Annotated in this window: 44 protein-coding genes (1 of these 44 running past the window's edge); 16 read left to right on the top strand and 28 right to left on the bottom strand. The window is 52.6% G+C overall.

Translation table 11 applies throughout. The features are described 5' to 3' along the window. Positions 1–203: AAA family ATPase (locus CEE36_03480; protein TKJ43761.1), on the top strand; the 203-nt coding region annotated here is incomplete at its 5' end. Between the two features lie 89 nt (positions 204–292). Here CEE36_03480 and CEE36_03475 read toward each other — a convergent pair. The 6 genes from CEE36_03475 to CEE36_03450 form a co-directional block, all read right to left on the bottom strand. Then, the gene (locus tag CEE36_03475; protein TKJ43760.1) at positions 293–754 is read right to left on the bottom strand and encodes a hypothetical protein; all 462 of its coding nucleotides are present in this window, start codon (positions 752–754) and stop codon (positions 293–295) included. Between the two features lies 1 nt (position 755). Continuing rightward, positions 756–1958, bottom strand: a complete 1203-nt coding sequence (locus tag CEE36_03470; GenBank protein TKJ43759.1) for a hypothetical protein — start codon at positions 1956–1958, stop codon at positions 756–758. Beyond that, on the bottom strand, positions 1955–2806 hold the full coding sequence (locus CEE36_03465) for a hypothetical protein (protein TKJ43758.1): 852 nt from the start codon (positions 2804–2806) through the stop codon (positions 1955–1957). Before CEE36_03465 ends, CEE36_03470 begins: the two co-directional genes overlap by 4 nt. 516 nt (positions 2807–3322) lie before the next feature. Then, positions 3323–3967, bottom strand: a complete 645-nt coding sequence (locus CEE36_03460; protein TKJ43757.1) for a hypothetical protein — start codon at positions 3965–3967, stop codon at positions 3323–3325. 374 nt (positions 3968–4341) lie between these two features. Continuing rightward, a complete protein-coding gene (locus CEE36_03455) occupies positions 4342–5289 on the bottom strand; it encodes an S-CspCI protein (GenBank protein ID TKJ43756.1) in 948 nt (315 codons plus the stop codon). Continuing rightward, a complete protein-coding gene (locus CEE36_03450) occupies positions 5286–7097 on the bottom strand; it encodes a methyltransferase (GenBank protein ID TKJ43755.1) in 1812 nt (603 codons plus the stop codon). Before CEE36_03450 ends, CEE36_03455 begins: the two co-directional genes overlap by 4 nt. Positions 7098–7376: 279 nt before the next feature. Here CEE36_03450 and CEE36_03445 point away from each other — a divergent pair, with 279 nt between their 5' ends. Continuing rightward, the gene (locus tag CEE36_03445) at positions 7377–10229 is read left to right on the top strand and encodes a hypothetical protein (protein TKJ43754.1); all 2853 of its coding nucleotides are present in this window, start codon (positions 7377–7379) and stop codon (positions 10227–10229) included. 470 nt (positions 10230–10699) lie between these two features. Here the strand turns inward: CEE36_03445 and CEE36_03440 are convergent, their stop codons facing one another. Continuing rightward, the gene (locus CEE36_03440; protein TKJ43753.1) at positions 10700–12232 is read right to left on the bottom strand and encodes a hypothetical protein; all 1533 of its coding nucleotides are present in this window, start codon (positions 12230–12232) and stop codon (positions 10700–10702) included. Then, complete coding sequence (locus CEE36_03435; GenBank protein TKJ43752.1) at positions 12219–13706, bottom strand: hypothetical protein; 1488 nt, start codon at positions 13704–13706, stop codon at positions 12219–12221. Before CEE36_03435 ends, CEE36_03440 begins: the two co-directional genes overlap by 14 nt. A 265-nt stretch (positions 13707–13971) precedes the next feature. On the opposite strand from CEE36_03435, the gene CEE36_03430 reads away from it, so the two are divergent. Next, the gene (locus CEE36_03430) at positions 13972–14451 is read left to right on the top strand and encodes a hypothetical protein (protein ID TKJ43751.1); all 480 of its coding nucleotides are present in this window, start codon (positions 13972–13974) and stop codon (positions 14449–14451) included. 144 nt (positions 14452–14595) lie between these two features. On the opposite strand, the gene CEE36_03425 is transcribed toward CEE36_03430, so the two are convergent. The 4 genes from CEE36_03425 to CEE36_03410 form a co-directional block, all read right to left on the bottom strand. Then, on the bottom strand, positions 14596–15303 hold the full coding sequence (locus CEE36_03425; protein ID TKJ43750.1) for a hypothetical protein: 708 nt from the start codon (positions 15301–15303) through the stop codon (positions 14596–14598). A gap of 387 nt (positions 15304–15690) precedes the next feature. Beyond that, positions 15691–16455, bottom strand: coding sequence for a hypothetical protein (locus CEE36_03420; GenBank protein ID TKJ43749.1), 765 nt, complete (start codon positions 16453–16455; stop codon positions 15691–15693). Between the two features lie 213 nt (positions 16456–16668). Next, complete coding sequence (locus tag CEE36_03415; protein TKJ43748.1) at positions 16669–17709, bottom strand: short-chain dehydrogenase; 1041 nt, start codon at positions 17707–17709, stop codon at positions 16669–16671. A 443-nt stretch (positions 17710–18152) separates the two neighbouring features. Further along, a complete protein-coding gene (locus CEE36_03410; GenBank protein TKJ43747.1) occupies positions 18153–19307 on the bottom strand; it encodes a hypothetical protein in 1155 nt (384 codons plus the stop codon). A 572-nt stretch (positions 19308–19879) separates the two neighbouring features. On the opposite strand from CEE36_03410, the gene CEE36_03405 reads away from it, so the two are divergent. From CEE36_03405 to CEE36_03395, 3 genes are all read left to right on the top strand, one after another. Next, a complete protein-coding gene (locus tag CEE36_03405; GenBank protein TKJ43746.1) occupies positions 19880–20347 on the top strand; it encodes a hypothetical protein in 468 nt (155 codons plus the stop codon). 164 nt (positions 20348–20511) lie between these two features. Continuing rightward, positions 20512–20724 carry a hypothetical protein gene (locus tag CEE36_03400; protein TKJ43745.1) on the top strand — a complete coding sequence of 71 codons (213 nt, stop codon included), beginning with the start codon at positions 20512–20514 and terminating at the stop codon, positions 20722–20724. Continuing rightward, positions 20721–21251 carry a hypothetical protein gene (locus CEE36_03395; protein TKJ43744.1) on the top strand — a complete coding sequence of 177 codons (531 nt, stop codon included), beginning with the start codon at positions 20721–20723 and terminating at the stop codon, positions 21249–21251. Before CEE36_03400 ends, CEE36_03395 begins: the two co-directional genes overlap by 4 nt. A 64-nt stretch (positions 21252–21315) precedes the next feature. On the opposite strand, the gene CEE36_03390 is transcribed toward CEE36_03395, so the two are convergent. From CEE36_03390 to CEE36_03350, 9 genes are all read right to left on the bottom strand, one after another. Continuing rightward, positions 21316–22146 carry an ABC transporter gene (locus tag CEE36_03390; protein ID TKJ43762.1) on the bottom strand — a complete coding sequence of 277 codons (831 nt, stop codon included), beginning with the start codon at positions 22144–22146 and terminating at the stop codon, positions 21316–21318. A 17-nt stretch (positions 22147–22163) separates the two neighbouring features. Then, the gene (locus CEE36_03385) at positions 22164–23063 is read right to left on the bottom strand and encodes an ABC transporter (GenBank protein ID TKJ43743.1); all 900 of its coding nucleotides are present in this window, start codon (positions 23061–23063) and stop codon (positions 22164–22166) included. Then, positions 23000–23890 (bottom strand): hypothetical protein, encoded by an 891-nt coding sequence (locus CEE36_03380; protein TKJ43742.1) that lies wholly within the window; start codon positions 23888–23890, stop codon positions 23000–23002. Before CEE36_03380 ends, CEE36_03385 begins: the two co-directional genes overlap by 64 nt. Positions 23891–24171: 281 nt before the next feature. Further along, positions 24172–26298, bottom strand: a complete 2127-nt coding sequence (locus CEE36_03375; GenBank protein TKJ43741.1) for an elongation factor G — start codon at positions 26296–26298, stop codon at positions 24172–24174. After that, entirely contained in the window at positions 26243–27286 is a 1044-nt protein-coding gene (locus CEE36_03370) for a peptidase M28 (GenBank protein TKJ43740.1), read from the bottom strand. Before CEE36_03370 ends, CEE36_03375 begins: the two co-directional genes overlap by 56 nt. A 23-nt stretch (positions 27287–27309) precedes the next feature. Further along, on the bottom strand, positions 27310–29205 hold the full coding sequence (gene gyrB, locus CEE36_03365; protein TKJ43739.1) for a DNA topoisomerase (ATP-hydrolyzing) subunit B: 1896 nt from the start codon (positions 29203–29205) through the stop codon (positions 27310–27312). After that, complete coding sequence (locus CEE36_03360; GenBank protein ID TKJ43738.1) at positions 29202–29642, bottom strand: hypothetical protein; 441 nt, start codon at positions 29640–29642, stop codon at positions 29202–29204. The genes gyrB and CEE36_03360 overlap by 4 nt, the downstream gene beginning before the upstream one ends. Continuing rightward, positions 29494–30564 carry a hypothetical protein gene (locus tag CEE36_03355; protein TKJ43737.1) on the bottom strand — a complete coding sequence of 357 codons (1071 nt, stop codon included), beginning with the start codon at positions 30562–30564 and terminating at the stop codon, positions 29494–29496. Before CEE36_03355 ends, CEE36_03360 begins: the two co-directional genes overlap by 149 nt. A 43-nt stretch (positions 30565–30607) precedes the next feature. After that, positions 30608–31567, bottom strand: a complete 960-nt coding sequence (locus tag CEE36_03350; GenBank protein TKJ43736.1) for a hypothetical protein — start codon at positions 31565–31567, stop codon at positions 30608–30610. Positions 31568–31742: 175 nt separating this feature from the next. On the opposite strand from CEE36_03350, the gene CEE36_03345 reads away from it, so the two are divergent. From CEE36_03345 to CEE36_03300, 10 genes are all read left to right on the top strand, one after another. Then, positions 31743–32207 (top strand): hypothetical protein, encoded by a 465-nt coding sequence (locus CEE36_03345; GenBank protein ID TKJ43735.1) that lies wholly within the window; start codon positions 31743–31745, stop codon positions 32205–32207. Between the two features lie 35 nt (positions 32208–32242). Continuing rightward, positions 32243–33625 carry a hypothetical protein gene (locus CEE36_03340; GenBank protein ID TKJ43734.1) on the top strand — a complete coding sequence of 461 codons (1383 nt, stop codon included), beginning with the start codon at positions 32243–32245 and terminating at the stop codon, positions 33623–33625. Beyond that, a complete protein-coding gene (gene glmS, locus CEE36_03335) occupies positions 33613–35445 on the top strand; it encodes a glutamine--fructose-6-phosphate transaminase (isomerizing) (protein TKJ43733.1) in 1833 nt (610 codons plus the stop codon). The genes CEE36_03340 and glmS overlap by 13 nt, the downstream gene beginning before the upstream one ends. A 146-nt stretch (positions 35446–35591) precedes the next feature. Next, positions 35592–36662, top strand: coding sequence for a recombinase RecA (recA, locus tag CEE36_03330; GenBank protein ID TKJ43732.1), 1071 nt, complete (start codon positions 35592–35594; stop codon positions 36660–36662). Between the two features lie 9 nt (positions 36663–36671). Beyond that, positions 36672–37133, top strand: a complete 462-nt coding sequence (locus tag CEE36_03325) for a hypothetical protein (protein TKJ43731.1) — start codon at positions 36672–36674, stop codon at positions 37131–37133. Continuing rightward, positions 37130–39736 (top strand): alanine--tRNA ligase, encoded by a 2607-nt coding sequence (locus CEE36_03320; GenBank protein ID TKJ43730.1) that lies wholly within the window; start codon positions 37130–37132, stop codon positions 39734–39736. The genes CEE36_03325 and CEE36_03320 overlap by 4 nt, the downstream gene beginning before the upstream one ends. After that, the gene (locus tag CEE36_03315; GenBank protein ID TKJ43729.1) at positions 39733–40419 is read left to right on the top strand and encodes a hypothetical protein; all 687 of its coding nucleotides are present in this window, start codon (positions 39733–39735) and stop codon (positions 40417–40419) included. Before CEE36_03320 ends, CEE36_03315 begins: the two co-directional genes overlap by 4 nt. Then, a complete protein-coding gene (scpB, locus tag CEE36_03310) occupies positions 40416–41117 on the top strand; it encodes an SMC-Scp complex subunit ScpB (protein TKJ43728.1) in 702 nt (233 codons plus the stop codon). The genes CEE36_03315 and scpB overlap by 4 nt, the downstream gene beginning before the upstream one ends. Next, complete coding sequence (locus tag CEE36_03305; protein ID TKJ43727.1) at positions 41104–41634, top strand: hypothetical protein; 531 nt, start codon at positions 41104–41106, stop codon at positions 41632–41634. The genes scpB and CEE36_03305 overlap by 14 nt, the downstream gene beginning before the upstream one ends. Next, positions 41627–41992, top strand: a complete 366-nt coding sequence (locus CEE36_03300; protein ID TKJ43726.1) for a hypothetical protein — start codon at positions 41627–41629, stop codon at positions 41990–41992. The genes CEE36_03305 and CEE36_03300 overlap by 8 nt, the downstream gene beginning before the upstream one ends. Before the next feature lie 144 nt (positions 41993–42136). Here CEE36_03300 and CEE36_03295 read toward each other — a convergent pair whose 3' ends face one another. From CEE36_03295 to CEE36_03265, 7 genes are all read right to left on the bottom strand, one after another. Further along, positions 42137–43633, bottom strand: a complete 1497-nt coding sequence (locus CEE36_03295; GenBank protein ID TKJ43725.1) for a hypothetical protein — start codon at positions 43631–43633, stop codon at positions 42137–42139. Further along, positions 43630–44250: a hypothetical protein gene (locus CEE36_03290; GenBank protein TKJ43724.1), complete on the bottom strand. Its 621-nt coding sequence runs from the start codon at positions 44248–44250 to the stop codon at positions 43630–43632. The genes CEE36_03295 and CEE36_03290 overlap by 4 nt, the downstream gene beginning before the upstream one ends. After that, the gene (locus CEE36_03285) at positions 44244–45266 is read right to left on the bottom strand and encodes a hypothetical protein (protein TKJ43723.1); all 1023 of its coding nucleotides are present in this window, start codon (positions 45264–45266) and stop codon (positions 44244–44246) included. The genes CEE36_03290 and CEE36_03285 overlap by 7 nt, the downstream gene beginning before the upstream one ends. Continuing rightward, the gene (locus CEE36_03280) at positions 45253–46161 is read right to left on the bottom strand and encodes a hypothetical protein (GenBank protein TKJ43722.1); all 909 of its coding nucleotides are present in this window, start codon (positions 46159–46161) and stop codon (positions 45253–45255) included. The genes CEE36_03285 and CEE36_03280 overlap by 14 nt, the downstream gene beginning before the upstream one ends. Beyond that, a complete protein-coding gene (locus CEE36_03275) occupies positions 46158–50735 on the bottom strand; it encodes a hypothetical protein (GenBank protein TKJ43721.1) in 4578 nt (1525 codons plus the stop codon). Before CEE36_03275 ends, CEE36_03280 begins: the two co-directional genes overlap by 4 nt. Before the next feature lie 123 nt (positions 50736–50858). Continuing rightward, a complete protein-coding gene (locus CEE36_03270; protein ID TKJ43720.1) occupies positions 50859–51575 on the bottom strand; it encodes a hypothetical protein in 717 nt (238 codons plus the stop codon). Between the two features lie 280 nt (positions 51576–51855). Beyond that, positions 51856–52938, bottom strand: the 3' portion of a protein-coding gene (locus CEE36_03265) for a hypothetical protein (GenBank protein ID TKJ43719.1). It continues 195 nt past the right edge of the window; the window shows 1083 of its 1278 coding nt (coding positions 196–1278); its start codon lies off the right edge, out of view; the stop codon is at positions 51856–51858.

Below are 52938 nucleotides of genomic sequence, written 5' to 3'. Positions count from 1 at the left end.
GGGCGTCGCAGTATCTGATATTGGGGTCAAAGGCGCGGGCGATACTTCGGGGTGAGCTGACACCGGGTGAGGAGGATTTGAAGGCCATGGCGCATCCGGTATTAAGGCACAGGTTGGTGACCTCGTTTGCTGCCGAGGCTGAGGGTGTTACTACCGACGATCTCGTGGACAGGCTGCTTGCGGAGGCTGGCGCTTTCACTTAAAGTTCGTGTGGCGCTTGGCAGGGGTGTCAAATGGGAGATTAGAAAAGACCTATTTCGTATAGAAGGCCATCTTTCTAATAAAGAGGTTGTTAAATATGCCCTCCATTGGTGACTTTCAATCTGAGAGCAGATTCCAGATCTTGAGAATATGGTTTTCTATAACGTGGCTTGCAATGGATTTTGATTTCACCGTTCGTATCTATGCTAAGTAAACCTACATTTGACTTCTGGAACATCTCGATTTGTTTCCGAGCGGGATCGACGTGGGCACGATCAAGCAAGACGTATGATTTGTGAGCGAAACATCTGTAGCGGAATGCTTGAACTAAGGCGCGTTTCCAATTTCTGAGTTTCATTTCAAAAGCCAGAAACATTAAACTATCGGTGGATTTGCGAAATGGATTACGTATCGCGACTATCAGATCGGGGATTCCGAAAAGACCACTTAACTCTGAGAAATTGGCCAACCAATTGCTCCGATTGAATAGAGTTTCCATGTGAGAACTCGCTAAGGCTTTATTGAAAAGGGATTTCTCGGTTTTGAAGGGCACTTTACTTAACCCAATTTTTGTCTTTAGCGAATAGATTTGCAGCTGTAAGCCAAGCAGCAATATGGGAACCGTCACTTTCTGAGTCAAAGATTATCCCACTGTCTCTTAACTCTGAATACAAGCCTATGGCAGAGCGCATCATAGAGGAAACCAATTCATACCTCTTTCTTTCTCTAACGGAACGAATTGTACGCAGTTGTCTCGAAAATTCAAGGAAGTAGTGTTTATAAGGCTCTGGTTTTGTAAACCACCACCTATAATCTGGGTCAAACATAATGGCTTGGTATCGGTTTTCATCGAAAATATCACTAGAATCTCCTAGGACTCTTCGAATAGCACCAATATAATTATAATCTATCAATTGAAGGAGTTTTGTGACATACAAACGTGGTGTTGGACCTCTGGGGCGTGGCTCTGGCAAGCTGAAATTGGCGATATTAAACATCCTCGTATTTTCATATGAACCAATAGTGATTATACTTGGTGAGGCCAGAGATAAGACCAATGACTCAGTATTCAAATACCCAAGTATAACCTCAAGTTTATTTGGATGCTGACTTAGTTTGTCAACGAATTTTAATAAAGAGTAGAGGAAATCGATATCTTTTATCTGTTTGGATCTGGGGATACATTCCACAATAAGATAAACACCTTTGATTCTCGGAATCCCCGTTACCCAATTTAAAATATCAGCGGAATACTGCTCGTCCTTGACCATGTCGCTATTTAAAACTAATTGGAGTAGTATTTCCTTTTCTTCAGAAACCCCATGTCCTTCAACAGCATCTAAAAAGGGTCCTACAAAAAGGGCAGTTTGTTGTTCTTGAAAATCTGTTGGCATACCTGACATATAACGAGTAGGAATTACAATATAACGAAAATTATTCATACGCTGAAAATCTACACAACTATCTGCACTCCTTTCAGCTGGCTCGCCTTCATAATCGCTTGTGTCAAAAACAGATTCGACAACTTGGTGGGGGAAGAAATCGTAAGTAGAGAGTTTTCCCAAAGGAACCCGGGGTAGGAAAAACTGAGGATCAAATATTGCTCGCGCTTTCTCATGGTGGTCTAACGACTCTACTTTACTTTGTGGAATGTGCCTAGGAGAAATGATAAATCCCTCACCTGTACCGTCCTCTTCTAGACTCTCGAAGTTCCAAACTGCATTATGACCCAACTGATGGTAAATCTCAAAATTCATTTTAAACTCTCCATGCATTTATTAATTTCTTCTAATAACATATCAGGCGTTCGATATCTCATGTGTGGTTCTTGGCCAAGCAATGTAGTAACCAAGGGAAACATCTGTGAAAACTCAGAACGTTCTATTATCGTTCTGTCCCATCTATCACTTAGGATATTCTCAACAACAATTTCCACGCTTCTAGAGTCATAAGGGTCGAAGGGGTGTTTGCCTTTCATCATCAACTGCAAAATTACTATTCCGAGTGCAAATTGATCTGTTCGATGAGAGATTTTAGTTTTTCGATTACTAAGTTGCTCTGGTGCAGCGTAAGGTGGAGTACATGGTCCCCGAAGAGCAAAAGTGTACGTAAGAGACTCTAAATCTAAAAGGCGTGCTATGCCGAGGTCGATAATTACAGGTGAACCATCTGGTTTAATCAAAATATTGCCTGGTTTTAAATCTCGATGTACCGTCCTTTTCTCCTCCCAAAGGATTCTCAATCCTTGGATTAATTCTTTCAATAGAGACAAAATCTCTGCAGGTTTCTGAAACTTGTCAAAGCAAGTATGAAGCGGCTCGGAATCTATGTATTCTTCGACAACTATAAACTTGCTATCGTTCAGCGTATAAAAATCGTAATTCTTAGGGTAGTACTTTGAGTCAATTCCCCTAAGCAAATTTACTTCCCGCTCAATTCTTTGCAGCTGTCGCTTAACCCTGTAACTCCCTATCTTCACAACGATCTCCTCCGGATAATCAGAATGCTTTGCACGAAATACTCTTCTTTGTCCGCCAGGTTTTAACGGCGTAACATCCTTGAAGCCTCCCTCTCTCAGGATATCTGCGTAATCAATATCTTTCAAAACTAACTCCCAGCTAGTGTAAAATTATATCAAAAACACGGACTTTGTCAACCCCCTTCCCCTTGACATCGCCCTTGGGTCAGGTCAGCGTCGGTTTTTGTCAAAAATACCCCAAAATGACCAACTTTTGTCCAACTTTTGACCACCTTTTGACCAGCTTTTGACCAACTTTTGACCAGCTTAATTGTGACGAGTTCGATGTAAACCTGACCTGGTTTGCCCGGCAAAGGCAGGACTTGACAAAGGAGAAATTCCGATTATTCTTATATAATTAGGCCAGCGCGGCAAGCTTGCGCTTAAGATGCGCCCGATGCCGCATGCTGGCCTCGCCGATAAAGAGAACCGTCACCCTTCTGCTCCTCGCCGATTCTGTCATAACCTGACTATAACGCGGAAGCGACAGCCTGTCAAATCAAGCCGACCGTCACCGAGTTTTACGGCGACTTGTAAAGGGTATCGGCAGCAGGCTGAGGTCCAGGTACACCGCTAGCCCAAAGACCACAATGAAGACAAGACTCATTTCTCCTCCGGCGGGCAGACCGGCTCCTGTGGGCTAAGACCCAGCATGTGCGTGAAAACAAACCGGCAGACCGACGAACCGTCAACCAGGCGGCTGCAGGGGACGCCGTGGGAAAACCGCACCTCCTCGGGCAGATACGAGTTAAAGAAGGCGTCGTCAACCTGACAGACAAGCCTGGTCGCCTCAGGGATCTCAAGCGAACAGCAAAACTCCCAGAACGTGCAGCTTGTCATCTTCATCTCGAAGCGGTCATCGCTCTGCTCAACGATCTTGTAGGAGACGCCCGAAGCGCGGTTGTACTCGATCGCCTTCTGGATAACCTTTTCATAGCTGCGGCCGCCGGCGGTGTCGAACGCAAGGTTCATCCTTATCTCTCCGTCGGTAAGAAAGACGATGCGCATGATCTCGTAGGCCGGTTCCTGCCCGAGCTGTTTTTTCAGCTTGATGTAGCAGTGAAGATACAGGGCGCGGGCGTCCACCATATCCTGGGGGAACCGCGGGTCGAGCCGCTTCTTGAACGTCGGCAGAGTTCTCTTGCAGTGCTCGATGAACCCCAGCGGGTCGGCTACATGGCCCTGAAGCAGATGCCTCAGAAGCGGTATCCCGACCTTTGAAGTCTCAAACTCCCTTGACTTATCCATAGATAACTATACTCCAGATACAGGGCGCTGTCAATTGCATATGCACAAATCAGGACTTAAATTCCGGGGGTCCCCGCGCGGCTGCGTCAGCAGACGTGTGGGGCAGTAAAAGTTAGCGGGCGTCGCAGTATCTGATATTGGGGTCAAAGGCGCGGGCGATACTTCGGGGTGAGCTGACACCGGGTGAGGAGGATTTGAAGGCCATGGCGCATCCGGTATTAAGGCACAGGTTGGTGACCTCGTTCGCTGCCGAGGCTGAGGGGGTTACTACCGACGATCTCGTGGACAGGCTGCTTGCAGAGGCTGGCGCTTTCACTTAAAGTTCGTGTGGCGATTGGCAGGGGTGTCAAATGGGGGAACGATTCAGCGAAGGACTATATCGAACTTGAATACGGCAATGATTTAATATATTTCCCCATGAATTCGTAATCAGGTTCACCATGCGAAGTTACAGGTAGTTTTATCCTTGACTCTTTCATTCTTTCCATGTGCCATTTCCTACCATAATTAAAACGGTACCTTTCAAGCTTGATTAAAGACACAATGAATAACGCAATATACTGGTTCATCTCGAATTTCGGATATAATACATTAACGTCATCTGATGCCCAAAACGGCTGAGGTTGATAAAATGCTTCTGCCACAGAACCATTATAATTGACTGTTATGGTGTTACCTGTATGGATTGGCTTTTGCCCGATATATTCTCTATAGCCGTTATTGGAATCAATAGAACCGATAAAAGGGACATTCCCTTTTTTCATGTTGGCTTTCGTTAGCCTTTTCCCTTTCTTTATCTCAAATAGATCTTGTAGTTTAAACCATTCCCATGTTCCTGTTGCTATTTTAGGCGTTTGTTCTTTAGTAAAGGGCTGGTTTGCCCCGTCAAAGGGTTGAACATTACTTTTATTAACCCAAGTTGGTATTTCCTCTCTGCTGGGTATTAGTAATTCAGCAAGGGTTCGATTTGCTTGACGCCCATAATTATAACGGTATTGATTCGCACGGATACATGCACAATAAAATAGCTTTTCAGCTTCGCTTAATGCTACTTTTGGGGTCAAACAAAAAATGTGATAACCACTATAAAATGGCTCGGGTTGCAGAAATGTCTCTAAAACGGAACCGCCAAGGGCGACTGTAATTGTGTTGGCAGGGGTAGGTTCTATTCCAGGGATCCTTTTTACTTTAGCTGAAACGCCGTTATTCTTAGCGGTTCTCGATACAAAATTTATTCCGCAGTCATCTTTTTCAAGCCTATTAAGCTCCAAACTATCACCATACTTTATATCAAAAAGATCAGAGACCCTTACCAGTTTCATGAAACATCATTTTTGAGTTTAAATAACATGTAGTCCTTAACTGTTTCCTCGAATATACGTTTTGCAATGTTGCTATAATCTGTTTCCATGTAAGCTTCAGCACACCATTCATCTTCGGCAGTAACATGTTTATTAACGCTAAAGCCAGGTTTCGCTTTTCTGTTTACGTACGATGATACCCATTCTTCTTTAATACCTTCCCATTTGGAATAAAAATCTATCCTTCCCTGATTTTTCCTTTTTTCAAAACCATCATCTTTGTAATAGCCAAAGTATGTCTCTTTATTGGGAGGATGTGGTCTATGTGCAGTAAATATCATAACACAGGTAACTACCCCTGTCTTAGAATCATGAAATAATTCATTTGGCATTGACAATACTGCCTCTAATGTACTGCTCTTCAAAAGCCGTTTTTTAAGTTCATACGTTTCCCCTTTTTGCGCCAGTGCACAACGCATAGGCACTATTGCTATACAAGTTCCGCCAGGCTGTAACGTCGCTAGATTACTCAACACGAATTCTAACTCCTCAGTATCTTTCTTTTTGTCAACTTGATATGGCGGGTTTAAAAACCCAGTTGTTGGTTTGTAGTTTTTCGCTTCCTCCATCACTTCCTCATTGAAGCAATCGCCATTGATAATATTGGCTTTGCCATCTTGATGAATATACATGTTAGAACAAGCCAACGCAAATATGTGAGCTTGGTACTCTACCCCTATTACCTGTTTCTCCTTTATTGTTTTTATCTTGTCCAGGTCGTTTCCCGCGTCATTTACCATTTTCTTTAATGAACTAATTAGAAAACCCCCTGTACCCGCACAATTGTCATATACCACGCTATTCTTATTTACACCAGCCAACTCGGCAAACAAAACTGTTATGTGGGGAGGTGTAAGGACAATCCCTAACCCTTTATCACTATTAGCATAACGTAAGAATTCTATATATAACTGCCCTAAAAAATCGTAATATTCGTGTGTTTTTCTGAATTTATTTATGCGTTCATCGATGTCATCTATCAAATTTCGTAATACACCTGGCTTAGTTGATAGCGACGTATCGGTGCGGATGAAGCTAAATTGAATATTCAGATTTTCTAGTTTTTTCCCGTGCAGGTTTGCTTTGCGTAATACATTTGAAACAGTATCAACTAAAAAGTTAGCAAGGTCCTCAGGCTTCTCATATTCCTTGTAAGCTTTGCGAAATGCCCTATCATCTAATGCTATAAGGATACTGCTGATTAATAACGCCCGATCCTTTTCTGGTATTTTTCGGTGATGTAATTCTACATTCAACTCCTTTGAAAAAACAAGTAGTGCATCGTAATCCTGCCTGGATTTCTCATCGCTTCCTAAATAGCCTTTGGTGTAGCTCTCTATACTTAATAACTCGTTACCGCTAAAAGGGGTTGGTTTACTTTCCCCTTTTAAATACAGGTAGTGTGTTACCTTAAGCTCCTTTAAGTTTTGTCCACTTACTCCAATAGCTAAAACGTCATATTCTTTAGAAAGGAAGGATGCATACAGTAAAGCCCCATCTACCGCATATTCACCATACTTGTCTAATGTAGAACTCTGATGCCTTGCGATGTCCCCCTTACACTCAACTACTATGATGAAATCAGGGTTGCCTTTTATCCCAGAAATAATAAATTCAGGATACCCCTTACCGCCCCCTTTCTTGGAGGCATTTTTCAGCAACTTGTCAATTTTGGGGTTCGAGGATTTTTGCTCCTCGATTGTGCATTCACCAGAGTATGAGTTGAAATGTCTTCTTACTATGTTTTCTGTTACCCTTTCGTTTGCCATCCTTCATCCAGGTTTTTCTCAGTATATATGTTTCTGGTAAGGTGTCAACCCCCACCCTTGACATCGGCCTTGGGGCAAGTCAGCGTCGGTTTTTGCCAAAAATACCCCAAAATCGCCCCAAAATGTCCAACTTTTGTCCAGCTTTTGACCAGCTTTTGACCATCTTTTGACCAGCTTAATTGTGACGAGTTCGATGTAAACCTGACGAGTTTGCGCGGCAAAGGCAGGGCTTGACATCGGCCTTGGGGAGGGGTATAGTAGTGGGAACCGGAGTAAATTATGGAGCTAAGTAAGTATGCGCACGTGCTTGTCACCGACGTCGGCAGCACCACGACCAAGGCGCTTTTGATTGCGCGCGAGGGCGATAAGTACCGCTTCGCCGGCGAGTTAGAAGTACCCACCACCGTGGAGAAACCTGCAGAGGACGTCAAGATTGGGGTGCTTGAGTCGGTAAGTAGGCTCGAGCAAAAGACCGGCACCACGCTCCTTGCCGACGGCAAGATTGCTATCCCGTATTTGACCACAAGCTCGGCGGGCGGCGGCCTGCAGATACTCGTGTTCGGGCTATCCGCGCTTGAGACCGGCCGGGCCGCAGAGATGACCGCCTACGGCGCTGGCGGGGTGATTTTGCGAACCTTCACCATAGACGATCAGATCCCGGCGGTGGACAAGATGCGTCTTATCCGCGAGCTTCACCCTGATTTGATTCTCATGGCCGGTGGCGTTGACGGCGGTGCGATCTCGGGCGTGGTTCGTCTGGCCGAGCTTTTGTCCCTGGCCGATCCTGAGCCTAAGTTCAGGCTCTCGGAGCGCATCCCGCTTGTCTTCTGCGGCAACGTGAACGCGCGCGGGTTCGTTAAACGCGTGCTTGAGGGAAACTTCGAGCTCTATATCACCGATAACATCCGACCCAGCATGACCGAGCTTGCGACCGAGCCTGCCAAGCGCAAGGTGCACGAGCTTTTCATGGAGAACGTGATGGAGCGCGCGCCTGGCTACGCCGAGCTGAAGAACTGGGTGGCCGCGGACATCATGCCCACCCCTGCCGGGGTCGAGAATATCTTAAGGCTTTACGGCGAGAAGCTTAGCCAAAACATCCTTATGGTAGACATGGGCGGCGCGACCACCGACATCTTCTCGAATATAGGTGGCTCCTATCATAGAACGGTGGCGGCCAACATCGGGATGAGCTACTCGGTATCGAACGTCCTGGCCGAGGTCGGCATCGAGCGGATAATGCGGCACCTGCCTGAGGGTTTCACAGAAACCGAGGTGCGTGACTACATCTCGGGCAAGATGCTCAACCCGACCTACATGCCCGGGCAGGCATGCGAGCGTGTGCTTGAGCAGGCCGCGGCCATTGAGGGGATCAACATGGCCTGGGAGCAGCACAAGGATATGAACTTCAAGGTCTCGCGGATCGGACGCCTGGACAGGAGACGATTACGCAAGGACGTCAATAAGTTCGAGGAGCTGTTTTATCTGAACGAAGAGCGCTACTTCCAGCTTTCGGATATCGATTTGATCATCGGTGCAGGCGGTGTGCTTTCGCATGCTGAGAGAAAGGAAGAGGTCTTATGGATGCTTGCCGAGGGGTTCAGGCCCTCGGGGATCACGAAGCTCGCGGTTGACCGCCACTTCAAGAGCCCGCACCTTGGGGTGCTGGCAAAGCTGGACGCTGAGGTTGCGCTTGATCTTTTTAAGGGCGAATGTCTGCAGGAGATCGGCTACGTTGTAGCGCCTGTGGGGAAGCTCTCTCCCAAGCGGCTGGCGCTGACCATCAAGGATGCCCGAGGCTCCAAGGCCTATGCCCTTAAAGGCGGGGAGCTGCTGTATCTTCCCCAGGGCGGCGAGTTGGAGATACTGCTGGAGAAGGGGTTGTGTATTCGCAACAACCTTGAGCGCTTTGAGTTAAAAACCTCCCTGCCCGTGCTTTTCGACTGCCGTGGCAGGGGCGAGAAGCTCTTGGGCGTTCCGCTTGCAAAATCGGGAATAGCGGTGTTCACGCCGCCTGAGGGTGTTTTCAAAACCCAGGTCAGGAAGCAGGCGGCTGAGATATCTGCAGGCACCTACAAAATCCAGCGCCGGCTGCCATACGAGGGCGAGATATTCGTGAAACCCGGCCAGGAGGTGAAGCCTGACGATATCATAGGAGAGAACCGGTTCGGCCCGCCCAAGCTTTATATCATCGATATCCACCGGCTTATAGGTTACGACAAGCAGCTGGACGAGAAGGCTTTCCTTGCAGGGGTTCAGGTCAAGGTCGGGGACCACGTCAAGTTGAGGCAGCGAATCTTCAAGGCAAAAGGGGCCGGCCCACTGGGTATCCCCTTCTACTGCCAGTCGCCGGTGCGAGGCGAGGTTACCCAGATAGAAGCAAGCGGCAAGATGATAATAATGAGGGAGATCCAGGACTACGACGGCAAGCCCCACGTTGTAGACGTAGCCACGAAGCTGGACATAAAGCCCGAACACATCAAGGCATACATGAAGTTCCAGGAAGGCGACTTTGTGGAGGCGGACCGCATTCTGGCTCAGAAGGCTACAACTGAGGGGTTTAGGATCGTTAAGCCCACTGCCACAGGAACCTTAAAGAAGATAGATACAAAGAAGGGCACGGTTACGATCCAGTACCACATCACACCGATACCGTTGCGCTCGTTCGTTTCGGGCAAGGTGAGCAGGGTCAAGGAGAACCTCGGCGTCGAGATAACCGGTCAGGGCACAACGCTTTACGGCATCATCGGCTTCGGCGGCGAGGCTTCGGGCAAGATTCTACTGAGCTCTCGCGAGCCGGACAGCTCTGCCAAAGCAAAGATTGTGGTTACCTTTAATCCCGTTGACGAGGGGTTCTTGAGGAAGGCGGCTGAGGCAGGTGTTGCCGGGCTAATCGCGCCCTCGATTCACAACGCCGATTGGGTCCAGTTCTACGGTGAAGAGATCGGGGTGGCGCTGACCGGCGACGAGCAAATCCCGTTCACGTTGATACTTACAGAAGGGTTCGGTCGCTTTGCGATGAACGAGCGCTACCGCAGCTTCTTTGAGAAGGGGAAAGGTAAGCTGGCCAGCCTCTCGGGCCGGACCCAGATTCGTGCCGGCGTCACAAGGCCCACGGTTATCGTAAGCGATTGACTATACACGAGATACAGACCGCTGTCAATTGCATACGGCACAAAAAAGCCGGTCAAAAGGTGGTCAAAAGCTACCCAAAAGGTGGACAAGAACGCGACTGCGTCGCCATTTTAAATATCAAAATGCAAAATGCAAAATGCAACGGCTCACGGCTGACAGCTCACGGCTGACGGCGAACCGTATGGGTCCCGGCGCGGACACGAAGCGAAGCGGACGCGCAAGCGACGTCTGGGGTAGAAAAAGGTGGACAAAAGCGCGACTTCGTCGCAATATCAAAATGCAAATTGCAAAATGCAAAATATTCCGCAAGCGTCGCCCTCCGGTGCAAAAGTCAAAATGCAAAATTAAGGGGGCTGACAGCTCACGGCTGACAGCTGTCGGCTGACGGCGAACCGTATGGGTCCCGGCGCGGCTGAGTCAGCTGACGTGGGGGGCAGTAATTGTTAGGGGGTGTCAAATGGAGGGTTACATCACATATAAAACCGGTATTCGTTCCTTTCCTTCATTCCTGGTGGCAATTCTGCAAGAATATCCCCCACCCTTTGAGCAAAGGCAAGAGTAATTGGTTTACTACACGAGAAATCTGCCGTATTCCAATTTATCTTTGTTAAAGCCAATATCTCTTCAAGGACTGTATTCCATGGACTATCACCATGATGCTCCAATATCTCTAACGGCTGAGGTACTCTTGGACCGGGATAGGTTCGCAAGAATGGAACGTAACCATCAGTGTAAAGTAAGAAGTTCTTGTCGCTAAATTTGACGTAAGTACCTCTAAGTGGAGGGTATATGCCTGGTCGGTAAAACTGTATGCCCCTCTTTCCTATAGTAACAAAATCTTTTTCACTTATATCTTTACACGCTACGTGGAAGCCATTTATTTCATCCTCCCAAAACCTTGAGCTTTTATGAACCACCACTCTTCGAGGAAGACCTTTGTTCTGAGTCTTATACAACTCAATGACTTCGTTCATAAGCTCTTTGGCGGGTTGATATCTTAAATGGGGCGATACATCTTTTGTCCATTCAAAGGATTTCCCACGCAGCACATACCCCTCGCCAGCGAAGCTAAATGTCTGAGCCATACTCGTACACATCCTTGGGTATTCGGCTGCCCTTTCCTTAAAGAAAGAAATCCCTACAAAACATACTCCAGGCTTTATGTTTGCCAATCGCCAAGGTATACCCTTGGCTTTGTGATAAAGTGCTACTACAAAATTCCATGCCCTTGTAGCATCATCTTGCAGTACACGCTCTCTGAATCCTCGTTTCTGGGTTCCACCCAATTTTATGGTTCTGGGCCAAATGAGTTGCGTAGGGATACCGTATTGCATTGCCCTTGCTTTTAGGCCACGACGTAAATTGTGGTGGCCATACTGCTCTCCCTCTATACCTAACCTTGGGTCATCCTCCTTAAAAAAGAATTGTTGACCAAATTCTGCTAATTTTATAGCCATGCGTTCTGTTTTACTTATTCTTCTGCGTTTAAGCTCACCCCATTTTTTTATTTCCACGACAGCATAATCAATAACATTCTGAGGGATGCAACATATTATAACATCAGGTTGAGGCTCTCGTCCAGCTAGTGTTTCCAACTTCTTTTCATATAGTTCAACTATTCGACTGACCTTCTGATTGAAATTGTTTATTCTCAATATTTTTTCTATTTCGGATTCGTTCAAAGATTCGCACCACAGGTCACCGTACTTAAGCTCACAATTAAAAGAAGAATCAGAAGATATACCTGTGAAAGGCGGAAATTCTCGAGGTTTTGCCTTATCATTAGTCACTTCCCTTGTACACCTTTCAAGCCATTGTTCGGTGTCTGCAATCATCGAAGGTATGCCTATAATCCCAACTATTATCGAAGTAGGTGTAGAACTAAAAGGGCCGAAAATAGATAGTCCAAATTTTGGGTCTACATGGTCATTACCGCCACCAAATAAAAGACGAGGTTCGTCAAGCGCTCCACTTTCAAAATCAGGTACTCTATACTTCTTCATATTCTTCCTCTATCGTTTCTTCACTCGATTCACTATCTTCAAAATCCGCCTCTGAACCTACGATTAAATCTTCCATTGTTTTTTCATCTTTTGTTATTATTTCAGCTTCTTCATCTAACGATGCCATAGGTTTTTTTTGATCGTCCGCAATCCCAAATGACAGTCTTACGAAGGCTGGCCTAGTCGAAATCTTCACATTTTGGTCTCCTGTCTTAATAACTATCGTCCCTGATTTACCCCTCATGATCGAAGTCCAAAAACGAATATGGTATAGTATGCCGAGATTGCGTTCAGGCCCTGCCCACCTTATTGCTAATTTACCAGCAAGTGCCCCTGTAATTATTGTTGAGCCATCTTCTGTAAAAACCCACGTAGGCTCAATGTGTAGGTAATACTTCCCTTGAAGGTACATTGCTTTGATATTTGCCGCTGCATGCCTCCAAAACATTACTTCACCATCTTTTTTACATGGTTTGGCCACTTTCCGCGATGCTCGCTTTTGAAATGCTTTCCACCAAATAATATTTACTGTTCCATTTTTGGGCGGAAAATAGAAACGGTGTTTATCAGGTTTAGTCTCATCTTTAATAAGACCTAACCGATAGAGAAACCTGTCAATCTCCATGTTAAGCAAGGAAGTAACTATATTACGGTCACTTACATTCTGCAAGAGTTCCTTAGTAGGCTTTTCTTCGATATAATCGTGATCAACAACTAATCCTAATGGTACATCTGAGGCGTGCAGATTATGAAAGGTAATGATCTTTTTTTTATGAAGTCTAAAGGCAGGTATTCCCTTATGCGCATCACGTATTACATTTTTTATCTCATCCTTCTGATATCTAGCATACTTCTGGAAAACAAAAGCCCGATAAACAACATCCGGAAGTTGTTTAAAAGGAAGCAAGTTGCATTGAAGCAACTCCTCTATCTGGTCTGGTTCAACGTCTGAAATAAACCCTTTGTCCGGTAAAAATCTTCTCTCAACAGGTCCCGGTATGCTAACCAACTTCCTACTTTGTTTAGTTCCTCTCGGAAATGGTTGTTTTTTCAGAATGTAAAGGAGTTTTTGCAAACCATTTTCGTAGTTATTCCGAAAGTCAATGTACGGGTATTGCGAAATCAAAGGAGGAAGAATGCAATTCTTAAAAAGTAAAGGGATGATTCGGCCTTGTCGGTTATTAGGGTCAAGAGAAATTATACTGTCACTTTCGGCATCAGTCCAGCCACTATCGCTACTGAAGTAAGCCGGAGTTAATACGAATCCCCAAAAGCGGCTTTTCGAGATTGCTTTGTTTATCGAACCTGGCAAACTTCCTGTTCGAATATCCCATTTATCTAAAAAAACCTTTAGGGGAGGACCTTGGTAAATTTCGGATTCTATATCTCCAGCTAATCTCTTCGCGAATTCTGTATCCTCATTCGTAGAGCGATGAGATATGAATAGGTCATACTCATATGAATCAGATTTCACTTTTTCCCCATAGTATTAAACTATAGCCTAAACCGAACCCTTGTCAAGCTCCTTTTTACTTCTTTTTAAGCCTTCGTTTGGCGTAGAGGGAGTAGAAGAGTTTGCGGGGCAGGGGTTTGCAGATGAACGCTATCCACCCTACCCCTACCCGACGGGGCACTATCGCCATCAAGGGAGGAGGAATTATTACTCGGGGTCTCCGCGTATGGTGTTCCCTATTGACAAATAAACCAATACGGCTATGCTTATAAAAATAGGAGGCAGAATGAAAAGAATACTTATGATTTCGATGCTGCTTTTAATTGCTCTCGCAGGGGCAGCCCAGGCAGCGCACGCAAGCCATGGGGACGTAGGCATCGGCTTGCAGCTGGGAGAACCAACCGGTATTACCGGGAAGTTCTGGCTGGGGGGCAATAACGCCGTGGACGCGACCATCGGCTGGAACATCATCAGTGATAGGTTTACCCTCCAGGCCGGGTATCTTTACCACTTCCCTCTGGATGTTCCCACAGGAGCCCTTGCCGCTTACGTTGGCGTGGGTGGATTGCTCGGTGGAGGCGGCTACCATCCTGACCATCCTCACTATCCAGAGGCTTATATACTCCTTGCCGGGCGCATCCCACTTGGTCTAGAGTACATCTACAGCCCGGTAAGCTTCTACGCGGAGCTCGATCCTCTTATTGTCCTCTTGCCTGAAGTAAAACTCGGCTTCGGCGGAGGAATCGGCTTCAGGTTCTACTTTTAGTTAACCCCACGGAGTTGCTTCACCCGACGGGGGTGCAGGCGCACCTTCGTACCCAAAGGACGGGCACAAGCACCCAAAGGACGGGCACAAGCGGGGACCACGAAAATAAATACTCCTTTTGCGTAACCCTCTAAAGCATCACCCCTACCGCGTTACCGAATCAGGCGGCGTTATCGGGTGAGGGTCTTTCTGTGCGGAAAGTGACGATATCTCGAACGCCTGTGAAGGGGTGATCTGGGTGCCGCGATGCCTGAGGTATATCCTGGCCCAATCGTAAGGAGCTATCGTAACGTGCCAGGAGAGGCCCATCTCCCAATCTTTGAAGAAGAAGAGGTAATGGGAAACGACCAGGATGTTAGGGCGTCCGGATGTTCCTATCCAGGAGGCCTGTTCGTCTATTCCCAGTTCAGGATGGTTCTCAGCCAGCCACGGGATAAACCTGTCACGAACCTCAATAGCACTCTGTTCGTCTGTAGCGAAACCATCTACAACCGCAATCAACACTTGCACAGTGTCGCGGTAAGAACCTCTTTCACCTTGTATGGTAACAACTACCGTGTCTTTAAGGCTCGAAGAATCAGGGATAACCGTAACCTCTGCAACCTCGCTGCCGCTTATGGACGTATACTCAACTTCGCTTGCTCTGCCTTGGGCCGAGGCAGTTATCTTTACCTCATCTCGGCTATCTTCTTCTCCTTCAATGAGGTGAACAAGGAATACGCAGCGCCGTCCCACAAGGGCTTCCATTGTTCCAGGCACGACCTCAAGAGAGAATGCCTCATCCTTTGAACAGGCACCGAAAGAACCTATCAAAAGGATTACGGTTACCACAAAAAGTTTTTCCCTTAACATACTCTTTCTCTCCTTTCTACAAGAATTGATGCCCGCATTTCCGGCCACAAAAGTCTTTATTCTCGAATTCACTCCTAATCCTGCCTTTAGAGAAGAGAGATTCAACACTCTCTAAAAATCTTCTGCGATTTTTTTGTCGAAGACAAAAAAGAGCATTTTCTTGCCCTTGAGGTTGGCCTCGAACCAGCGCAGGATGTGGTTCAGCCGTGCTATGCGACGGTCGGTGCGACCTGAGCGAGAAGGTTCTGGAATTTCGGCAGGATAACTCACCATCCCGGTGTGAACGCCGAGTTTCTTGCCTGCGACTTGCCTCAGGGCACGTGTGGCCCGTCATATATCGCCAGGAACGAAGCGGAGAGTGATATTGCAATTCATCCATCCTAGCACTCACTTCAAAGGCTTGATGCCTATCAGGATGGGGACTTCCGGATAATTGGGATCGTCTAACTTGAGGTTTGCAAGCGTTACCTCAAAGCCCACCTTCTTTGCAAGATCAATCCAGGTTGCAAGATGGAATATCCCCAGAAGATGGCGGTCTGCTTCGATCGCAAGATCGCCTCCGCGCCGGATCAGGAATATGAAGGTGGCTTCAAAGGTGGTATCTCGCGGATCAGGATCGTACTGATTCTCTATAAGGGTTATCTCTACCCCGCCCTTGGTGTGGGTTGAGACCGTGGTCTTGTTCTGTTTGAAGCGCTCCGGGGTCTCTTCTTCCATGTAGGTGAGGAACACCCCGCCTGGATTCAGATGAACGTAAGCGGTCTGGAACGCGGCGCGGAGTTCTTCAACCGTAAGCATGTAGGAGATTGAATCGAAGATGGTTACCGCGTCAAAGGTCTTACCTAATCTGACCGAACGCATATCGCCGGATAGATATGTGACTTCGGGATTGAGTTTTTTTGCCCCCTCGAGCATCTGTGAGTTTACGTCAACGCCGGTGATTTCAAAGTAGCGCTTCAAGGTAAAGTCGTTGTGCCCGCCGCCGCAGCCCAGATCGAGTAAGGTTTTAACCTCTATCTTTGAGTGTTTGATGATCAGATCTCGGAACTTCTTTGACTCCTCTATATAGTCCTCAGGCGGGCTGATAATTGGCCAGGTCCATGCAAGATCTTTGTACAGACGATTTTCTTTCATAGTGCATATATCCTGCATACCAATGACATACGGGGTCCCCGCGACGGTACGAAGTAGCGTCGTGGGGTGAAACTGATAATTGGCCAGGTCCAGGAAAGGTCACCGTAAAGACGACGCCTGTCCCTGGGTAAGGATTCATCCCGCATTATGGAGTTATAGCGACTTATGGGGACTTGTCAAGGCAACCCTCACCCCAACCGTCTGCTTCGCATCCGGCTGGGGACCCCGGATTTAGCCTCGTTTCTTTTTAAGCCTTCGTTTGGAGTAGAGGGAGTAGAAGAGTTTGCGGGGCATGTGTTTGCAGATGAACGCTATCCACCTGTTGCGCCGGCCAGGGATGCAGATAACCTTGCCGCGCTCAAGGCAGCCGAGCGACGCCTGAACCACCTTATCCGCGGACATGAACCTGCGCCGGCGAAAAATGGGATGCTCAGGGCCGTAGCCCAACTTCATGTGAAAGTCGGTGCGGGTGAACCCCGGACACAGCGCCTGAACCCTTATGCCCGTGCCGCCGAGCTCGATGTGAAGCGAGGAGGAGAAGCTTAAAAGGAACCCCTTGGTTGCGTCGTACATCAGGTTGCGCGCGCCGATCAGGAACGCGGCGATGGATGATACGTTGATTACCGCACCCCAGTTGTGCGTGCGCAGGATCGGGATTGCTGCGTGTGTCAGCCGCACCGCCGCGATGTCGTGCACCTTGATCATATCCACCTGGGCGTCGATGGAGTCCTCGGCAAAGAGTTCGAGCCTGGTGTATCCCGCGTTGTTTATGAGGATGCGAAGGTTGGGCATGCGGCGGATGGTATCTTCGACCTCGCGGAGCTGGCTTTCGTCTGCGAGCTCGGCGATCATGTAACCTGCGAGGATTCCGTACCTTGTGGAAAGCTCCGCGCACAGGTCTTCCAGGAGTTTCTCCCTGCGCCCGGTGAGAAGGAGGTCGTAGCCCATAGAGGCCAGCTTTCGCGCAAACGCCGCGCCTATTCCGCTTGATGCGCCGGTGATGAGCGCTGCGGGTCTTTTTTGCGTCATCAATCTCTCCTTTAGGAAGTGTATGCGAGGAATCAATGAAATGCAAATGCAGAACGGTCTCCTGTGCCCGGTCGGGCGTCCGGTTCGTTCAAAGATTATATCCGGATGCTTGAAGACGTGGCATTCAAGTGAGGTGGTTATATTCACCCTCCCCCTACCCCCTACCCTATGGGGTGCAGTAAAATTGGCACCCCAAGGGGCACGCTGTCCACCAGGGAGGGGGATTATTTCCTCCCCATTCATGTGGGAGGTAGCCGTTTCGCAGAAGCGGACGGTGTGGTGAATAAAAAAAGGGCCGACTTAAAAGTCGGCCCCTACGAGGTTATTATTCAATGCTTTCGGGTTGGAACAGGCTTTTGAACAGACAAGAGTGTCTGTTCTACACAGATACTATGTATTGACCATGGACAGAGATAATCGAATACTACCGCCTCATCCTTAATATACCCCTCCCTTGACGGGAGGGGGTAGGGGGAGGGTGAATTAACAACATGGGCCGACCTAACGCGAAGCGGACGCCATAGGCGTCAACGTCGGCCCCTACATTTTTCACTCACCCCACACAGCTGCTTTTGACCAGCTTTTTTTACCCCACGACGCTACTTCGTATCGTCGCGGGGACCCCGTAAGGGTGTCCAGCTTTTGACCAGTATTTGGGGAGTTTTTGTCACCCTTTTTCTGAGGCTTCAAAACAGCTGCACCCCCACCGAGAATCCGGGCCAGATGCGAATCCAGGTTTTCTCACCCTGATGCTCATAGATGAGCAGGTCAAAGAGGGGTATATCCGAACCGTCCTCCTCGGTGGAGACCCAGACGTTAATGGTCGGGCCTGCGGTTATGGCAAGCTTGGGGCTAATCTGCCAGCCACCGGTAATGCGAAGCTTGTTGAGCATGTTGAGTCCTTCCTGACTCCAGAATCTCAGCCCTTCTGAGACATTGTAACCCACAGCGTCGATATCGAGGAAGAACGGATCGGCCGGTATGTGTCCGCCGATTCCCAGTCCCAGCCTGCTTCTGAGAGATGAACCCACTGGCTGCAGTCCGACGGCATAAACGTTGTAGACGTGCTTGGAGCCGAGCTTTATACCCACGTTGAGAAGTGAGCTTTCATCCGTCCAGGCGTTTATGTGGAACTGCCCGTTTGCAACGATGCTGACGATGCCGATAGGTACGCCGTCGTTATCGGTGGCGACGTTAACCACGCCCAGCTGCAGGCCACGGGCGTGCCCCGCGATGTTAACCACACCCGCCTGCGTGTACGTCTCGCCAAGCGCAATGTTAACCACACCTATCTGGACGGTACTGTTCCTGCCTACCATATTCCCGGCACCGGCAATCTGCGCTCCGGTTACGTCACCCAAGGCGAAGTTCATCACTCCGGCAAGTTGCACCCCCCTGACATGAGTAAGTACAATGTTTGCGACACCGGCGAGTTGCCCGCCCGCGGCTTCGCCTCGAACCACATTAGTTACGCCTGCGATCTGGGCAACACTGAATTCTCCACCGACAACGTCAATTACGCCTGCGATCTGTAAGCCGGCCACGTCGCCGCCTGCGAAGTTGCCCACACCTGCGGCTTGAAAACCTGTGACGTGACCCTTATCTATGTTGAGAACACCGCCTATCTCGCAGCCATCGATGTTACCGATAAGACCTCCGATTATGTTGAGCGAGAAGTTAGAAGTAACGTGAGTGTAGGGTGGACCATTCGAACCAAAGCCGGGAACGAACGAAACGGATACAGGCCTGTGGACAGGCTCGGCTTGGGCTGAGATCACCGACGGCATGAAAAGCGCCATGATAATGACGACTAAGATACGAACACTTTCTGAGTTGCGCATAAAACTCCTCCTTTTGAGAACTAAACTCAAACTCTCTTGAAATGGGCACTCAATCTACGAAAGTAGTGCCCTCCTAACTATAGAATTATAGCTGAGACCGCGGGGGTGTCAAATGCGAGATGGATAAAAGAACGCTGGTCGAGCGGGTGCCTGTGCCCTAGAGGGCGAAGCGCACTGCAGATACGATGCTTTCCACGGACGTCAATCGAGCCGGCAGGCGTCCTTGACAGGGTAAAGCTAACGGCTATACTCTGGTTGTCGTGATGAAAAAGCTAGCACAGACCTCTATAGATGGAGGTGCAAGGTGAGAAGAGTATTGTATCTGGGGGATATTTTGTTGATGGCAACCATTGCCCTCTCAAGTTGTTCGCTGGTAACATCGTCTCGATAATCAAAAAGTTATGATAGATACCTCCCTGACTACCGAACCCATACTAGAAACAAGATAATTCAGGTTTTAGCGTCTGCGACCACCACGGCAACTATCTCTCGACTCAAGAACGACCAAAGTAGTTGACAGCCCTGCTAAGTTCGTGTATAGTTCGTTTTAATGAAGAACTCAAGGAGGCAACATGCCTGGACTTAAGGATGAATTGCAAGAAGTGCTAACCCACCTCAACCGATCGGCGCCTGAGATAAAATCTTCGGCGTTCGTGAGCCTTGACGGACTCATGCTGGCCTCGGCTCTGCCTAGCAGCACCGATGAAGACGCAATCGCCGCTATGAGTGCCACTGTCCTGGGATTGGGTGAGCGTACAACCAAGGAGTTCGCGGTAGGTGAGCTGGAACAGGTCTACTTCAAAGGCGGCGGGGGCTACATAATACTTCAGGCTGCAGGGGATGATGGCGTCCTGGTAGCGGTCACAGACGAATCCGCCAAGCTGGGGATACTGTTTCTTTTGCTTTCCAGAACAGCAGAGGAGATTCGCATCATAGTTAATCGAGCTATAGCCCCGAAGGTCCCTTCCCCCCCGCCACAGCCTGAAGATAGGTCATCCGGGCCTGCTACAGGCCAATCACCATCCCCGTGGAGCCCCTGAGTTTAACGATGCCAGAGGATTTGAACAACAAGAAGAACACAGAACAACCCAAACTTAATATGTGGAGTGGCGTGCTGAGTAACCTCTTGTAGATGGTAGACGAATTGAGGGTTTACACGTGTCTCTTAGTTGAGAACTCCGGGAGGAAGGATTGCTGCATCATGATGCCTCGAGAAGGGGAGTGTGTTCCTACAAGGGGTGGGCTGCCATTCTGGAACCGTTTGCTGGCTCGAGGGCCGGTGGAGCGTGAAGGACTCAAACACTACCTGATATGCCTCATCGGTATTCAACCCCTCACCTCTGTCTGCTGTCCTTCAGGCATCCCTCGCCGCGTAAGTAAAGGGGCGATCAATCTTGTTTCAGGAGAAAGCAAATGAAGCTTGCAAAGGTTGTAATAGTGGGCAAGGACGAAGCAGGGAAATCAACGCTTGTGCAAAACATCGTTCCGGGGGCCATTAACATCGAGCGTCACGGTCGCACCATAGCGTTGGATTACGGCAACAAAGAGCATAAAAACTACAAACTGCATCTTTTTGGAACTCCGGGTCAGGCCCGCTTCCGCATAGTGCGCGACGTAGTAGCAAGGGGGATGGACGTGGCGGTGTGGGTCTTGGATTACTCTCGGCGATTCGACGATCGTGATAAGGAGATCCTTGAGTTCCTCAGCGAGTCAAAGGTTCCTTTCCTGGTATTCGCCAACATAAAGCCGGGGGTACAGAAGGAACGCCGCCGGGTTACCCGGCTTATAGGAGAGCCCGAGGGACTCAAGGGCATAATTATCGGATCGGCCAAGTCCGGCTTCCGTGTGACCGAGCTCCTTGACGAGATCGTCAGCGTTCTTGAGACACTGGACGGCCCTAGAAACCGGGAGCAAGTCCTGAAGAAATCCGCTTCCAACCGATAACTAGAAAGCAAGGGTTATCCGGAAGGAGGCGAGGGGAGATCGTCTGCAAGAATCAGCAATAGGTCTATCCCGTGGTCCCCGATCGAGCACTTCGTGTTCGGTCTGGGTGACTACCCTTGCGGCGCCGTAATGGGGAGATAGCAAGGGAGAGGAGGAAGACGGCCGTTCCCAGAATCACAATCGTTGCACCCGATGGGATATCGATCCAGTAGGAGATTGCGAGCCCGCTCACTGTGTAGGCAAGGCCGAAGAGCGCTGAAAGCGCAAGCACCCACCCGTAGCGCCTGGACCACTGAAGCGCTGTGGCCGCGGGCAGCACAAGTAGTGCCGAGACGAGGATTATCCCCACGAGCTTGATCGCGGAAACGATCCCAAGGGAGACCAATCCAAGGAGAAGATAGAATAAGAACCCCTCGGGTATACCCGACGCGCGAGCAAGCTCGGCATCAAAGCTTGAGGCAATAAGCTCCTTGAAGAAGAGGGCAAGCAGGACGAGAATGAGGAATGCTGCGGCGGCAATAATCCAGAGATCTGTAGGGGTAACCGCCAGGATCGAGCCGAACAGGTAACTTGCAAGGTCAGTGATGTAGCCCGGTTTAAGTGAGAGAAAAAGCACCCCCAGAGCCATGCCTGCGGCAAAAAAAATGCCGATCGCCGTGTCCTCCTTGATCCTTCCACGACGGGTTACCGCACCTATGCCAAGACCGGCGGCCACGGAGAATACCGAGGCGGAAAGAAAGACAGGAATACCTAAAAGATGTCCCAGGGCCACACCACCGAACGCGGCGTGAGCGATACCCACACCGATGAAGCTCATCTTTCTTAAGACCACGAAGAACCCAAGAATGGAGAGCAGTACGGATACCAGCACCCCGGCGATCAGAGCTCGCTGCATAAACGCAGCCTCAAACACTATCTCTTCCCCTTCTCCGATTTTGGTGTGTTACGGGTGTTACGGGTACGGGCGGGGTCCCCACGCGAAGGCTTCGCCTTCGCGTGGGGTGCAACCATTCGGTGGGGGACCTTTCCGTGGAAGATCGCCTCCATCTGGGTCCCGTATAACCGCTGGAAATGTTCCTCATCCCAGATCTCGGAGGGACAAGCGTGCAGATGCACACTCTTCGCCACGCAGGCCACATCGTCAACGAAACTCGGCACCACCACAAGATCGTGGCTTGCCACCAGTATGGTGAGGGAAAGTTCCTTCTTCAACTCGCGGATAAGGGAATAGAAACGGTCCTTTGCCTCAACGTCCGCGCCTGAGGTGGGTTCGTCGAGCAGGATAAGCTTCGGCTCACCAACAAGCGCACGGGCGATGGCCACGCGCTGCTTCTGCCCGCCGGATAGTGCCCCTACCGGACGCTTGGCCACATCCCTAAGCCCCACGCGAGCAAGCATAGTAAGTGCGATCTCGCGGTCGTGCCTGCCCGCTCGTCTTATGAGCCCTAAAGCCGGGTACCGTCCCATGAGCACCACATCCAGGGCACTCACAGGGAAGCGCCAGTCAACCACGCTCTCCTGGGGAACGTAACCTATCCTGGCGCGCTTGAGATCATAGTAACGCACCCTTCCCTGGGTAGGCTTGATAAGGCCTGCTATCACCTTGAGAAGCGTTGTCTTCCCGCCCCCGTTCGGACCTATGAGCGCCGTGGATGAGCCCGCCGTTATCTGGATGTTCACATCATGAAGAGCCGTGAGCTCTTGAAAGCGTACACTGACGTCCTCAAGGCTAACCAGGATTTTGGAACTCACCTGCCCCCCATAGCCTCTGAAAGTACCGCCAGGTTGCGATCCATAAGCTTGATGTAGGATTCATTCTGCTTGCCCAATGGGTCCAAGAAGAGCACCTCAACGCCTGCCTCTTTTGCGATAACCTGGGCCGCCTTGGGCGAGAGCTGGGGCTCGGCAAAAACCGCGCGTGCACCGGTCTTCTTGATAGACTCGATCACCTCCTGTAGGTGTCTCGGAGTAGGTTCCTTGCCTGGCGAGGAGACGATTACGGCAACGCGTTCAAGACTGTAACGTAAGGCGAAGTAGATCCAGGCGGGATGGAAGGAGACGTACTTTTTTGAGCCGAACTCGGCTACCGCGGCCTCGATGCGAATATGAAGCGAGTCAAGCTCCGTGAGGTACCGATCCCTCTCTTTTTCATAGACCGACTGGGCCCGAGGATCGATGCGCCCTAATTCCTCGGCTATGGCGGAGCAGATAATCTTGGCGTAGGCAGGATCAAGCCAGATGTGGGGATTGGCACCGGCATGCAGGTGAGCTTCACCGTGATTCTCGGTGATCAATTCTATGCCTTCAAGTTCGGTGGCCGTAACGATTGGAACGTTTTGGGGCAGAAGCCCCTGGATCCAGCGATCGGCGTCAAGACCGATGCGGACCACAAGATCGGCCTGGGCCGCTGCTCTGGCCTGGGAGGGTGTGGGCTCAAAGGTGTGAGGTGATGCCCCCGGAGAAAGCAGCGTGGTAACCTGGACCCGGTCGCCGCCCACCTGTCTGGCGAAAGCCGCAAGGACGGGTATTGTAACAACCACCTTGACCTTGTCGGTTGAGGGTTCGGGCGGTTTCTTCCTGCAAGTTGTGAGACTAATGGTACTTAAAGTGATTAGCATTATCGCCACGACACGCCGCATCAATCCTCCTTGGTCTCTTGGCTAATAGAATAGGAAGAGAAAGCGAAATGTCAAGCCAGATTTTGCTCCTTTTTGAATGCTCCTTTCGTTGCTACGCAACGAAAGTTCGCAGAAAAGAGAGAAGGCCGACCTTGGGGTCAAAAGATCGCAAGCAAAGAAAAGAGACCGACTTAAAATCGGCCCCTACAGATTCATTCTTGCGATCTTTTCCCCTTCTAGGGGAAAAGGAGCACTAATTGCCGGGGTCCCAGCGCGGACGCGAAGTGGACGTGCGGGGTGTTTTATTCCTCTTTAGCCTTTTTCGCTTCCTCGATGACCTTGGCCGAGAGCTCACGAGGCACCGGCTCGTAGTGATCGAACGTCGCGGTGAAGAACCCGCGTCCCTGGGTTACCGATCTGAGAGTCGTCGCGTACTTATACATCTCCGCCTCGGGCACTAAAGCCTTGATCACCTGGTTGCGACCCACCGAGTCCATGCCCTGTATCTTGCCCCGCCGGGAGTTCAAATCGCCTATCACGTCGCCCATGAACTCCTCGGGAACGGTTACTTCGACGGTCAGGATGGGTTCAAGCAGTATGGGTTTTGCCTTCTCACAAGCAGCGCGGAACGCTATCTGTGCGGCAAGCTTGAAGGCGATATCCGATGAGTCCACCGGGTGAAAGCTTCCGTCGTAGACCGTGGCCTTGAGGTCAACCATCGGGTAGCCGGCCAAAAAGCCCTGTGCAACGGTCTCGCGCACACCCTTCTCCACAGACGGGATGAACTTGGATGGGATGGCGCCGCCGAAGATCTCCGAGGCAAACTCCGCCCCTGACCCCAAGGACAGAGGCTCCAGGCGAAGGAACACGTCGCCGAACTGACCGCGACCGCCGGTCTGCTTCTTGTGACGTCCCCGGGCGGTCGCCTCTAGGGTGACGGTCTCGCGATAGGGGATGCGCGGCTTGCGGGTATCCACCGAAACCCCGAACTTCTTCTTGAGCTTGGACAGGATGACGTCGAGATGCAGCTCGCCCATGCCTGAAATAAGCTGCTGCTTGAGTTCGGGGTCAAACCGGTAGACGAAGGTGGGGTCCTCGTCGTGCAACCTGGCGAGCGCATTGGAGACCTTTTCCTCGTCGCCCTTGGACTGGGGCACGATAGCCACCGAGATGGGCGGGTTGGGAAACTCCATCTTGCCAATGGAGTGAGCCGCCTTGGAGGAGAGGGTGTCTCCAGTGCCGGTGGACTTCAATTTAACCAGCCCGCCTATCATGCCGCAGGAAAGTTTACCGATCTCGGAGCGCTCGCGGCCCTGGATGGAAAGGATCTGTCCGATACGTTCCGAGGAGCCCTGATCGGTGTTCTTAAGGGTGGAGCCGGATGCAATCTCGCCAGAGAAGACACGAACGTAGAGCAGATCACCCAGATGAGGGTCGGAGACGGTCTTGAAAACGTAGGCCAGCGCGTCGCCCGCGGGATGGGGAGCGATTTCCTTCTCTTCACCACCTTCCTGCACCTTTAGTGGAAGTATCTCAAGGGGCGAGGGGAATAAGGAGGCCGCGAACTCGATGAAGGGCTTCACACCGACGAGAGAGAGCGCGTCTCCAGCGAACAGAGGATAGGCTGCCCCCTCGGCGATACCCTTCCTGAGCACCGGGGTAAGCTGCTCCACCGTTGGGATGTTGCCTTCGAGATAGGACTCCAAGAGGTCCTCATCCAGCTCGACAATAGCCTCTATGAGCTTCTCGCGGTAGGTTTCCACGTCGCCTTTGACGTCGGCAGGGATCGGAGCCTCCTCGGTCTTGCCGTCCTTGGTCACATAGGCCTTTTCGTTGAGGAGATCTACCACCCCGGAAAGGCTTGAGCCTGAACCTATGGGTATAGTTATCGGCGCAACCGAGGTCCCGTATGCATCAACCATTTGGCTATAGTCGGAGGCAAAGTCGGTATCCTCCTTGCCCAGCTTGTTTATAAAGAGCGCCCTGCCCTTTTTTTCTTCGGCAAGACGTTTCCAGCTCATCTCGGTGCCCACCCCGATGCCTTCGGCGGCATCTATCACCACTACACCAAGATCAACCGCGCGGGCACCGGAGATCATCTCGCCTATGAAGTCCGCATAGCCAGGGGTGTCGACCATGTTAAAGATGGTGCCTGCATGCTCGCACGAAGCAAGGGCAAGGTTGAGACTGATCTTTCTCTCTATCTCGGCCTCGTCGAAGTCGAAGATCGAGGTGCCTGCGTCCACCTTGCCCTGTCTGGAGTTGGCACTGGTGAGGTAAAGGACAGCGTCGGCCAGACTGGTCTTGCCCGAACCGCCGTGTCCGAAGAATCCAAAGGTCCTTATCTTCTTAGGATCGTTCACCAAACCTCCTTCAGACAAACTTGGTAATCTCAGAAAGCTTTTTGGAGTCCAGGCGTTGGGTAACAGCCTTCATCAAGTTAAGGAGAGCTGAGTAGTCCTCCTCATAGATTGCCGAGACGTGTGAGTGGATGTAGCGCGATGGCAAACCCAGTGCTATGGAGGGGACGCCGATCTTTGAGATGTGTATAGCACCGGTGTCGTAGCCGCCGTGAAGGGATGTCAGGTGATACTTGATGCCCTCGGCCTCTGCAACCTCGCACACGAAATCGCGCAAGGCTACGTTAGGTATCATGGTTGAGTCGTGAACAAGCACTGCGGCTCCTGCCCCGAACTTCTCTACCGCGTCGGAATCGGCACCAGGGGTGTCTGAGGAAAGCGATACGTCTATGGCGAACGCCACATCAGGCTCAACCAGACCGGCGACGGTTCGAGCGCCGCGAAGCCCTACCTCCTCCTGAACCGTCCCGGCCAGATAGAGCCTTGAGGGATGTTTTGGAAGATCGTTGGCTAATTCGGCGAGCACCGCACACCCTACCCGGTCATCCCACGCCTTGGCAGCTAGAACTCCGTTGGCAAGAAACCTGAAGGGTGAGACAGGGATTATAGGGTCGCCGGGGCGCACACCCGCATCGGCTGCCCCCTTCTCTCCGACCACACCAAGGTCTATGAAGAGCTCGTCTATCTCTGGAGGCTTCTTTCGTTCGTCCTCCTTCATGGCGTGCGGTGGTTTGGAGCCTATGATCCCTTCGAAATCACCCTTGCGGGTGCGCACATTAACCCGCTGGCTTAAAAGCACCTGCGGCCACCAGCCGCCTATGGGCAGGAAGCGGATGTAGCCTTCCTTGGTGATGTGCTTGACCATGAACCCGACCTCGTCCATGTGGGCGGCGACTAGGATCTTAGGGCCTTTCGCCTCGCCCTCATGTGAGGCGACTACCGAGCCGAGACGGTCGGTGGATACACTCATAGAGCCTGAAAAGTGCCCCGCCATGATAGCACGAACGTCGCCCTCGTAACCGGAAGGCCCAAAAGCCTCGGTCAACTCTGCAAACATCGCGTGTCTGTCCACAAATCCTCCTAGATGTCCAGATTCTCAACAAACTGTGCGTTTTCTTCTATGAACTCCCGTCGCGGCGCGACCTCCGAGCCCATGAGCACCGAAAAGACCTTGTGAGCCTCGGCCGCATCCGCCACGCTGATCTTCTTTAAGATGCGCTTCTCCGGATTCATGGTAGTCTCCCACAGCTGCTCCGGGTTCATCTCACCCAGTCCCTTAAATCGCTGCACCTCCAGACGCTCCGGATGGGACTCATCCTTACGGAACGCCTCAAGCTCCTCCTCGGAGTAAAGGTAGGCCTCCTTCTTTCCCTTTTTGATTCGGTAAAGCGGTGGCTGCGCGATGTAGATCATTCCCTGTTCTATAAGATCGCGCATGTGCCGGTAGAAAAGGGTTAAAAGCAGTGTTCGGATGTGCGAGCCGTCCACGTCCGCATCGGCCATGATGATGATCTTGGAGTATCGCACCCGTGAATCGTCGAAGCTCTCCTCACCGAAGCCCGTCCCCACCGAGCTGATGATGGCCTTTATCTCCGTATTGGCCAGTATCTTATTAAGTCCGGACTTCTCCACGTTAAGGATCTTTCCGCGCAGGGCAAGCACGGCCTGGAAGCGGCGGTCGCGTCCTTGCTTGGCCGAGCCGCCTGCTGAGTTTCCCTCGACTATGAAGAGCTCGCACTCATCTGGATTGTCGGACGAGCAGTCGGCAAGCTTGCCCGGCAGGGTGTCGGAGGCTAAAAGGCTCTTCTTTCGTTCGAGTTCGCGAGCTTTACGCGCCGCCTCTCGCAAGCGCGCCGCTGAAGTTGTCTTCTGAAGGATGAGATTTAAAACCCGCGGCTGCTCATCGAAGTGACTGGATAGTCCCTCCGAAACTATGGATTCTACTACTCCTCGCACCTCGCTGTTGCCAAGCTTTGTCTTTGTCTGCCCCTCAAACTGGGGGTTGCGCATCCGCACCGAGATTATCGCCGTAAGCCCCTCACGAACGTCCTCACCGGTAAGATCGATGGCCTTGCCCTTGGAGTTGGATTTGCGCGCGGCCTCGTTTAAGGTCTTTGTTAGCGCCGCCTTGAAACCCACAAGATGCGTCCCCCCCTCATGGGTGTTGATGGTGTTGACAAAGGTAACGATGTTCTCGGCGAAGCTGTCTGTGTACTCGATGGCAGTCTCCACCTCTATGCCGTTGCGCGAATCCCTGAAGTATAACGGTTTGTGAAGCCTGATGCGTCCCTGATCAAGGTAGGCCAAAAAGTCCACGATGCCCCGCTTGAAGGCAAAAACCTGCTCTGTTCCCTTGACCTTATCCGCAAGCTTGATAGCGAGATCAGGATTAAGATAGGCGACCTCACGCAGCCGGGTGGCGATGATCTCAGGATTGAAGCTGGTGCGTTTGAAGATGGTAGGATCAGGGATAAAGGTCGTCTTCGTGCCGGTCTTCTTCGTATTGCCCTTGATTTGTATCGGCCCTGTGGTTACCCCCTTCTCGTAGGATTGGACGTAGATCTTGCCGTGCTGATATACCTCTACCTCCATCCACTCTGAAAGCGCGTTTACCACCGAGGCGCCCACCCCGTGCAACCCACCGGAGATGATATAAACCTTACCCGAGAACTTAGCTCCGGCGTGCAGCACGGTCATCGCCACCTCAAGGCCTGGAAGACCAAGTTCAGGATGGACATCCACAGGGATACCGCGCCCGTCGTCCTCAACAGAGACCCTGTTGGGCTCCTCAAGGGTAACGGTTATATGCTTACACACCCCGGCCATAGCCTCGTCTATCGAGTTGTCGACGATCTCTACAACCAGGTGGTGCAGTCCGCGCATCCCGACATCGCCTATATACATAGCCGGTCGCCTGCGTACCCCTTCAAGTCCCTTAAGAACCTGAATCTGCGAAGCATCGTAGTTGTTTGTCATCTCTTCCTCTTAGAAACTCCGATTTGAAATCTGATTCCCTTCACCACCTCCTTCCCCAACTTCTCGTTGATGCTCTGGATCAACTTCTCCTTTAAAGCACTAAGCTCGGTGAGCCAGACATTGGTTGGCACTGCAACATAAAGTATACCCGATTTTATCCCCAATGCAACACATCTTTTAGCGATCTCTGGTCCTGCGGCCTTGGGCCAAACCTTACAAGCATCATAGGAGGCAAGCCGCTTGCCCAGCCGTCCTTTGATGACCCGCTGCAGGGCCTGCCCCAGCGGCTCAAACCGGCCTGATCTTTCCTTGCCTGACATGAAAACGTCTTCCTTCGAGTGCGGGCGGGTGGGCCGAGGCATAGAAAAGCTGACCCTTGGAACGAATAAGATCGAAGAGCAGGTGTGTGTTGTCGTTATCAAGCTCGGCAGCCACATCGTCCATGAGATAGATGGGTCTGCGTCCGGCGGCCAACGCGGTCTGGGCCTCGGCCAAGGCAAGGGCAAGGGCTGCAAGCCGATGCTCGCCGTAGGAACCGAAGATACGCAATGGGCGAGAGTTGAGAAGAATACGAAAGTCGTCGCGGTGCGGACCGCGGCGGGTGTAGCCAACCTGACGCTCCGCCTCCCTGCTTCGAGCCAGAACCTCAAGATAGTTTTCTTTCCCGCCCACGTTTGGAAGATACTCCAACCGAATCTCATCAGCGGGCAGGAAACGCCGGCTCATCTGCTGGAAGTGACCATTGAAGTTTTGCCAGTACTCCAAGCGCCGCTCGCGGATCTCGCCTGCCAGCTCGGCCAGGCGCTTATCCCATACCGAAAGCTCATCGTCGCCTCCAGGCCTGCGCAGCAGCGCGTTGCGGTGGGCAAGCAGTTTGCGGAACTCTGAAAGCATCCATCGGTAAGCGTGAGAAAGCTTGGCTACAGCTTCGTCGATGAACGCCCTGCGGTATGCAGGTGGACCAGCCACAATGCGGCGGTCGTCCAAGAGAAATACGAACACAGGCAGCCAACCGGCATAAAGGGAGCGTTTGGCTATCTCGCGCCGGTCAAAGAAGTAGTGCTTGCGTTCGGCAGGCGAGAAGTAAACCCTCGCAGACCACTCCTTATCCTTGGAACTTCTTGCCTTCCCGGCTATACGGAAATGAGGGGCTTCAAAACCCAGGAGCTGATCGTCCTGGATGGTACGGAAGCTGCGGCCCGAGGCAAGGACGGTGATCGCCTCCAAAAGATTCGTCTTACCCGAGCCGTTAGGCCCGAAGATAATGTTGGACCGCGGATCGAACTCCAGACCCTGCTCGGCAAGGTTGCGAAAACCAGAGACGGAGATTTCAGCAAGCCACACAGTTTCACCCCACAAGAGCGCTAAGCGCTCTTGTGGGGACCCAGGATAAACCTCTCATCTAAGGACCGATAAGCCCTTTGAGATCTATGATGGTGGACTGATCGGAAACGATAACCTTCACGTCGTCGGCGATCTTGTCAACGTAGAGGTACTTGATGTAGTTCGGGTTGGTGCGAAGCTCACGGGAAACGATCTTGATCGCCTTTGCCTTACCCTGTGCTTCTATCTCCTTGCGCTCCGCCTCCTTGCGTTCCTCCTCCAAAACGTACTCCATCTTCTGGGCCTTCTGCTGGGCTATCTGTTTTTCTTCAACCGACTTGGCGAACTCCCCGGTGAACTGCACATTTCGGATCGCCACCCCTTCGATAATTATCCCGTCCGGTCCAAGCTGGCGCTTGATTTTCTTGTATATTTGATCCTGGATCTCCTCGCGTTTGTTGGAGTAGATGTCCATGATACCGTAGCCGGACATGGCCATGCGTACAATGGAGCGTATAGCGGGCCTCACCACCTTATTCTCGAAGTCGGGTCCGATAAGGCGGTGGATATCAAAGACCTTTTCCGGGTTCAACCGGTACCAGACGGTGAGATCAAGTCCCACCTGCAAGCCTTCGTTGGTAGGCGCCCACAACGCGTCATCCGCCCCCTTGCGCCGCCCCTCCTCGGCCTCACTCGACATGGTGTAGTCGATGCGCCTGAGATCGTAAAGCGAGGTCTGAGTGATGACGGGCGGGATGAAGTTGATGCCCTCACGGGCAACGCTGTAGGTCTTTGGGATGATCCAGAAGATAACAAGTGCGTGGCCCACAGGGACAATTCGGATGAAGCTTGCCAGTATGGCCAGAAACAGTACAACCACCGCTCCCAGGATGTAGGCGAGGGGTTTAGGTCGTCTGCGTCCACCCTTGCCCACCTCGCCTGTGGCCCGCTGCTTGACGAGCATCCGCTGAAGCCTGAAGGCGAAGAACAAAAGCACACCCACTCCGATGAGGAGTATGACTATCAGAAATCCGATCATAAAGCCTCCTTAAGCTCTTGGTTCAATCGTTGTAATTTGTGATGATAACGCCCTGGGGGTTAATGTCAACAACTTACCCTACGCGGATACTTCGTCTCCGCACGGGGATGCCGAAAATTAATGCTCCTTTTCGCTGAAGGCGACGTGTGCTCCGGAGTGCTAAAAGCTCGCAGAAATGAATCTGGATGGGCCGATCTTTATGCGGGCAGAACTTAGATACCTTGACAACCCGGTTCCTGATTTTATAATCGCGTTTACTGGTTATCACGGAGGTCTTGCGATGTTCGAGATAGAATGCCCGACTTGCGAGGCAAGGTTTTCTGTTAGAAGAGAACTCAAGGTCGGGGACAAGCTTGAATGTCCCGAGTGCGGCGAGTTGCTGAAGGTTATCTGTGACAATCCACTAGAGATATCCTATTGCGATGACGAGGAAGGCAAGGAACCAGATTCATATGAGGAATCATTGGATGAGGTGCAGGGGTTAGGGAAAAAGTCAGGCCGGCCGGTATTTCCGGAGGACGAGGAGAACGAACCCATCGAGCTCCCGGAAAGAAGCACCCTCTTTGATGACGCAGATAAAGAGGAAGAAAGTGAGGAAGACGAAACCTCAGAGGAGTCATTGGAGGAGAACCAGGGTTGAATCCAGACGTCTAAATCAATACCTTCCAACAGCCAATGTTGCCATGGGTTGCGGGGCGGATTCTGCCCTCCTTGACATCACCCTTCAGAAGGGCTAAAATCATCCAGATGGTGAAGTTTTCCGTAGCAGGTCTCCGAGGAGTCGTCGGGGAAGACCTTAAGATAGGTGATTTCGTAGGCCTCTCCCAGGCGTTCGCCCGGTTCATGGAAGCCAAAGAAGTGCTTTTGGCCAGGGACGCGCGGACATCAGGGGCAAAGATCTATGATGCGGTTAAGCTGGGACTGATACGTTTAGGCGTCAAGGTGCTTGAAGCGAACATGGTCACTACCCCCACAGCGGTCTTTGGCACCAGGGCCTTTGATGCTGATGCAGGTTTAGTTATCACCGCGAGCCACAATCCAGCTGATCAGAACGGTCTTAAGTTCCTCCAGCCGGGTCGCTTCCTTTTACCCGCTAGAAGCGAAGAATTTATCAATTTTGTCAAGGATAAAGGGCCGGTATCTGGCGGTCTAAACGGCGGGTATGAGCGTGTCAACGCCCTTGACAGACACCTCGCCGTACTGCTTGAGCTTTTTGGAAAGGACTCAAAGGAGCCTCGCCTGCGCGTTGGGCTTGATCCGGTGAACGGTGCGGCCGGACCTGAGGCGAGAATGCTGCTTGAGGAACTGGGCTGCGAGGTTCATGCCGTCAACTTCGAGCCGAACGGTCGTTTCGGACGAGGCAGTGAACCTGTGTCCGAAAATCTTCAAGGGTTGAGGTCTCTGGTAAAGGAGAAGGGGCTTGATGTGGGATTCGCCTTCGACCCGGACGGTGACCGGCTTGCTTTTGTGGACGAACGTGGTCGGGCTCCGGGCGAGGAGTACACCGTTCCGCTCTCCGCTCGCTGGGCGCTTGAGAGAAGGAAAGGAGATATTGTCGTCAATCTTTCAACCTCTCGGCTTATCGAACAGGTCGCCGAGGAGGCTGGAGTTGCCGTGCATCGCACACCGGTAGGTGAAGCGCACGTGGTTGATCGCCTTTTAGAGATCGAGGGGTGTTGCGGAGGCGAAGGAAACGGCGGATTTATCCTGCCTTCGTTCAACCGAACCCGTGACGGGCTTCTGGCCATGGCTGTTTTAGTCCAGCTTAAGCGCAAGCACGGTTCTCTCGCCGAGATGGTGGATGCGCTGCCTACCTATCACCGGCACAAGGAGAAGTTCGAGATGGAATGGTCAGAGAGATTAGCGGAGATGGTTTCTTCCTTTTTCCCTTCCGCCAGAAAGGATACGCGAGACGGCCTGTGGCTCTCGGAGGGGGATTTCTGGCTGCACCTGCGGCCCTCGAATACCGAGCCGGTGGTGCGATTGATACTTGAGGCGGATTCGAGGGAGCGGGCGGATAAGATTCTTAAACGAGTGAGAAGAGTATGTGTGGGATAGTTGGGTATCTCGGGAGCCGCGACATAGAGTCGGTTATACTTGTTGGTCTTGAGAGGCTTGAGTACCGGGGCTACGACTCCTGCGGCATCGCCCTCGCAGATGAAGGAAAGATCAAGATCACCAAGGTCACCGGAAGGCTGCAGAATCTCAAGGATGCATTAGAGAAGCATCCCCTTTCGGGAGATGTAGGTATCGGTCACACCCGTTGGGCCACGCACGGACCGCCAACTCAGCGTAACGCCCACCCCTTCACCGATCCCGAAGGGCTTTTTGCGGTCGTCCATAACGGGATCATCGAGAATCACGCCGAACTTCGCCGTGAGCTCGAAGCCAAGGGGCATAAGTTTGTCTCGCAGACAGATTCTGAGATTATACCTCATCTTCTGGCCTCTTACTACAAGGGCAATCTACTGAAGGCTGTCCTTCGGACGCTCAAGCGTCTTAAGGGCAGTTTTGCCCTGGTTGCGGTGATGCGCGATCGTCCGGATTGTCTTTTGGGTGTCCGGATGGGTTCACCCCTGGTGGTCGGTATAGGCAAGGGGGAGTTTGCCCTCGCATCCGACCCGCTGGCTCTTGTGGGTATCACCCAGCGTATGATAGCTCTTGACGACGGGGAGGTGGTTCTAATCCATAGGGGCAATCTACCTGAGGTTTATTCATTCGACGGCAAACGAATCAAGGCGAAGGTTGTTCCTATTGAGTTCCGTCCCAAGGCGGTTTCCAAAGGGCGTTACCGACACTTCATGCGCAAGGAGATATTCGAGCAGCCCAAGGTTATCGCAAATAGCCTCGAGCGCCGGATACGCAACGGGCGCATCGTGCTGGGATCTGCCTATCGCTTTTACCCTGAGGAGCTTGCTGATTTCGAGCACATCCTTATCCAGGCCTGCGGCACAAGCTACCATGCCGGTCTGGTGGCACGCTACTTTATCGAACGCTTCACAGGCGTGCATACCGAGGTCGAGATCGCATCCGAGCTTATAGATCGCACCTCCATCTTCGGCAAGCACGAGCTCATGATCGCCATCAGCCAGTCGGGTGAGACCGCGGATACCCTGGCCGCCCTGCGTGCGGCGCGTCGCAACTCCAATCTTAAGGTACTTTCAATAGTCAACGTGAAACGAACCTCTGTCGATCGTGAGTCCGACTCGTCAATCTACATCCACGCCGGGCCGGAGATAGGCGTGGCTTCAACCAAGGCCTACACTGCAGAGCTATTTGCACTCCTTATCTTCACCCTGGAGCTTGCCCGACGTAAAGCTACGATGAAACCAAGGCAGTTAAGGAAGATCAAGTCAGCCTTTTCGGCCTTGCCCGACCAGATGGCCCAGGTGCTCAAGCAGGACCACCGGATTCGCGAGATCGCCAGGCAATTCCAAAAACGAAAATCCTACCTCTTCCTGGGACGTGGGGTTAACTTTCCCACCGCTTTGGAGGGGGCGCTCAAGCTCAAGGAGATAAGCTACATCCACGCCACCGGCTACCCGGCGGGTGAGATGAAGCACGGGCCGATATCACTTATCGATTCAAAGACGCCTGTTGTGGTCGTAGCACCACGTGATGCGACCTATGAGAAGATGAACGCAAACATCGAAGAGGTGGCCGCGCGCGGAGGACAGGTGATCGCAGTGGGTACGGCAGGCGACCATGAGTTGGCCAAGCGCAGTGCTGCGTTTATCCCCATCCCAGAGGCCCCGGACTACATCCTTCCATTCCTTACGGTTATCCCCTTGCAGCTTCTTGCCTATCACACCGCCTGCTTCCGTGGCTGCGACGTGGACAAGCCGCGCAACCTGGCCAAGACCGTGACCGTGGAGTAAGATGAGAACAGTTAGGGATGTGGACAAAAGGATATTTGAGATGGGAAGGATGGGTATGGCTGGTGTAGGAGGGATTAAGGGAAGGGACGCGAGGCGTAATAATCTTAAGACCTCTTCCTTTATCCGGGGAGAGCTAAGGAGGATGCATGGCTAAGAGTCAAGCAAAGGAGCAGGACGATAGGCGCAAGGCGTTGGATACCGCGATCGGCCAAATCCAGAAGCAATTTGGGGAAGGTGCTATCATGCGGCTTGGGGAACGTCCTGCAAGGATAAATGTTCAGGTCATCCCTACCGGTTCCCTGACCCTTGACGTCGCTCTGGGTATCGGTGGGCTTCCCAGAGGTAGGTTGATCGAGATCTTCGGATCGGAGGCCTCAGGTAAGACCACTATTGGGCTTCAGGTAGTGGCAAGTGCTCAGAGGATGGGTGGGCAGGCGGCGTTCATCGATGCCGAGCACGCCCTTGATCTGTCCTACGCCCAGGCGCTGGGAGTCAACGTAGAAGAGCTCCTTCTCTCCCAGCCGGACACCGGCGAGCAAGCTCTTGAAATCGCAGAGGTGCTCACCCGTTCCGGCGGCATAGATGTTTTCGTTATCGACTCGGTTGCGGCCCTTGTGCCGCGAGCAGAGATCGAAGGGGAGATGGGTGACGCGCACGTGGGACTTCAGGCGCGGCTTATGTCACAGGCACTCAGAAAACTCACTGCGGTTATCTCTCGCTCCAATACCTGCGCTATCTTCATTAACCAGATTCGTATGAAGATTGGTGTGATGTGGGGCAACCCGGAGACCACACCCGGCGGTCTGGCGCTTAAGTTCCACTCAACCATCCGTCTGGACATCCGGCGTATCGCCTCTATCAAAAAGGGCGACGAGGTCATCGGCAACCGCACCAGAATCAAAGTCGCAAAAAATAAACTCGCACCGCCCTTCCGCAAGGCCGAGTTCGACATCCTCTACGGCAAGGGCGTAAACTACCTTGGTGAGCTTGTTGATGTCGGTGTGGACCTTGGGTTCGTTCAGAAGTCCGGCACCTGGTTTTCCTACGGCGATGAGCGGATGGGCCAGGGCCGTGACGCGGCCATCGCTTTCCTCGCCGAGAATCCAGAGGCTAAAGAGAAACTCGAAAAAGAGGCAAGAGAGAAGCTCTTCCCCACCCCTACCGCCCCCAAGGAGGTCGTGGAGCCTGAAGCAGCGGAAGAGGAGAAGAAGGATTAGTGTTCGCCCATGAAGGCCCAAGACGAACGCGAACGGGTTCGGGCAGCGGCTTTGAGACTCCTGCGTTACCGGGAAAGAAGCGTCGCCGAGATGCGAGAGCGGCTGCGTCGCAAGGGATTCGATCACGAGACAATCGATGTGGAGATCGAGAATCTCAAGGAGCAAGGCTTACTTGACGATGAACGCTTCACCGGTATCTGGATCAGGCACAAGCTTACTATCTCCCACAAGGGGAAGCGCTTGATAAGAGCCGAGCTTGCCGCAAAGGGGATCAGCTCTGAGCTCTTCGCCAAGATATGGGCAGCACATGCAGATCAGGAAATCCGCTCCGCCTGCGAGTGGGCCAGAGCCAAAGCAGAAGGTTATTCCTCACTTGAGGGCTTCGAGCGCCGCGGACGCATCAGGCAAGGCCTTTACCGCAGGGGCTACTCGCAGGAGGCTATCCAGGAAGCCCTAAAGGAGATCGGATGAACTCAGCCGAGCTTAGAGAGGCGTTCCTTAGATTCTTTGAAGAGCGCGGACATACGCGGGTGGATTCTGCACCGCTTGTTCCCAAACGAGACCCTACAATACTCTTCAACGTTGCGGGTATGGTTCAGTTCAAGCCGTTGTGGGCCGGTTTGGTCGAGCCACTTCCCTACACCCGCGCCGTCTCGGTGCAGAAGTGCCTGCGGTTGGAAGACTTGGATGTAGTAGGCTCTGACGCCACCCACGATACCTTCTTTGAGATGCTCGGCAACTTCAGCTTCGGTGACTACCAGAAAGAGGAGGCGATACGCTGGGCCTGGGAATTCATCATCCAGGTGATGAAGCTGCCTGCCGAACGGCTTTGGGTTTCGGTTCACGAAACCGATGAGGAAGCGGCTTCGATCTGGCGTGATGTGGTGGGAGTACCTAAAGAGCGTGTGGTCTATCTGGGCGATGAGCATAACTTTTGGGAACCTGCAGGCGGCAGGGGTGCGTGTGGGCCGTGTTCTGAGATATTCTGGGATTTGAAGTGGGAAAAAGGCAACTGCGGACCGGGTCCGGGAGAAGACGACTCCGAAGCGCGCTACACCGAGATATGGAACCTGGTGTTCCCTCAGTTTGACCAGCAGGAAGACGGCTCCCGTCCCTTGCTTAAGTACCGCGGAGTGGACACCGGTGCAGGGCTTGAGCGTATGGTGTTGGCCGCCCAGGACGTTGAAACTGTCTTTCACACCGATCTTTTCTATCCTTTAATGCAGGCTGCGGCGGATACGTTAAAAGTCAAAATCTCACCCGAAACCTGGGAGTTTCTGGCCATAACCGCCGATCACGTTCGTGCAGCCACCTTCGTGATTGCCGAAGGGGTACGGCCATCGAATACCAAACAGGGATACGTAATAAGAAGGGTTCTGAGACGCGCCATAGGTGCACTTTACCTCTTAGGGATTCAGGAGTCACTCCTGTACAAACTATCGGGCCATGTGATTGAGCAGATGCGTCACGTCTACCCTGAACTCGAAGAACGCCGTGAGCAGGTGGCGCTCATGATCAAGGGCGAAGAGGAACGCTTCCTTAAAACCCTTGAGGCAGGCATGCGGCTGTTTGCCGATGCCGCGGCTGCGGGAAAGATATCGGGAGAAGATGCCTTCAAGCTGCACGATACCCACGGCTTTCCAATAGATCTGACCAAATGGCTGGCCAAGCACAAGGGAATCGAGGTCGACCTGGAGGGTTTCGAGAAGGCAATGGAGGGTCAGAGGAAGAAGTCGAGGAAGAAAATGGATATCACTGGGGGAGTGACACTAAAAGCGACAGACACTTATGAGTCTAGCGAGTTCGTTGGATACAATGAAACAGAAGTTAAAACAAAGATTGTCTCGATGCTCTACAATGAAAAATCTAAAGAGATTCACATTCAGCTAGAGAAGTCACCCTTCTATGCTGAAGCGGGAGGACAGATAGGGGATACAGGTAAGATTATAGGCGAGAACTTTGAGATAGAAGTCTTCAATACCGATTACAATCAGGCTGGGGTACAGGTAATACATGGGAAGTTCGTTAAGGGTAAGCCTCCCAAGGACTTAAAGGGCAAAAAGGTCAAGGCAATTGTGGACTTGACCCGACGCATGGAGATTGAGCGGGCGCATACCGCCACGCATCTGCTGCATGCCGCACTTCGAGCGGTTCTGGGCGAGCACGTAAAGCAGGAAGGCTCTCTGGTAGAACCCGGACGTCTGCGCTTTGACTTCTACCACCCCTCACCCATGACTGCCGAGGAAATAGCAGAGGTAGAGAAGCAGGTCTATGCATGGATAATTGCCAATCATGAAGCGAAGCCAGACGAAATGAGTCGGGAAGAAGCCGAGAAACTCGGGGCATTGGCATTTTTTGGCGAAAAGTACGGTGAGGAAGTCCGAGTACTTCAAATCAGAGACAAGAATACTGAGGAGCTCATATCCGCCGAGCTGTGCGGCGGCACCCACCTCGATCGCACCGGCGATATCGGGATGTTCATTATCACCTCAGAAACCGGTGTTGCCGCAGGCATCCGCCGGATAGAAGCACTTACCGGCCAGCGTGCATGGAAGGAGATCAAGAATGGCCGAGAGGTGATCTCGGAGCTTGCTCAACTTGTAGGCACAGAACGGGATAAGCTGGTCAAGCGGGTCGAAGAGCTAAAGTCCACCCTCTCTGCCGAGACCAAGGCAAGAGAGCAGCTCGCCCGCCGGTACGTAGAGAGTCTTGCCGAAGGTGTCCTTAAGAACTCTCAAAAGATTGACGACGTTGAGTTTGTTACCGGTCGTGTCGAAGGCATCTCCCGCGATGAGTTGCGTCTGCTTGCCGATTCCCTCAAGTCCCGACGAGAGCGCATCGTAGGACTCCTGGCCGCACCTGACAAGAACCGGTTGGCCGTGCTCTGCTTCTCCTCTAAGTCTACTTCTAAAGACTATCCCGCCGGAGAAATACTTAAAAAAGTCGCCTCCAGGTTCAAGGGCGGAGGCGGCGGTTCTGCCACCCTTGCCGAGGCTAGCATCGCCGAAACATCCCTTGACGACCTTACGTCTACGTTTTTAGAAATCGTTAAGACCCGAAGGGAGGGAAATTGAACGCTTTAATAGCACTTTTACTGATCGCCGCGGGTTTCAGTGACCCCGGTATACCCAACGGGGAGAAGGTAGTCTATCTTGGCTACGATCAGGGCACCACCCGTGAGATATCCCACGAGGTCTACGATAACGGCGATAACTACTACTCGGTCCACGAACATCACGATACCACGCGAATCATCGTAAAGTGCTGGGTGCAGACATCGGACCTTTCAACCATAAAGGTGATAAAGGATCGCTCAGGCCGTTTTCAGTTGGGGGTGCAGCCGATCCCTGAAGGCATCCTGGTCTCCGACGGGTTCAAGGGCAAATCCTCGAAGGTCAGACATGAGGGGAGCTTCTACGACCGGCATACGCTGATCGAGGCGTTTCGGGGCTTTCCATTTGAGAGACCCCAGACCGTCGAGTTCGGGTTCTTCGAGTCCAACGTGGGGATGGTCATCACCGGAACCTGCACCTACGGCGGGATTCACACTATCCAAACGGATGCAGGTGAGTTTCGCTGCCACAAGCTGACCCTGGGGTTCAAGAGCAAGTTTGTGGAGACGGTCTACAGGATGCTTTTGGCCGGGCGCAGCTTTGATTTCTACTACGAGGTTCGAGAACCGCACCGGATGATCTACTGGACCGACAACAAGGATGGCTACATGAAGCTTATACGCATAGAAAACGAGGGCGAATGAGCGAGCCCTGGCAGATTATTGAGGCGCTGCTTTTTGCCTCGCCCGAGAGTGTCAGCAGCAGGCGCTTGGCGAATGCTACCAACCTTGCTCCTTCCGAGGTAGAAGCCTGCATCCAAAAGCTCAACAGGGATTACGAAGGGCATGGCCGGTCGTTTCAAATCCGTAAGCTGGCTGGCGGCTGGCAGATGGTTACCCTTCCGCGCTTTGCCCCGTGGATTGCCCGGCTCTTGCAGCGTAAGGGCCGCGGCCGCCTGTCCACGGCTGCTTTGGAGACCCTGGCTGTGATCGCCCATCGCCAGCCGATAAACAAACCCGATATCGATCAGGCAAGGGGGATCGAGTCATCCTATATCCTTTCCTCCCTTCTTGAACGCGGTATTATACGCATCAAGGGACGGGACAAGCGTGCAGGGCATCCTTATGTCTACGTCACCACCCCCAAGTTCCTTGAGTTCTTTGGGTTAGCCTCTTTGGAGGAGCTGCCAGATCTTGAGGAGCCTGCTGTTAAAGAAGAAGACATACTCCCTCTAGAAGCCGATCAGGAGACGGAGGAGCTAACTCGTGAGGAGGAAAAGAGCGCTGAGGTTTCCTCAGAAGCGTTGGCTGCTATAGGCTACCGGATCGAGAAGAAGACAAGGAAGAAAGAGGAACTCAGGGAAGAAGAATCATCCGCAGGGGGAGAAAGTGAAGAATCTTGAGCCAGAAAAGCCGCAGGCTCTTTTGATATGCGGGCTGCTTTCTGCCGACAGCCGGTTGATGAAGGAGATAGAAACGACACTAGTAGAACACTTCGGCCCTGCGGCCTTGCGCAGCGAGATCGTCCCCTTCACCTGGACCGATTACTACAACGCGGAGATGGGGGAGAAGATTCTACGGCGCTGGCTTGTCTTCTCTAGTCCGGTAAACCTTTTGGAATCCTGGCGGTTCAAGCTTGCCAGTTGCGAAGTCGAGAATGACCTACGTAGGGAGGGTAAGCGCAGGATAAACATAGACCCCGGATTCATCCGGCTGGACGGGCTGTGGCTTTTGACGACAAAGCCGGCCGGGCACCGCGCATACCTTGATGAAGGGATATGGATCGAGCTTACCTTAAGGTTTCTGCGCGAGCACTGCGAGGAGTTGCCCTGGACATATCCTGACCACCGTGATCCAGCGGCACAGGCATTCTTCTTAAAGGCAAGAGAGCTTTTGAAGAAAGAGCTGCGCGATGTTTGAGACCCAGGTTAGGGTTCCCTTAAGTTTCAGTCACCGCCTGGAAGGGTTCGGGAGCGAGTCCCAGAAGGTTCACGAACATACCTGGGATGTTGCTGTTACCCTTGCCACCGCTGCGTTGGATCAAAGGGGCGCAAGCGTAGATTTCGTTGGGTTAAAGAAAGACCTTGCCGAACTGCTTGAACCGTATCAGGGTAAGCTTCTTAACGACTGCGAGGCCTTCAGTAATATGCAGCCTACAGCTGAACATATCGCGATCTGGGTGGCCGAGAATCTGGTCAAGACTTACCCAGGTCTTATCCGTGCGGTAACCGTCGGCACAGGAGAAGAATGGGCTCGGTTTATTTTAGAGGGTTCCTGATGTAATCCTTTCAGTTCATTCTTCCGCAACCAGCGGATAAGTCTGCTTTAGTTTTTCCGCCACGAATTTGCACAGAGGTTTGCGTGTTGGTTTTCAGCTCGGCCCGCACGATCTCCGATCTTTTCCCCGTAGGGAGAAGGAGGATTAATTTGCGCTCCGTATCGTGAAGGTCAAGGCATTACCTTCGTGCTCCATGCCTATCAGCAAGGCGTTCATCTCAAACGCGTCCAGGATCGGGAATAGTTTTTGCTCCACGTTCGCCGGGGTAAAGCCTGCGGTGCGGTCGGCTGCGTAGATCAGATATTCCTTCAGCGCTTTCCTGAACATCGGCCAGTTGACGCAGGCAACAGGTTCGGATATTCCTGCCGCAACCCTTAAAACTGCAAAATCTTCTGAGCCCTTAAGGGTTAGACCGGCAGAGTACGCATCAAGTATCCAGGGGACAAGCGCTGAGTCCGAGGTAACGGTAAGATAGGAGTTATTGAATAGATAGCTTATCGGCGGCAGGTCCTCGCCCAGATCGAGCATGGTGTAGGCAACCTCGCCGTGAGTCAGGGTGGTGTCCCAGGCTGCGGGGAAGAACCAGGGGGTAAGGGCGACCCAGCTCTCGAACGAGCGTTCCGAGCCTGCCTTTACCGAGATAAGCCAGCGAGCCGGGGCATACCATCTATCTACATCCCAGCCCTGCATTATGAACATGGCCTCGTCTTCAAGGTCGACAGCAATCCGGGCGAACTCCTTTTCTACCTCAAAGTCTCCCAGAACCTCGGTTATTCCTTCTTCGCTGGAAAGCATTCCTGCTTCCTTCCAGGCCCTGTAGGGATCTACCCCTGTAAGGTTTATGAAGAGCGCGGCGTCTGCAGGTATCTTTGAGTAATCTTCAGGAGGCTTTGCATTGGCGATGAATCCGCCGATCACGCCCGAGGGGCTGTCTATCTCGACCTTGACTTCCAGACCCTTCGCACCTTCCTGGATTAACCATCGTGCCTCATCAAACACCAGGTACTTGCCCGGCTTACGCGAAATGCCGTAGGCCAGAGGCTCGTCGTCGTGGTCTCTTGGAAAGGCCCTTTCCTCGACATCTTCAGACATTGCGATTTTCAAGGCTGAAAGCAACAGCTTCTCCGAGGAAGCGTACCAGAAGTAGTCTCCGGCAAAGAACGCCGCAGTGCCGCCCGTGAAAACGGTGTAGGGGATTTCCCCAGCCTCCTTCTTTTCTCCGCTTGTGATGATCGTGCGCCACATCGCCTTTACCTTCCAGCCCGGCTGGGTGATGATGAGATAGTTCTCCTCGCCGTATCTCGCGTAGATGAAGCGTGCGCCCAAGACGTCCCAGAATCTGCCCTTGGTCTGCTCCTGAACCTTGCTCACTTTCTCAAGGCTTGAGAAGTCTTTGTCTATCTCGTGTTTGCGGGCCAGGTGCCCTATCTTGGAGTTCCTGTAGAGCTTTTCTGCCGCGTTAAGATCAGCACCCACCACGTAACTCACCGGCCCTTTGGGCAGAAGCTCTTCCAGCACACCGACCTCGCGTTCCAGGTCAGGGGTGTCGGTCATCACCGCGTAGGCAACACCTGCTCCGATCACGAGCACCCCCAGGCCCGCTCCTGCCCCTATCAAAATCCACTTGATGGTCTTATTCATAAGGCCTCCTCTTTAATTAGTCGGACTAAACTGTCTAGTCCTATTCCGTCTATTTTTTCCTGAGTCAAACGCGCTGCTGCAAGATAACCTAGCCGCAAATCCAACGTATCACTGCTTGCAAGCAGCTTTTCTATCTCGGCTTTGTCTTCTGTTAAATCCTTCAACTCCGCATCCTGTGAGAATTTTCTCACCTGACCAGAGCATATCACGGCTAGCCCTTCATTCACCCAAAGGGGGACGTTGTAGGGTTCAAGCACAAGGTGCACGTACTCGTGAACCACTACCTCCTCAAGCACCCCGCGACGTTCAAGAACAGCCAGGGGCTGAACGATCAGCTCTCCGTTCTTTAACGCAGCCCCCTGCCAGATCGAGCATCCGGTCCAGGCGGCAAAATCCCCGCTAGACGGCGCCACCCGTAACACCCGTAACACACCATTCTCCCACCCTACCCCCACGGAGGGATCTGGGAAGAAATCGTCCACTACCTTTTCAGCCGTTCTCAAAACCTCCACCCACCTCGAAATCTCCTGCCGGTTCACCTCCTCCCCAGGGGTAATGATCACCCAGCGCTCAACCCCGATCACCGCGCCCCACAGAATCAAAAGCAGCTTCACCATCTCTTCACCTCGGTGCCAGGGTAGTAGTGCGCCAGAATCTCTTTGAATGTAGCCCCCTGCTCGGCCATGCCCACTGCACCCCACTGGGACAATCCGACCCCGTGTCCAAGACCGTGTCCTGTGAAAACAAAGTCCTCTCCATCCTTGCGCACCTCGAACCACGAACTTTTAAGAGTCCCCCAGCCCAGCTTTCGGGTCATAATCATCCTGAACTGCCAGCCAAGATAGATCACTGACTCCGAACCTCTAACCCTTATCTCTATCACCCGATTGTCAGGGGCAGACTCAACGACCTCTATATCAGATACGTGGGTGATATCCAAGGCCTGCGCGATCTGGGATGAGGTGAGCGTGCATCGCCACGAGTAGTGAGGGGAAGCCGAGCAATAGGGGTCCGGAACCGAGCAAAGATACGGTGCATACTCATCAGGCCAGATCGAGCGAGCGTCTGCGGTGCGTCCGCCAGAGGTTGAGTGGTAATATATCTTGCAAGGCTCCCCGTGATAGGTTAAAAACATCCCTTCTGTCTCGGCTACCGCCTTCCCGGTTGCGGCGGTTACCGTTTCCAGCCCTCTATATGACTGGCAGTGGGTGAGGTCGCATAAGTCCCAAGGCTCGTCTTGATGCCTGCAGCCGGTGTAGATGAACGTCCGGCAGAGCACGACCTGGGCCTTGAGTGCCTCAAGCTCAGCCCCCGGAACCATCTCAGCACCTACCACCGATGCAAGGTAAGCATCTTCTTCTACTTTATTAACCAGAATCAGCTCCCCATCCTCTGCCCAAACCTCAAGAGATCCCGCATAGCTTCGGGTCTTATCTTGCCATTTTAGGGTAAAGGAATCCGCCGAGCATCCGTAACGCTCAATGCTCTTGGAGTTCACGTAGATGGTATTCCCTTTAGCCGTCAGTTTACCCTTACGATCTCCCGCTATCACCGTCACTTGGCTTGGATGATACGAGGAGAGGATGTTTACGTTCACCCCGAGGATTATCATGATTAACTTAATGCTCAGCATAGACCCCTCTGAAGTAATCCGAGAATACAAGTCCTGCGATGCGGGCCGCGTCCTTGCCCTCGCCTCTTTTCAAGAACACGACCACCGCGATCTCGGGCGCCTCGTATGGTGCGAAACCTGCGAACCAGCCGTGTGTGACCCAGTTGCCGAGCACGGTTGATGAACCTGTCTTGCCTGCGACCTGCACCGTTGTTATATCGGCATGTTTACCGGTTCCGCTTCGCACCACGTCTCGCAGGAGCGGTCTTATTTTAGCCAGAGCCTTTTGATTGGGGAAGGAGGAGAGCACTTCTGGCGGCCCCTCAGAAAGCCTTGGTCTCAGCAGTTCTCCTTGCGTTGCTATGCCTGAGATCAGCGCAAGCATCGCCACTGGGGTGAGCTGAATCGAGTAACCCTGACCGATGGCAAACGCCGATTTAGCCGAGTCTGTGCCGGGGGTCTCCAGAACACTCTCCACCTCCCCTGGAAGATCTACCCCCACCTTCTCATCCAGCCGGAGCCGTCTCGGCAGTTGGGTAAGTTCCTCCGCACTTAGCTCTTTGGCCAGGCTCTGGAAGTAGAGGTTGCATGATTGTGAAAGAGCCCTTGAGAAGTCCACAATACCGTGTCCTCCTCGTAGCGAGCAGCGCAATGTCTCGTCCCCTGGACAGTAGAAGCCGTCTGGAAGCTCTATTCCTTTTTCTATGGCCACGAGTCCGGTGAGGAGCTTGGCGACCGATCCTGGCGGGTAGTGCTTGGCAAAGAGGGTCTCCGGATCGGTCGCCGCAAGAAGTCTACCTGTCGCAAGATCCATCACCGCCACAGCGCCTCTCGAGCCGATCAGTTCGGCACAGCGCTCGGCGAACGCACCCTCGGGTAACGCAGCCGCGAGGGCCAGGATGATAAGTCCGCTCACTCCTCGATCACGGTGATTACGGCTTCTGATGAGTGCCCGCGTTTATCCGGGAAGTACATGAGCGATACCACTGCGGGCATGGTGTGGTAAACCCCTGGAACGTAGGGTTCGATGACGTAGGATAGCTCTCGCCTGCCTCCCCACAGTCGGCTTATGAAGAGTGCGGTGTGGTCGTCGTGGATCTCGCGCCCGGAGTACATGTAGCCCCAGCTCTCATAGTCGTAGTAGCCCCACCAGTATCGCTCGCCCGAGATGGGGTAGCGCGAGTTGTCCTTTGCCACCTCGAAGCCGGCAGGGATCGGGTCCTGAATCATCACGTACTCGAAGTTCTCCGTGCAGTCCACATAGAGCTTCACGAATAAAGGCTCTCCCACCTTGACCGGTCCGGAGAGCCTCTTCTTGTCGTAGACCAGTCTGTCTTTCTCCACGCGCGGGATCAACCGGTAGTACTCACGCTGGATCTTGAGCTCGGTTCCGCCTGCCGTGATACCCTCCTCCTTGCTGTAGTATGAAAAGACCAGGCTCGTGAACAGGTTACCCGAGCCCTTCTTCTGAATCTTGAGTGAGTTTTCCCCGTGCACCACACCTGATAGTTCGAGATCCAGTGGACGGTTGAACTGTAAGATCTCGTACTGCGAGATCTTGTAGCTTGCGATCCTGCGGTTGTTGAGCAGGAACTCGATCTCCATCCGAGGGCTGGTGTCCTTGGTGGTTTTGAAGAACTCGGCTAAAGCCAGGAGTGCCAGGGCGGAATCCTTCGAGGATTTCCAGTGGTTACCACGCCGCTCGCGCAGGAGCCAGTATATGATCTTGGGGATCATCCCATCGCTGGGGTAGATGGCAAGAAATGCCCGCAGGGTCGTAGCTGTAATCTCAACCGGGTCATCCTGCCAGCGCGCAAAAATGTGAACCCTGCCGCTCCAGTAGACCATCTCCTCGTCTGCTATCGCCTCTTGCTTGAGACGCTCGAGCGTCTGGCGCGCCTTGGGGTCCTCACCGATCTCGTGGTAGGAAAGCGCCATAAACGCCTGCGAGTAGGGGTCGAGTTGGGTCTTCTCAAGGGCGGCAAGCTGGGCTTTTATGAACTCTTTGTCCTGGTCGGGCGCCATAGAGAGAGCGTAGAGCATGTAGGCGCGGTCGGTGGTGGCGACGTCTTTATCCTTGCGCAGCATCCTGTTGATGGCTTCCAAGCCTCTTCTTATCACGGTTGGGTTCACATCGTAACCAAGCTGGGTGGCATACAGTAGCCCGTGCATCACGTAGGTGGTGTTGAAGTGCATGGTCTCGTCGTGCTCGAACCATCCCCAGCCGCCGTCTGAGTGCTGGTAGCCGTAGAGCTTGGCAAGGCCCTTGGCTATCATCTTGGGCAGCTCGGCGGCAAGCTGCGGGTCTCCGCGCTTGGGATCCCGGATGAGGTCGGCGACCACAAGATCCGGGAAGAAGCACGACATGGTCTGCTCCACGCATCCGTATGGATATTTCGCAAGGTAGGAGAGCCCTGCAAAGAGTGCTGAGCTCAGTGTAGGGGTAAGTGTCAGCTTGCCAGTGATGGTTCGCAGCTCGGCCTCCTCGGGTATACTGAAGGTGCGGGAGATGCCTTGGTCAGGCTTGGGCATGAACGCCGAGATCACGAGGTTGCGCTCTATCCCGTGAGGGTTGGCCGGGATGGTAAGCTCCATCGCGTCGGAGGCACTGCTGCCGATGGCCTTGGCGGTAAGGGTGACGTCACCCGGCACCTCGCATCTTACCGGCCAGTCCACACGGAAGGTGCTGCCTGGCTGGATGGTGTCAGTATGGGCGGTGTTGTCGAAAAGTTTTAACCCTTTGACCGAGAAGGAGAGCTTGACCTCCTGGGATGTGCGCGTGTAGTTGTGGACGATGGTGGGTATGAGAAGGCTGTCTCGCTCGGTTACGAACCTGGGCGGGATGATGCGAACCAGAAGGTCCTTGGTCACCAAGATCTTTTCTCGCGACTCGCCAACCTTGGTGTCCATGCTGATTGCGCGTGCAGTGGCTCGCCAGGTGGTTAGGTTATCTGGCCAGATTAACTCAACCTGTGCGCGGCCAGAGCCGTCTGTTCTCACAAACGCGTTCCAGTATGCCACGTCCTTGAACTTCTTGCGCACCTTCGGTTCTTCGCGTCCCTTGTAGGCGGCAAGCACCACGCTGTCCGCTGCCGCGGCAGAAAGCATCTGATATTGCCGCTCGTAGCCGTAGAATGAGTAGTATACAGAGGAAGAGGTGGCAACCTGATCGGCACGCTCGCCGTAGAAGTAGTCCTCGATTGATGGTGCGATCTCTGCGGCAAGCGAGTAGAGCGCCTCGTCCACCACGGCAAGAGAGATATCCGCCTTGATGGGTTTGCCACGGACGTCCTTGACCAGCACGTTCAACTTGGCCCGCTCGCCCGGCTCGTAGCGCTGTCTCTCAGGGACAAGCTCCACCGTGAGCATCCTTGCTTTGCGGTTCACGAGCATCTTCTCCTTGTGTTCGAAGAACTCCCCTTCATAAATCCCGCACACCGAAAGGAACACGTTAGGCACGAACTCGGAGCGAACCTTGAAGCGCAGCATCGCGGTGTTCCCCTCAAGTTCGATTATGTCAACGTCGTACAGATTGTCCGCCTCAAGTGATGCGATTATGCTGGCGTTCTCGTAAGGGGTTATCACCAGCGCCTCGGCCCAGTCACCCACCTCGTAGGTTTCTGCATCGAAGATGATCTGGATTCTGTCGGTTTTCCAGGTGTAGTAGCCGCCGCGCTCGGAGGAGTAGAACCAGCGTTTCTCCTCGCTCTGGTTGCCTTGCTTGTCCTTGGCCTTCGCTATAACATAGTAGGGGCCTGCTTGGCTGGGGGTGAAGGTGAAGGTGGTGAATCCTATCTTGCCCACGGACATGGTTCTGCGGGCGAGGACCTTGTCCTCCTTGTCCCAGTAATGCCGGTAAACTACTATCTCGACCGTGCCGGGAACAGGTTTATTGAGGATATCGTGGGTGTGAATGTCGATCTCAAGCTTCTCGCCAGGCTCCACCACGTAGCGGGTGGGTTTCAGGTCAACCAGCACCGCGGAGGAGGCCACGAACGCCGAGGCCTCACCGGATTCAGCACGACGGGATTCGTCCCGCACCTGCGCCTCGAAGGTGTAGCGGTAGTTGCGGTCCTTCTTGGGTGTGACGTAGGTGAAGGTGATGCGGCCCTGCGAGTCGGTCTTGCCGGCAAGCTCGTCCATGTAGGAGGTGCCGTACCAGTAGTAGCGATGGTGCTCGCGTCGGTATATCTTCAGCTTGGTCTCCGCCTTGGCAACCGGAGCGCCGAAGAAGTAGTCGGCCGCCACCTCGATCTTTACCGTATCGCCCTGCACGTACTGCTCGGCGTCTAGCTCAACCTCCACCTTGTAGGAGGGCTTGCGGTACTCCTCCACCCGGAACTGAACCGAGTGGTAAGTTTCCTCCAGGGTGGCGCTTAACGTATATCTTCCCAGACGTGATGATGAGGGCACTATCAACGAGTCCGCAAACGCACCCCAGGAGTCACTGGCGAGGGTGTGTCGGTAGATCTCGTTGCCCTCTGGATCTGTCACCACCACCTCGACCTCATCGCCTGCAGGGGTACGGTAGGTGCCGCGGCGCATCCGCCGGACTACTCCCTTGAAGTAGACGGTCTGCTCAGGCCGGTAGATGGGTCGTTCGGTGTGCAGATAGACCTTTATTGCCCCGTCCTGATCCTTCTCATCGGAATAGTAGTAGTACTTATCCAGGAGCGCGAAGTTATCGCCGTCCTGGACCAGCACCCTTAACCGGGTGGTGTCGAAGGAGGTATGGAAGAGTCCCTTGCCGTCGGTGCGGCCGGTGGCTATCCGGTTGGTGTCCGAAAGCACCACCACCACTGCCCCTCGGCGAGGCTTGCCGTCTTCTGCGTTCACTGCGAAGACGTATACCTCCCGAGGGTCTTGCTTGGTTACCACAGACATCTCTGAAACTACCACAGGGGTGTAGGCAACGCGCGTCCCGTAGTAGGCCTCAACAAGGTAGACGCCAGGCTTGGTGATCTCAAGGTCTATGGTCTCGTAATGATAGCGACCGTAGTAGTAATAGTCGTCCTTATCCTTCTTCTTTTTCTCGAACCCCATAGACCACTCCCGAAGCACCTCGTATCCCTCAAGCCTTGGGATACTCGATGGCCCGAAGCGTTCGGGTGTTTCGGCCTCCTTCTTCTCGAGCGGTGGAAGACCGAGATAATCCCTTAACCCTATGCGGCTTTCCTTACTCATCATCTCGCGGGCAAGATAGCGGGTGTTGCGCTTGGTTCTATCGCCAAGGCCTTCCAGCATGTGGAAGAAGTTGACAGGCTTGGCCTTGCCCCGCACCCTGGGCGAGCGCATGTTCTTCTGAGCTTCGAAGAAATCTATCGGGTCCTCGATTGCGTACAATCGGAAGTGGATTACGTCCAAGTCTCTGGTTTCCAGTCGGATCTCTGTTTCCTCCCCGGGTGAGTATATCCGGGAGGTTGAGAGGTGAATGTAGGGGTGGGCAAAAAGCCCTCCCGTTAAGGTGGCAAGCAAAGCAAGAACTTTCACGATACCCTCCTTTCTGGGCAGTGGCAATATCTTTTCAAATTATCCAATCTTAGTTAAGACTCGGGCCTTCGGCCCTCGTCTTCTGAAGCCTCTCGGAGACTGGAGCCTCCGAGAGACGTTCAGTCAGTCCAGTATCTTGAACATGTAGAACCCGGCAAAGGCTGGATTCGCCTCATCCGGCCGCCAGGTCCCCTCGTCAAGTGACATAAGCGTCTCAAACTTAACCAATCTCATCTCCCCCGCCTTCTCTTCACCAGAATACTCATAATCCCCTGGCCCGGTGTGGTAAAGCAAGTGGGGTTCACCCTTGATCTGTAGGTAGATCATCACGTGCGAGGACTTGTCTTTTGGCGTGAAGAACAACAAATCCCCTGCCAGCACACCATCGTCTAACCTTCTCGTGAGCTTTACCGTATGGTAATTCATAAGATGCGGAACGTCGGCAAAGTTGCCCAGCTTGCCCCTCTCGCGGTCGCCCGGCTCATACGGACCGTCGGCCAGGCGAAAGATCTCTGTCCAGATGTAGGGAACCTTCGGGTAGTGAAACGCCGCGATCTCCGGGATCGAGGGGTCTAAGAGCTCGCCGAACTGCGCGCGCCAATCCTCGTCATGGGACTTGAGTGCCTCCCTGTATGAATACAGAACAAGGCCCGCGCAGTCTCTGATGTCATCTCGCGGGTTAAGGTGTCTTGATAGCGCTATGGTTACAAACCATCGGCGGAAGTTGTGGCGGTCGGCTGATGTTTTAAGCTCTGCCGCGTCAGGGAAGCCGTCTCTGTCCGCATCCACGGCTTGATGTGGGGTTGCTCCCACGATAAAGAGAAATATCAAGGTATACATTCTTTTCTCCTCCTCAATTGTTAGAATCTGTACCGTTATTCGACGCTACAAGCGACCCAAAAGGTTTGCTCTTCGGTTTGGCAGTATAGAGCGGTTGGGCTTTATTGTCAAGTAACTCCCGTTCACCAATAAAGGTGAACCGGGCCTTGTGGCCCGGCTGTAAGCCGACGAGTGGATTCGAACCACCGGCCTACGCTTTACGAAAGCGATTACCGGAATGCAAAGCCACCTAATTCCTTAACTTACATCTGCCCAAATCGGGGCTGTGTCAATAGGTGTGTTAGTCGCTGCCGTCTAGGATACGTCTCAGGCGGTCTCCTAAAGCGTTAGACGCTTCTCTGACTGTTTCAGGCGGGGTGTGGACGTATCGCTTGGACGCAGCTAATGTGCGGTGTCCCATAAGCGCACGGATAGTATATTGGTTCGTACCCAGCATGTTCAGAAGGGTTCCACATGTATGCCTTAAGTCGTGGAAGCGAACGTCCTCTAAACCGGCTGTTTCGCACGCGGTGTTAAAGCTCCTTTTCCAATCTCCATATTCAGTGCCGTCAGCCTTGCAGAAGACGTATTCAGCGTAAGGGTAGTTATGCCTTAGTCCTGACAATATCTCCTGCAAGTAGGGGTTAATCGGGAAGTAGAGCGGCTTGCGGTTTTTGTGTTCACCGGCGGGGATAATGATATTCCCTGTCTTAAAATCCACTTGACTCCACTTCAGGTTCTGTAGATTACCTTTACGTAAGCCGGTGAGGATAGCGGTTAAGACAATCTCATACAGGATTGGGTTGTGTCCAACGCCTTTCCGTTCGCTTAGCGCCTTGCAGGCGTCAAGGAGCCGTTTGATTTCGTCTGGGGTCAGATAGCGTTCTCGGCCTGGGGATTCCCTAAGCTTCTTTACTTTCCTGACAGGATTCTCTTGAATGAAGTCAAGCTCACAGGCATACTCCATTATGGAGCTTAGCAACGACCGTTCACAGTTCACCGATGCTGGGGACACTTCCTGCAGACGTTTCTGAGAGTGGAGTTTAATCGCCCGCTTGTCTATCTGGTCAAGCCTCATAGAGCCAAAGTTCTCTATGAGCTTCGACATCCTGCAAAGGTTCCTTGCATAGGTGCTTTTTGAGTACTGGCGTTTACTGTAGGCTAGATAGGTCTTAGTGAACTCTGCAAGCGTCGGGACTTCCTTTGCTTTTTGACCTTCCAAGGCAGCCATAATTACACTCCGGATTTTCAATAGAGCCTCAGACTCTTTTCGAGTCTCCAGAGACCGGCGGATAAGCTTTCCGTCAATCATTACACGCACGTAGAGCATCCCGTTTTCCCTACGGTAGATGCCCACGTCTACGGGTATTCTATCCGCACCTGC

Source organism: candidate division TA06 bacterium B3_TA06, from assembly GCA_005223075.1.
GTDB lineage: Bacteria > Hydrothermota > Tepidihabitantia > B3-TA06 > B3-TA06 > B3-TA06.
The sequence above is the reverse complement of the archived record's forward strand: the minus strand, read 5'-3'. Positions and strand labels throughout refer to the sequence as shown.

What these genes read in the sequence shown, in the direction of transcription:
- CEE36_03470 (TKJ43759.1), bottom strand. Translation starts at nt 1,958, where the DNA reads ATGAATTTTGAGATTTACCATCAGTTGGGTCATAATGCAGTTTGGAAC.
- CEE36_03460 (TKJ43757.1), bottom strand. Translation starts at nt 3,967, where the DNA reads ATGGATAAGTCAAGGGAGTTTGAGACTTCAAAGGTCGGGATACCGCTT.
- CEE36_03455 (TKJ43756.1), bottom strand. Translation starts at nt 5,289, where the DNA reads ATGAAACTGGTAAGGGTCTCTGATCTTTTTGATATAAAGTATGGTGAT.
- CEE36_03450 (TKJ43755.1), bottom strand. Translation starts at nt 7,097, where the DNA reads ATGGCAAACGAAAGGGTAACAGAAAACATAGTAAGAAGACATTTCAAC.
- CEE36_03445 (TKJ43754.1), top strand. Translation starts at nt 7,377, where the DNA reads ATGGAGCTAAGTAAGTATGCGCACGTGCTTGTCACCGACGTCGGCAGC.
- CEE36_03440 (TKJ43753.1), bottom strand. Translation starts at nt 12,232, where the DNA reads ATGAAGAAGTATAGAGTACCTGATTTTGAAAGTGGAGCGCTTGACGAA.
- CEE36_03430 (TKJ43751.1), top strand. Translation starts at nt 13,972, where the DNA reads ATGAAAAGAATACTTATGATTTCGATGCTGCTTTTAATTGCTCTCGCA.
- CEE36_03425 (TKJ43750.1), bottom strand. Translation starts at nt 15,303, where the DNA reads ATGTTAAGGGAAAAACTTTTTGTGGTAACCGTAATCCTTTTGATAGGT.
- CEE36_03420 (TKJ43749.1), bottom strand. Translation starts at nt 16,455, where the DNA reads ATGCAGGATATATGCACTATGAAAGAAAATCGTCTGTACAAAGATCTT.
- CEE36_03415 (TKJ43748.1), bottom strand. Translation starts at nt 17,709, where the DNA reads ATGAATGGGGAGGAAATAATCCCCCTCCCTGGTGGACAGCGTGCCCCT.
- CEE36_03410 (TKJ43747.1), bottom strand. Translation starts at nt 19,307, where the DNA reads ATGCGCAACTCAGAAAGTGTTCGTATCTTAGTCGTCATTATCATGGCG.
- CEE36_03405 (TKJ43746.1), top strand. Translation starts at nt 19,880, where the DNA reads ATGCCTGGACTTAAGGATGAATTGCAAGAAGTGCTAACCCACCTCAAC.
- CEE36_03400 (TKJ43745.1), top strand. Translation starts at nt 20,512, where the DNA reads ATGCCTCGAGAAGGGGAGTGTGTTCCTACAAGGGGTGGGCTGCCATTC.
- CEE36_03395 (TKJ43744.1), top strand. Translation starts at nt 20,721, where the DNA reads ATGAAGCTTGCAAAGGTTGTAATAGTGGGCAAGGACGAAGCAGGGAAA.
- CEE36_03390 (TKJ43762.1), bottom strand. Translation starts at nt 22,146, where the DNA reads ATGCAGCGAGCTCTGATCGCCGGGGTGCTGGTATCCGTACTGCTCTCC.
- CEE36_03380 (TKJ43742.1), bottom strand. Translation starts at nt 23,890, where the DNA reads ATGCGGCGTGTCGTGGCGATAATGCTAATCACTTTAAGTACCATTAGT.
- CEE36_03370 (TKJ43740.1), bottom strand. Translation starts at nt 27,286, where the DNA reads ATGTTTGCAGAGTTGACCGAGGCTTTTGGGCCTTCCGGTTACGAGGGC.
- gyrB (TKJ43739.1), bottom strand. Translation starts at nt 29,205, where the DNA reads ATGACAAACAACTACGATGCTTCGCAGATTCAGGTTCTTAAGGGACTT.
- CEE36_03360 (TKJ43738.1), bottom strand. Translation starts at nt 29,642, where the DNA reads ATGTGGCTGCCGAGCTTGATAACGACAACACACACCTGCTCTTCGATC.
- CEE36_03350 (TKJ43736.1), bottom strand. Translation starts at nt 31,567, where the DNA reads ATGATCGGATTTCTGATAGTCATACTCCTCATCGGAGTGGGTGTGCTT.
- CEE36_03345 (TKJ43735.1), top strand. Translation starts at nt 31,743, where the DNA reads ATGAATCTGGATGGGCCGATCTTTATGCGGGCAGAACTTAGATACCTT.
- CEE36_03340 (TKJ43734.1), top strand. Translation starts at nt 32,243, where the DNA reads ATGTTGCCATGGGTTGCGGGGCGGATTCTGCCCTCCTTGACATCACCC.
- glmS (TKJ43733.1), top strand. Translation starts at nt 33,613, where the DNA reads ATGTGTGGGATAGTTGGGTATCTCGGGAGCCGCGACATAGAGTCGGTT.
- recA (TKJ43732.1), top strand. Translation starts at nt 35,592, where the DNA reads ATGGCTAAGAGTCAAGCAAAGGAGCAGGACGATAGGCGCAAGGCGTTG.
- CEE36_03325 (TKJ43731.1), top strand. Translation starts at nt 36,672, where the DNA reads ATGAAGGCCCAAGACGAACGCGAACGGGTTCGGGCAGCGGCTTTGAGA.
- CEE36_03320 (TKJ43730.1), top strand. Translation starts at nt 37,130, where the DNA reads ATGAACTCAGCCGAGCTTAGAGAGGCGTTCCTTAGATTCTTTGAAGAG.
- scpB (TKJ43728.1), top strand. Translation starts at nt 40,416, where the DNA reads ATGAGCGAGCCCTGGCAGATTATTGAGGCGCTGCTTTTTGCCTCGCCC.
- CEE36_03300 (TKJ43726.1), top strand. Translation starts at nt 41,627, where the DNA reads ATGTTTGAGACCCAGGTTAGGGTTCCCTTAAGTTTCAGTCACCGCCTG.
- CEE36_03295 (TKJ43725.1), bottom strand. Translation starts at nt 43,633, where the DNA reads ATGAATAAGACCATCAAGTGGATTTTGATAGGGGCAGGAGCGGGCCTG.
- CEE36_03290 (TKJ43724.1), bottom strand. Translation starts at nt 44,250, where the DNA reads ATGGTGAAGCTGCTTTTGATTCTGTGGGGCGCGGTGATCGGGGTTGAG.
- CEE36_03285 (TKJ43723.1), bottom strand. Translation starts at nt 45,266, where the DNA reads ATGCTGAGCATTAAGTTAATCATGATAATCCTCGGGGTGAACGTAAAC.
- CEE36_03270 (TKJ43720.1), bottom strand. Translation starts at nt 51,575, where the DNA reads ATGTATACCTTGATATTTCTCTTTATCGTGGGAGCAACCCCACATCAA.